Here is a 55990-nt window from a genome sequence, read left to right as displayed (position 1 = left end):
CCAGGGACGTTCTGATCGAAACCGCTGGGCGGCTCGGCTGCCCGTTCACCCTCTATGGGCAGGACTTCCTGGCGGTCGAGGAACATGGAAGAATGATCTACCAGGATGAGTCCGGCTTGATGGATCTGTCGCCGCCACGCCTGCCGGGCCGCCATCAATATGCCAATGCCGCCGCCGCAATCGCCGGCGTGAAGGCGGCAGGCTTCAATCTTGGCGAGCAGGCAGCCGACCGCGCCATGATCACTGTCAGTTGGCCAGGCAGGATGCAGCGCCTGCCCGCCGGTTCGCTGCTCGACCTTGCGCCGGCCGGTGCCGATGTCTGGCTTGACGGCGGCCACAATCCCGGCGCCGGCCTTGTGGTGGCGGAGGCGCTTGCGGAGCAGGAGGAAAAGGTCGCGAGGCCGTTGTTCCTGATCTGCGGCATGATCAACACCAAGGACCAGACCGGCTATTTCCGTGCCTTCCACGGCATTGCGCGCCATGTCTACACGGTGCCGGTAAGTTTCAGCGAGTCCAGCGTGGCGAATTCGGAACTGGCGGCAAGGGCCATCGAAGCGGGGCTGTCGGCCGAACCGGTCAGCTCGGTAGCCGCGGCATTGATGCTGCTGCGCGATACATGGGATCATCGCGAACCGCCGCCGCGCATATTGATCGGCGGCTCACTCTATCTTGCCGGTGCCGTGCTTGCCGAAAACGGTACGCCGCCTGTGTAGTTCCTCAGCTGGTGCTCAACTTCCGTCAGAAGGCGTGAACCGCGCCACCAGCATATGGCTGTCGCCTGGATAGGTGAAACGGACCTGGGTTACGGGGTGATCCGCGCTCCAGGTCCGGCGCTCCACGGCAAGACAGGCTGCTCCGGCCTCGATCTCGAGCGCGGCTGCGACCTCCTCACCTGCTGCCGTGGCGCGGATGCGATGCTCGGCCGTGCTCCATGGCACATGGCCGACCAGCCAGGGACCGGGCGCCGCCTCTTCAAAAGACTCATCCGCCGCTTCCGGCACAGCGGTCAGGCTGATCAGCCGTTGTTCCAGGCAAAAGGGGCGGGCACCGGCGCGATGCAGGCATGTAAGGTCCAGCACCGGCGTTGACTGCTTCAGGTCCAGCAAGACGCGGTCATCTGCGGTGCTCTTGCGCTTCTGGCGCGAAATCAGCGCATAGCTGTAAGGCAGGCCGAGTGCCTGCACCTCGACCTTGATGTCATGGATTTCCAGAACCGCAGCCTGCGATTGCGGGCGGCGCACAAAACTGCCCGACCGGCGGCGGCGCTCGATCAGCCCGGCCTTGGCAAGTTGCGACAGCGCCTTGTTCACGGTCATGCGCGAGCAACCATATTGCTGCGCCAGCTCATATTCGAACGGGACACGGTGTCCCGGTGCCCATTCGCCAGAGAGGATGCGCTCGCTTATATCGGCAAGGATACGCTGATGAAGCGACATCGCCTCGCGTTCCTCTACCGTTTCCATCTTGTTCATCGCATCATCCAGGTCATGCTCTTGGTGCCGAGTCAGCCGGCAGTCAGTTCCATCATCACGTTTCGGAAGTCTTGGGCAATGGTGTCGCGCAGAAAATGACGACCCTCGGCGACACATTTCCTGCCATGGGCCCAGACGCAATCGACCTGGGAGCCGCCGGCAAAGATCCAGGCATCGAGAATGCCGTTGCCGGTTTTGCCGGACAGCGTGGGATGGTCTGCCCGCAGCGAGACGAAGTCAGCGGCGGCACCGGCGGCTAGTCCCGCGTCACCAGCACCCAGCGCCTGCGCGCCGCCGTTCAGCGCCGCGTCGAACAGTGCCCGGCCATTGGAGCTTCTGGGCGCGGCCAGCACGTTGCGCTGCCGGTGGAACAGGCGCTGCGAATATTCCAGTTGCCGCAGTTCGTCCGCAATGCCGATCAGCACATTGGAGTCCGAGCCGATGCCGAAGCGGCCGCCATCTTGCATGAACAAGGACGCGGGGAAGGTCCCGTCGCCGAGATTGGCTTCGGTGATCGGGCAAAGGCCGGCAATGGCACCGCTTTTCGCCATGGCGATGGTTTCGCGCTCCGTCATGTGGGTGGCGTGGATCAGGCACCAGCGCGCATCGACCTCGCAATTGGTAAGCAGCCATTCGACCGGCCGCGTGCCCGACCAGGAAATGCAGTCCTCTACCTCCTTGACCTGCTCGGCGACATGGATGTGGATAGGCGCATCCGTCATCGCGGCTACGGTCGACAGTTCCTGCGGAGTGACGGCACGCAGGCTGTGCGGCGCGACACCGACGATGGCGCCGGGCAGGTCCTTCACCGCATGGCGGCACCCCTCAAGCAGCCGGCCGAAGCTTTCGATGTCGTTGATGAAGCGGCGCTGCCCTTCTGTCGGCGCGGCACCGCCAAAGCCGGAATGCGCATAAAAGACCGGCAGCAGGGTGAGGCCGATGCCGGTGCGATGCGCTGCCGCGGCGATGCGAACGGCCATCTCGGCAATGTCGGCATAGTGCCCGCCATCGAGGTCGTGGTGGAGATAATGGAATTCGCCGACGCGCGAAAAGCCGGCCTCCAACATCTCGACATAAAGCTGGGCGGCCACCGCCTCGACCTGTTGCGGCGTCATCGACAGCGCGAAGCGATACATAACCTCGCGCCAGCTCCAGAAGCTGTCGGTGCCGGGGCCGCGTGTCTCCGCCAGTCCGGCCATGCCGCGCTGGAAGGCGTGGCTGTGCAGATTGGGCATGGCCGGCAGCAGGATCGCATGCCGCTCATCCCCAGCAACAGGTAAAACAGTCTCTTGGACGCTGGCTATGCGGCCGGCCTCGATGCCGATGCGGACATTGGCACACCACCCTTGGGGCAGAAGGGCTTGCTCAGCAAAAATCGTCGTCACGCTCTTTCTCCCTTGGGATGGTAAAATTCACCATCGGCTCCACTTGCGTCTTTCGCCAATATGTATATACATAAGAGGCGGCAATTGAAATGGAAAAGTGATGGATAGGCAGGGAAGAGTGCAAGGGCGGAAAACTGTCTGGCGCAATGCCAGGCTTGCGACGATGTCGCCGCAGCTTGCCGGCCTCGGCATCATCGAAAACGCTGCAGTCGTGGCCAAGGACGGCCGCATCGCCTTTGCCGGACCGCAGGCGGAGCTGCCTTCGGACCTTTCAGCGGGCGCCGAGTGCATCGATTGCGAAGGCCGCTGGATCACGCCCGGCCTGATCGACTGCCACACCCATCTGGTGCATGCGGGAGACCGCGCCAACGAATTCGAGATGCGGCTTGCCGGTGCCAGCTATGAGGAAGTGGCGCGGGCCGGTGGCGGCATCGTCTCGTCGGTGAAGGCCCTGAGGGAGGCAAGCGAGGACGAACTGGTGCGCCAATCGCTGCCGCGGCTCGATGCGCTGCTGGCTGAAGGCGTCACCACCATCGAGCTGAAGTCGGGCTATGGCCTCGATCTGGAGAACGAGGCGAAATCCCTGCGTGCCGCCCGCAGACTCGGTGACGAACGACCGGTGACGGTGCGCACCAGCTTTCTCGGCGCCCATGCGCTGCCGCCGGAGGCCAATGGCGACAAGGATGGCTATATTGACCGTGTCGTCCGGGAGATGCTTCCTTCCATCGCCGCCGAAGGGCTGGCCGACGCCGTTGACGGCTTTTGCGAAGGGCTGGCCTTTTCGCCCGACCAGATCGCACGGGTTTTCGATGCGGCCAAGGCAGCCGGGTTGCCGGTCAAGCTGCATGCCGACCAGCTTTCCAACCTTCATGGTGCGGCGCTTGCCGCACGCTATGGTGCGCTGTCGGCCGATCATCTCGAATATACAGACGAGGCCGGTGCGCAGGCGATGGCCAGTGCCGGCACGGTTGCGGTGATCCTGCCGGGCGCCTTCTATTTCATTCGCGAGACGAAGAAGCCGCCGGTCGATCTTTTCCGCCGCCACGGCACAAAAATGGCGCTGGCGACCGACAACAATCCCGGCACTTCGCCGCTCACCTCGCTGCTTCTGACCATGAACATGGCGGCGACACTGTTCGGCATGACGGTTGAAGAATGTCTTCTGGGCCTGACCCGCGAGGCGGCGCGCGCGCTAGGATTGTTAGGCGAGACCGGCACGCTCGAGGCCGGCAAATGGGCGGATCTTGCGATCTGGGACATCGAGCGTCCCGCCGAGCTCGTCTACCGAATGGGGTTCAACCCGCTTTATTCCCGTGTCTGGAGGGGACAATGACCGAAATCATCCTGAATCCCGGCGAAGCGACGTTGGCCGATTGGCGCGCCATCTATCGCGGTGCCGTGCCTAAACTGCACAAGAGTTGCGAGGCAAAGATCCGCGCCGGCGCGGATGCGGTGGCGAAGATCGTCGCCAAGGGCGAGCCCGTCTACGGCATCAACACCGGCTTCGGCAAGCTCTCGACCGTACGCATCGAAACGGCCGACCTCGAAACCCTGCAGCGCAATATCGTGCTCAGCCATGCCGCCGGTGTCGGCGAGCCGATGCCGCAGGCTGTCGCCCGGCTGATGATGGCGCTGAAGCTTGCGAGCCTGGCGCAGGGCGCTTCCGGCGTGCGGCCGGAAACGACCGCCTTGCTGGAGGCGATGCTGGCGGCCGACGTCATTCCCGTCGTCCCGGCGCAGGGTTCGGTCGGTGCTTCCGGCGATCTCGCGCCCTTGTCGCATATGACAGCCGCGATGATCGGGGTCGGCGATTGCTTCACCCCGCATGGAAGGTTTCCGGCCAAGGTGGCCTTTGTCTCGCATGGGCTGGAGCCGCTGACGCTCGGCCCCAAGGAAGGGCTGGCGCTGCTCAATGGCACGCAGTTCTCGACCGCCTATGCGCTGGCCTCGCTGTTCGAAGCCGAAAACCTCTATCATTCGGCACTGGTCACCGGCGCGCTGGCGACCGATGCGGCCAAGGGCTCGGACGCGCCATTTGATCCGCGCATCCACCGCCTGCGCAGGCACCAGGGCCAGATCGACACCGCCGATGCGTTGCGCGCCCTGATGGCGGGCAGCGCCATTCGTGAAAGCCACCGCGTCGGCGATGAGCGCGTACAGGACCCTTACTGCCTGCGCTGCCAGCCGCAGGTGATGGGTGCCGCTCTCACCGTGCTGCGCCAGGCGGCCGAGACGCTTCAAACCGAGGCCAATGGCGTCACCGACAACCCGCTCATCTTCGCCGAAGACGGCACCGCACTTTCGGGTGGAAATTTCCACGCCGAGCCGGTGGCCTTTGCCGCCGACATGATCGCGCTGGCCGTTTGCGAGATCGGCTCACTGGCCGAGCGGCGCATCGCCATGCTGGTGGACCCGGCACTTTCGGGCATGCCGGCCTTCCTGACGCCGAAGCCGGGGTTGAATTCTGGCTTCATGATCCCGCAGGTAACGGCCGCCGCGCTGGTTTCGGAAAACAAGCAGAAGGCCTATCCGGCAAGCGTCGATTCCATTCCGACATCGGCCAATCAGGAAGACCATGTCTCGATGGCCGCCCATGGCGCCCGCCGGCTGCTCGGCATGGTCGAGAACGCCGCCGCGGTGCTCGGCATCGAGCTTCTTGCCGCCGCACAAGGCTGCGACTTCCACGCGCCGCTCGCCTCCAGCGCGCCGCTTGAGGCCGTGCGCCAGCTGTTGCGGGAAAAGGTGCCGCATCTCGATGAAGATCGGCATTTCCATCCGGATATGGAAAAGGCGATCGCGCTGGTGCGCGAAGGCGCGCTGGTCACGGCGGCAAATGCGGTGCCGCTTCCCGCAATCGCAGGAGATGCACGATGAGCACGCCCTGGCTCACCGTCGCGCGCGGTGATGCACCCCTCGTGGTCAGCCTGCCGCATACCGGAACCGATCTTGCCGGTCTGGAAGGTCGCCTCGTCTCGCGCTGGCTCGGGCAGCGCGATTGCGACTGGTGGGTAGACAAGCTCTACGACTTCGCAGCCGGCCTTGGCGCGACGGTGGTGCATACGGCTATTTCGCGCACGGTGATCGACGTCAACCGCGACCCGTCGGGCGTCTCGCTCTATCCGGGGCAAGCGACGACGGAGCTTTGCCCGACCACCACCTTCGACGGCGATCCGCTTTACCGCGACGGGCAGGCGCCGGGCGCAGAAGAAATTGCCGAGCGGCGAAAAACCTATTTCGAGCCCTACCATGCGGCACTGGCCGAGGAGCTGGCGCTGTTGCGCAGGGCACATGAAAAGGTCGTGCTCTATGACTGCCACTCGATCCGCTCGGCGATCCCGAGACTGTTCGATGGCGAACTGCCGATCTTCAACCTCGGCACCAACAGCGGCGCCAGCGCCGAACCGGTGCTGCAGAAGCTGGTAACCGACATCATCGCCGGCACCGGCCACAGCCATGTCGTCAACGGTCGCTTCAAGGGTGGCTTCATCACCCGCAATTTCGGCAAGCCGGAAACGGGCGTGCATGCACTGCAGATGGAACTGTCCTGCCGTGGCTATATGCGCGAGCGACCCGGACCGGTGAACGCCGACAACTGGCCGGTGCCTTACGATCCGGAATTCGCCGCGCCCATGCGCAAGACGCTCACGGATATCCTCCAGGCCGCACTCGATTGGGCGCGCAACGGATGACCCATGAATTTTCCCCTTATCCGGCTCTTCGGGCTGCCTTCTCCCCGATGGGGAAGAGCGCGGCTCACGCAGCGAGTCGGGTGAGGGAGCAGGAACGGCGTAACAATCCCAATAGGGAAAGTTTTCGCCCAGCAAAGAACATAGTCGTCGGAGCTCTCACATGACCCAGTACACTCGCATCGACAATTCGCGCACCATCCGCGCCGCCACCGGTACCGAACTCACTGCCAAGAACTGGCTGACCGAAGCGCCGCTCAGGATGCTGATGAACAATCTCGACCCGATGGTTGCCGAAAAGCCGGGCGAGTTGGTGGTCTATGGCGGCATCGGCCGCGCGGCCCGCAACTGGGAAAGCTTCGATCGCATCGTTGGCGCGCTGCAGCAGCTGGAGGCCGATCAGACCCTGCTCGTCCAGTCAGGCAAGCCGGTCGGCGTGTTCCGGACGCATGCGAATGCCCCGCGCGTGCTGATCGCCAATTCCAACCTGGTGCCGCATTGGGCCAATTGGGACCATTTCAACGAGCTCGATAGAAAGGGCCTGATGATGTACGGCCAGATGACGGCCGGCTCCTGGATCTATATCGGCTCGCAGGGCATCGTGCAGGGCACTTACGAGACCTTCGTCGAGCTTGGCCGGCAGCACTACAATGGCGATCTGTCGGGTCGGTGGATCCTGACTGCCGGCCTTGGCGGCATGGGCGGTGCGCAGCCGCTGGCCGCCACCATGGCAGGTGCCTCCTGCCTTGCCGTCGAATGCCAGGCAAGCCGTATCGAGATGCGGCTGAAGACCGGCTATGTCGATGTCCAGGCCAAGGACCTCGACGATGCGCTCGCCATCATCGACAAGGCCTGCAAGGAGAAGAAGGCGATCTCGGTCGCGCTGCTCGGCAATGCTGCCGATATCTTCCCCGAACTGGTGCGTCGTGGGGTCAAGCCCGATGCCGTGACCGACCAGACCTCCGCGCACGACCCCGTCAACGGCTATCTGCCCAAGGGCTGGACGGTCGCCGAATGGGAGGAAAAGCGCGAGCGCGATCCGAAGGCTGTCGACAAGGCTGCCCGGGCGTCCATGGCGACCCATGTGAGGGCCATGCTCGACTTTCATAAGATGGGGATTCCCACCGTCGATTACGGCAACAATATCCGCCAGATGGCCAAGGAGGAAGGTGTCGACAACGCTTTCGATTTTCCGGGCTTCGTGCCGGCCTATATCCGCCCGCTGTTCTGCCGCGGCATCGGCCCGTTCCGCTGGGCGGCACTGTCGGGCGATCCGGAGGACATCTACAAGACCGACGCCAAGGTCAAGGAACTGACGCCCGGCAACAAGCATCTGCATAACTGGCTCGACATGGCCAAGGAGCGCATCCATTTCCAGGGCCTGCCGGCGCGCATCTGCTGGGTTGGTCTCGGCGACCGCCATCGCCTCGGCCTTGCCTTCAACGAGATGGTCGCCAAGGGCGAGTTGAAGGCGCCGGTGGTGATCGGCCGCGACCACCTCGATTCCGGCTCGGTCGCCTCGCCCAACCGCGAGACCGAAGCCATGCAGGATGGCTCGGACGCCGTGTCCGACTGGCCGCTGCTCAACGCGCTGCTCAACACCGCATCGGGCGCAACCTGGGTGTCGCTGCATCATGGCGGCGGCGTCGGTATGGGCTTCTCGCAGCATTCGGGCATGGTCATCGTCTGCGACGGCACCGAAGATGCCGCGCGGCGCATCGAGCGGGTGCTGTGGAACGATCCGGCCACCGGCGTCATGCGCCATGCCGATGCCGGCTACGACATCGCCATCGACTGCGCCAAGGAGCATGGCCTCAACCTGCCCGGCATCCTTGGCTGATGCTCATCATCCGTGCTGCCGACTGCCGCAAAATGCCGTGGAAGAATGGCGGCGGCGAGACGACGGAGATCGCCGTCTCGCCTACCGCCGCCGGCATCGAGGATTTCGACTGGCGGCTTTCCATGGCGCTTGTGGCTGCCGGCGGCCCATTCTCGACCTTTGCGGGCGTCGACCGCACGCTTGCGGTGCTGGACGGCGATGGCCTTGAATTGACGATCGAGGGCATGGCGCCGGTGACTTTGACCACAGCGTCGCAACCGCTTGCTTTTCCGGGCGATGCGCCCACCAGCGCCGCGCTCGTCGGCGGTGAAGTCACTGATCTCAACATCATGACGCGGCGAGCGCGGGTTTCCCATCGCATGCGGCGGCTGGCAGTCAGCGGCAACACTGAGCTTGTCGCCGAAGCCGGCGAACTGTTGATCTTCTGTCCTGCCGGAACGGTTCGAATCGATATCGATGGCGAGGTCGCGATACTTTCCGCTAGCGATACGCTTCATCTCGAAAACGCGCCGGCAAAGCTGCATATTGAAGCAGGCACTGCCGCCACCGTGTTCCTGATCGGTCTCAAGCACATTTCCGAATAGCGATTCCGGCGCCCATTTCGTCGCGACAAAATCGCGCGTGCGACCAATCTATCCGGCCTTCTCCATTTCCTGTCATCGCCACGGCGGCGATCTGCCTTATATGGAAGGAGCGACGCGCCTGCGGAGCACTTGCCGTGCGAAGGCGTGGGATTGATGCAGAGGATGACTGCCGATGCTCGACGCCTTCGATCCGGTAATGCTTGCCCGGCTGCAGTTTGCCTTCACAATGTCCTTCCACATCATTTTCCCGGCCTTTTCCATCGGGCTGGCGAGCTATCTTGCCGTGCTTGAGGGACTGTGGCTGTGGACCGGAAAGGCCGCCTATCTCAATCTCTTCAAATACTGGCTGAAGATCTTCGCCGTCGCCTTCGGCATGGGCGTCGTGTCGGGCGTGGTGATGTCCTACCAGTTCGGCACCAACTGGTCGGCGTTTTCCGACAAGGCCGGTGCGGTCGTCGGGCCGCTCATGGCCTATGAGGTACTGACCGCCTTCTTCCTCGAAGCCGGCTTCCTTGGGGTAATGCTGTTCGGCATGGGCCGTGTCGGCAAGGGCCTGCATTTCACCGCCACTTTGCTGGTTGCACTGGGCACCTTCTTCTCGGCCTTCTGGATATTGAGCACCAATTCCTGGATGCAGACCCCGACCGGCCACGCCATCAACGAGGTCGGGCAATTCGTGCCGGTGGATTGGTGGGCGATCATCTTCAACCCCTCCTTCCCCTATCGCCTGGTTCATATGGTCATTGCCGCCTATCTCACCACGGCCCTGGTGGTGGGCGCGGTCGCCGCATTCCACTTCCTGCGCGGCAAGGCGAAAGAGGAAAGCCGTGTCATGTTTTCCATGGCGATGTGGATGGCGGCAATCGTCGCGCCGATCCAGCTTGTCGTCGGCGATCTACACGGACTCAACACGCTGGAGCATCAGCCGGCCAAGGTGATGGCCATGGAAGGCCATTATCAGAGCCATCCCGACGGTGCCCCATTGATTCTGTTCGGCCTGCCGGATCAGGAAGCGGCCACGGTGCGCTATTCCATCGAAATCCCGAAGGCGTCCTCGCTGATCCTGAAGCACGCGCTCGACGCACCGCTCGCCGGCCTCGATACGATCGAGCGGGCAGACTGGCCCTATGTGCCTGTCATATTCTGGTCGTTCCGCATCATGGTTGGGCTCGGCACGCTGATGATCCTACTCGGCGCCGCAAGTCTGGTGCTGCGCTGGCGCGGCGCGCTCCATGATACCGTCTGGTTTCATGGGTTTGCGCTCGCCATGGGGCCGGCAGGTTTCGTGGCGGTACTGGCCGGCTGGATCACCACGGAAGTCGGGCGCCAGCCCTATACGGTCTATGGTCTGTTACGCACGGCCGATTCCGTTTCGCCGCTGGCTGCGCCTGCGGTGGCGACATCGCTGATTGCCTTTGTCATCGTCTATTTCGCGGTCTTTGCCGCCGGCATGTTCTACATTTTGCGGCTGATGGCGGCCGCCCCGCATCCCGGCGAGGAAGGCCTGACCGAAGACGAGCCGGTGCGCGCCGCCGGGCTGACGCCCGCGCAGGCCCTGCATGCCGGCCACGGCAAGGAGGGCTGATGTGATGGGCGTCGAATTCGACCTTGCAACCATCTGGGCCTTCATCATCGCCTTTGCCGTCTTTGCCTATGTGGTTATGGATGGTTTCGATCTCGGTGTCGGCATCCTGTTCCCGCTGTTTCCGCAGCACCATGACCGCGACGTGATGATGAACTCCGTGGCGCCCGTCTGGGATGGTAACGAGACCTGGCTGGTGCTTGGCGGTGGCGCGCTGTTTGCGGCCTTCCCGCTCGCCTATGCGATCATCATGCCGGCGATCTACATGCCCGCCATCATCATGCTGCTCGGTCTGGTGTTCCGCGGTGTCGCCTTTGAATTCCGCTGGCGTACGCAGCGAGCGCGCTTCATCTGGGATATCGCCTTCTTTACCGGCTCGCTGGCGGCGGCGCTGTGCCAGGGCATCATCCTCGGCGCCATCTTGCAGGGCATTGCCGTGTCGGGCCGCGCCTATGGCGGCGGCTGGTGGGATTGGCTGACGCCCTTCACGCTGCTTACCGGGCTTGCCGTTGCCACCGGCTACACGCTGCTTGGTGCGGCCTGGACGGTGATGAAGACGACGGGCGCGCTACGGGAGAAGGCCTTCGCCATGACGCGGCTTTTCGGCCTCGCCACGCTAGGCTTCATCGTCGCGGTCAGCCTTGCCACGCCGTTTCTGGAGGCTTCCTATTTCGAACGCTGGTTCGCCTGGCCAGGCATCGTGCTGACCGCACCCGTGCCGCTCGCCGTTGTTGCGATCACCTTCTTCTTTTTCAAGAGCCTGGCAGCCCGCCACGACTATCTGCCCTTCATCTTGACGCTGGCGCTGTTCTTCCTCTGCTTCGTCGGGCTCGGCGTCAGCATCTTTCCTTATGTCGTGCCAGGGCAGGTCACGATCTGGCAGGCGGCGGCACCGCGCTCCAGCCAGATTTTCATGCTCGTTGGCGTGGCGATCCTTGTCCCGATCATCCTTGCCTATACGGCCTATGCCTATTGGGTGTTCCGCGGCAAGGTCGACCCGGAAACGGGCCATCACTGATGCCGGAGCGCGGCGACCGCCGGCTCTTTAGCCAGCTTGCCTGGTTCGTCGGGCTCTGGCTTGCCGGCGTGCTGGTCACGGCCGCAGTCGCCTATGGCCTGCGGCTCTGGCTGTTGTGATGCCGCCTACACGCGCTCCAGAGCGATAGCAATGCCTTGGCCGACCCCGATGCACATGGTCGAAAGCGACCGCTTCACCCGGCGCAATTGCAGTTCCAGTGCCGCCGTTCCGGTGATGCGGGCCCCCGACATGCCAAGCGGATGACCAAGCGCGATCGCCCCGCCATTGGGATTGATATGGGCCGCGTCCTCGTCGATGCCGAGTTCGCGCAGCACGGCGATGCCCTGGGCGGCGAAGGCCTCGTTGAGCTCGACAATGTCGAAATCCTGCGGCGTCAGCCCGAGCCTGGCGCAAAGTTTGCGCGTGGCGGGAACCGGCCCCATGCCCATGATGCGCGGAGCTACGCCGGCGGTGGCGCCGCCAAGTATGCGCGCGATCGGCGTCAGGCCGAAGCGCTTGGCAGCAGCAGCGGATGCGATGATGAGGGCTGCCGCTCCGTCATTGACTCCAGAGGCATTGCCTGCCGTGACGCTGCCGCCTTCGCGGAAGGGCGCCGACAGTTTGGCAAGGGCCTGTATCGTGGTTTGCGGCCGCGGATGCTCGTCCTGCGCGACGACTATAGGATCGCCCTTGCGCTGCCTTATCGTAACCGGCGTGATCTCCTTCGCCAGCCGGCCGTTCTCCATCGCGACGCCTGCGCGGCTCTGCGAACGCAGCGCGAAGGCGTCCTGATCAGCCCGCGATACACCAAATTCGGCCGCGACATTCTCGGCCGTCTCGGGCATCGAATCGATACCATATTGGGCTTTCATCAGCGGGTTGACGAAACGCCAGCCGATGGTTGTGTCATGGATTTCGCCATGGCGCGAAAAAGCGCTTTCGGCCTTGGGCAGCACGAAAGGTGCGCGCGACATTGATTCGACGCCGCCTGCAATCGCAAGCTCGATCTCGCCGGCTCGGATGGCGCGGGCCGCTGCGATGATTGCGTCCATACCCGAGCCGCACAGGCGGTTGATGGTGGTACCCGGCACGCCTTGTGGCAGGCCGGCCAGAAGCAGCGCCATGCGAGCGACATTGCGATTGTCCTCTCCAGCCTGGTTCGCGCAACCAAGTATCACCTCGTCCACAGCGTCCCAATCGACCTTGGCGTTGCGCTTCGTCAGCGCGTTCAGGGGAATGGCAGCAAGGTCGTCCGCCCGCACGCCAGCGAGCACACCGCCGAAGCGGCCGATAGGTGTGCGGATATAGTCGCAGATATAGGCTTCGCTCATGGCTCTCTCCCGGATGGTAGGCCCGGTTTATTCCAGCGGTTAGCGATGTCAATTGACCATGCTACAAAAGAAAAAGCCGCCTTTCATAAGGCGGCTTTCCTTGCGGATTGAAGGGTGAGCTCCTGCGGAGCCTAGCGGCGTACCATCCGCCCGAGCGCAATCAGGATACAGGCGCCGACGAAACCGATAATGAGATAGGCAAGCCAGCCGGTGAAGCCCATGTTCAACGCCGCCAGAATGGCGTTCAGGACCACGGCGCCGACGATGCCTAATACGATGTTCATGAGCAAACCCATATTGCTCTTCATGAATTGTTCCGCCAGCCAGCCGGCGATGCCGCCGATGATGATCGCCGCCAGCCAGCCTACGCCATTGACGTCCATTCTTGCCTCCTCGGTTGAAAAATCCATCTTGGGCTCTCGCCCGCTCGAACGCGGCACAGGAACGCAAATCACCCTTGCAAGACTATATCGGCGCCGCCGCCGCGTCATCATGAACGCAGACAGGGGTTGTGCGGCGCTCCGGATAATACGCAAAGGTCGCGGTTAGGTTCCAGCCCGGCTTCTTTTCAGGCAAAACCGCTACACAGTTTTGCCGGCATCCTTATACCGTGATCGTCTTCAGCCGCTCGGCAATCAGCGCCGCCAATCTTTCGGCGACATCCTCCTTGCTCATCTCGGGCCACTCCTCTACGCCGCCCGCCGAAACGATTCGCACGCGGTTGCGGTCCCCGCCCATGACGCCGCCTTCATGCGACACGTCATTGGCAACGATGAAATCGGCGCCCTTCTTCTTCAGCTTGGCCTGCGCATTGGCGACCACATTCTGCGTTTCGGCGGCGAAGCCGACCACCAGATAGGGACGGTTTGCATGGTGGCCGATACCGGCAAGGATGTCGGGGTTCTCCACCATCTGCAAAGAAGGGGCCGCATTTCCTGGCGCCTTCTTGATCTTCTCGGCCGCAGATCTTTCTGTCCGCCAATCGGCGACGGCGGCGACGAAGACTGCCGCATCCGCAGGAAGGAGGCTCTCGACCGCATCCCGCATCTCTCGGGCGCTTTCGACATGGGAGACGCTGACGCCGGCCGGATCGGCAATCGCCACCGGGCCGGAGACGAGCCTTACATCCGCCCCCAGCTTTGCCAGCGCAGCCGCGACGGCATGCCCCTGCTTTCCGGAAGACCGGTTGGCGATATAGCGTACCGGGTCGATCGGCTCATGCGTCGGGCCGGAGGTGACTATGATCTTCCGCCCTGCCAGCGGTCCCTTGCGTGTGTCGAAATGCGCCTCGGTCGCTGCCACGATGTCCAGCGGCTCAGCCATGCGGCCCTCGCCAGCTTCGCCGCTTTCGGCCATTTCCCCTTTGCTGGGTCCGACGAAAAGGATGCCGTCCTTTTCCAGCGTGGCACGATTGCGCCTGGTGGCCGGATGCGCCCACATTTTCGGGTTCATCGCCGGGGCCATCAGCACTTTCTTGTCGGTTGCGAGCAAGGTTGCGGAGGCGAGATCATTGGCAAGGCCGGCGGCGAGCTTTGCCATCAGGTCAGCCGATGCCGGAGCGACGACCACCAGATCCGCCTCGCGCGACAGGCGGATATGGCCGATATCATGTTCGGAGCGATGGTCGAACAGATCGGTGAAGACCTGGTCGGCACTGAGCGCGCCGACCGACAGCGGCGTGATGAATTGCTGCGCGGCGTCCGTCATCACACAGCGCACCACCGCGCCGCGCTCGCGCAGCCTGCGGATGAGGTCGAGCGACTTATAGGCCGCGATGCCGCCGCCGATGATCAGGAGAATACGCTTTCCGGATAGGGTCATGGTGTGCCTGTAGCCGGCTTCAGCGCCGTTTCGACTTCTGTGTGGGTGAAACCGTCGCCCTTGAAAAGCAGGAGGCGGTGCGTTGGCGCAGCGCCTGCTTTATACGCTCATCGAGGTTGCGAATGGCAAGGGCACCCATGGAATTCTCACTTTGCAGGGGCATTCACTTTTTAAAGTTAGTCCAAGAGCGTAAAGGCTTCAACGCACGGCAACGCAGTCGCTGACAGTCACGCCAGTCCCCACCCGATCCACAGCAGCGTCAGGGCAATGACCCAAAGAGCGAGACGGCCCGAGCGTGCGTGGCGCGCTTCGGCCTTGCCGATGGCATGGGCGGTGGCCTCGTCGAAACGCAAGCCATGTTCGGCCATGCGGTCGATCTCGCGCGACAGCCGCTCCGTCCGTGCGGCCAGATCGGGGGCCTGCCGGGCAAGCGAAACCAAGGCGCTGATGCCTTCGCGTGCGTCCATCAGCAGGCCGCGAGGGCCGAGATTGCCGGCTATCCAGTTTCCAACCACCGGCTCGGACGTTTTCCACATATTGAAGGCGGGGTCGAGCGTGCGCGCCACGCCCTCGACCACGACCATGGTTTTTTGCAGCAGGATGAGTTCCGGCCGCGTCTGCATGTCGAAAAGCTCGGTCACCTCGAACAGTAGCGTCAGAAGCTTGGCCATGGAAATGGTTTCGGCCGGCTGACCGTGGATCGGCTCGCCAATGGCCCGAATGGCTTGGGCGAAAGCCGACACATCGTGCTTGCGTGGCACATAGCCGGCTTCGAAATGGACTTCTGCAACGCGGAAATAGTCACGCGTGATGAAGCCGTAGAGGATTTCGGCCAGGAAGCGGCGCTCCTTGCGGCCGAGGCGGCCGGCAATGCCGAGATCGACCGCGACGATGGTGCCGTCGGTTTCGACGAACAGGTTACCCGGATGCATGTCGGCATGGAAGAAGCCGTCGCGCAGCGTGTGGCGCAGGAAGGATTGGACGAGCGTCGAGGCGATGGCTTTCAGATCGTGGCCGGCAGCGCGCAGGCCCTCGATGTCGCTCATCTTGATGCCATCGACCCATTCCATGGTCAGCACATCGCGGCCGGTGCGCTCCCAATCGACCTTCGGCACGCGAAAGCCGGGATCATCCTTCGTGTTCTCGCCGATTTCCGAAAGCGCGGCTGCCTCCAGCCGCAAATCCATTTCGATCTTCGTCGTCTGCGCCAGCGTTTCGGTAACTTCCACCGGCCGCAGCCGCCTACTCGATGGGATGTATTTCTCCTGCAGGCGGGCGGCCAGGAAGAAGCTTTCAAGGTCGCGGAAGAAGGCCTTGCGCACGCCCGGCCTTATGACCTTGACGGCAACCTTGGTGTTGGAGCCTTCATTGATGACCTCGGCGGGATGGACCTGCGCGATGGAGGCTGCGGCGACCGGATCGCCGATGTCCCTGAACAGCATGTCGACCGGCCGGCCGAGCGAGCCTTCTATGGCATGTACCGCCTGTTCGAGGCCGAAAGTGTGCATACGATCCTGAAGCAGTGCCAGATCGAGCGCGATGTCGTTGCCGACCACATCGGGGCGGGTGGCCAGGAACTGCCCGAGCTTGACATAGGACGGACCGAGGCGTGCGACCGCGCCAGCCAGCCGCTCCGGCCGTCCCCTCCGCTTGGCGCGCCTGCGGGTAAGCAACCTTGCAACGCGCCAGCCAAACCTGGGCAGGCCCGAAAGCTCGTCGCCCGGAAGCGCCGAGATGACGCCCTCGCGCGTCAGAATCCAGCCGGCGCGCAACAGCCGGAATGCAGCACCGGGTGATGTCATGCGTGCCGGCCTGTCAAAGCTTCCAGCCCGAATGCAGGGCTGCGATCCCGCCGGAATAATTGCGGAAGGTCACACGGCCGAAGCCGGCGTGCCGGATCATCGCGGCGAAATTCTCCTGATTGGGGAATTTGCGGATCGATTCGACCAGATAGGAGTAGGGTTCGCCGTCTCCGGTGACGACCTGGCCGATACGCGGAATGGCATTGAACGACCAGGCCTCATAGACGCGGTCGAGCATGGGCATGTCGACCTCGGAAAACTCCAGGCACAGGAAGCGCCCGCCCGGCTTTAGCACGCGCAACGCCTCGGCCAGCGCGGTCTCGATGCGCGGCACGTTGCGGATGCCGAAGGCGATCGTATAGGCATCGAACGTATTGTCGGCGAAAGGCAGTTCCTCGGCGTTTGCCTCGACGAAATCGGTATTGTCAGCCAATCCCCGCTTTTCGGCACGTTCTCGTCCAACGGCGAGCATCGAGCCGTTGATGTCGAGCACGGTCACATGCGCCTGCCTGTGCGAGGCTTCGACAATGCGGAAGGCGATGTCGCCGGTGCCGCCGGCAACATCGAGAGAGGTCCAGCCGGCGCGCTTCGGCGGGTTGAGCCAGGACACCAGCCCTTCCTTCCAGAGCCGATGCAGGCCTCCCGACATCAGGTCGTTCATCAGGTCATAGCGGCCGGCGACGCGATGGAACACGTCATTGACCAGCGTCTGCTTGTCGCCCTGGCCGACATCCTTGAACCCATAAGAGGTTTCCATGCCGCCAGCAGAGGTCGTGCGTTGTTCCGACATTATTTCGATCCGCCATAAAACCGGCGGGACCATAGCCGATCAGAATAGGCGACGCTATTGTTTAAGGCGCGGTGATCGGCCGCGCTTTGCGTTGTAGCCAGTTCTTAAAACAGCAAACGAGGAAACGCATGCCTTTGAAAGCCGAGCTCCATTGCCATATCGAAGGTGCGGCCACGCCCGATCTGGTGTTGAAGCAGGCACAAAAATACGGGCGGGAGGTTTCGCATTTCCTGCGTGACGGCGCCTATGTCTGGCATGATTTCACCAGCTTTCTTGCAGCCTATGACGCGGCTTCCGATCTTTTCCGGACCGAGGAGGATTATGCGCTCCTGGCCGAGCATTATTTGACCAGCCTGGCGCGCGACGGCGCCATCTATTCGGAATTCTTCACCTCGCCGGATCATGCCATCAAGGCGGGCTTGTCGCCACAGGCCTATACGGACGCATTGGGCAGGGGCATGGAGCGCGCCCGCGCCAAGACCGGTATCGAGGCCCGGATGATCGTGACCGGCGTGCGGCATTTCGGGGTGGAGTCGATCGAGGCGGCGGCGCGCTTCGCCGCAAAATGCGGCCATCCCCTGGTGACCGGTTTTGGCGTTGCGGGCGACGAGCGCCACGGTGACGTGGAAGACTATGTGCGCGCCTTCGAGATTGCCCGCGAGGCCGGTCTCGGCATCACCATCCATGCCGGAGAATTCGCCGGCTGGGAAAGCGTGAAGGCAGCGCTCGACCATATCCGTCCTTCACGCATCGGCCACGGCGTGCGCGCCATCGAAAATCCGGATCTGGTCAGCCGCATCGCCGATCAGGGCGTGGTGCTGGAATGCTGCCCAGGCTCCAACATTGCGCTCGGTGTCTTCGACAGTTTCGCAAGCCACCCCTTTCAGCGTCTGCTTGCGGTCGGCTGCAAGGTCACCCTCAATTCGGACGATCCGCCGTTTTTCCATACGACACTGAAGCGTGAATATGACATTGCCGCCGAACATTTCGGTATGAGCGACAAGGCCTTGAACGCCTTGACCCGGACCGCGATCGAGGCCGCTTTCGTCGACCGCAAAACGCGCGCGCAACTGCTGGCACGGCTGGATGGACTTCGGATTTGAGGGCTGGACCGCTTCAGGCCACAAAATTGTGATTGGCCGGCTGCAAACGGTTTCTCGGCGGGCCATTGCCCGATAGTATCGGGAGAACAGCAGAATACAGGAGCGACTTCATGGGCGTCACCGTCGTCGACCATCCGCTTGTCCAGCACAAGCTCACCATCATGCGGGACAAGGAGACATCGACGGCGAGTTTCCGGCGGTTGCTCCGCGAAATCTCGCTGCTGCTCGGCTATGAGGTGACGCGCGACCTCGAATTGACCACCAAGACCATCGAGACGCCGATCGAAAAGATGGAGGCGCCGACGCTCGAGGGCAAGAAGCTGGTCTTCGCCTCGGTCCTGCGTGCCGGCAACGGCCTGCTCGAAGGGCTTCTCGATCTGGTCCCGGCAGCACGCGTTGCCCATATCGGGCTCTATCGCGACCATGAAACGCTGGAAGCAATCGAGTATTTCTTCAAGGCCCCCAGCGACCTTGAGAACCGGCTGGTCATCGTGGTCGATCCGATGCTGGCAACCGCCAATTCCGCTGTCGCCGCCATCGACAAGCTGAAGGGCAGGGGCGCGACCAATATCCGCTATCTGTGCCTGCTCGCCGCGCCGGAAGGGATCGAGCATTTCACCACCGCTCATCCCGACGTGCCGGTCTATACGGCGGCGATCGACCGGCAGCTCAATGAAAAGGGCTATATCATCCCCGGCCTTGGCGATGCCGGCGACCGGCTCTACGGCACCAAGTAATCCGCTTTACCGGCGGTTAAGCACGTAAAATGAAAGGGACGGCGCGTTAAGCAGAGGGCAGGATTGCGCGCCTAGTCTCGCCCGAAAATCCGGGCGTCTCCATGCTGCGCAAAACCATCATCTTCGCCGTCTGTGCGGTCTCTTCCGCGTCCTTGCCGGGGCTCTACCAGAAGCATCAGGCGCGTGTGCTCGGCCTGATGGGGCTGGAGCAGGGCGCGGATGCGGCGCAAGCCCCCGTCATATCCGCAAGCCCGGCTCCGGGCGAGAACGGCATCACCGGCCGCCGGGTGGAGCTTGCCGCCGATGGGCGCGGCCATTTCAATGGCGATTTTCGGCTGAACGGCCGAACGGTGCCGGCAATGATCGATACCGGCGCCTCGGTCGTCGCCCTCAACCGCTCGACGGCGCGCCGCCTCGGCATCTCGCCTGCGCAAGCCGATTTCCGCCATGAGGTCTCCACCGCCAATGGCTCGACACGCGGCGCGGCGGTAACGATCGATCGGCTGCAGATCGGCCGCATCGACCTGGAAAAAGTTCAGGCGATCGTGCTGGACGACAAAGCGCTTAGCGGCACGCTGATCGGCATGAGCTTTCTTGGCCGGCTCGGCAAATATCAGGTCGAGAACGGCAGGCTCTTGCTGGAGCAATAGCTATCTTTGCCCAATCGCCGGATCACGGCTTTCTGTGCTTCCGGTTTGAGTGTTCCTATCGAATAGGCCGAGCGGATGGCTGAGGCCGCTTGCTCCGCTTGGCTGCGGTTTCTGGCATGGACCAGCGCCAGTGCCTCACCGGCCCGGACCTCGGCTCCGATGGGCAGCAGCCGGGTGATGCCGACTGCGTGATCGACATTGTCGTCAGGTTTGCTGCGGCCGCCGCCAAGCGTAACCACCGCAAGGCCGATGTCGCGCGTTTCGATAGCCGTCACGAAGCCGTCCTGTCCGGCTTTCACCGGCAATTCCACCTCGGCTTTCGGCAGATATTTCTCCCTCCTCTCGATCAAGTCCTTCGGCCCGCCAAGCAAGGCCACCATGCGCCCGAAAACCTCCGCGGCCTTGCCATTGCCAAGGACTTCTCCCGTTCGCCGAATACCATCCTGATTGGAGGAGACGAGCCCGGCCTGCTGCAGCATCTCGGCGGCGAGCGCCAGCACTACCTCCTCCAGCCGCCTGTCGCGCCTGCGTCCAGTAAGGAAATCGACGGCATTGGCGACCTCGACGGCATTGCCCGCCGCCGAAGCCAGCGGTTCGTTCATGCTGGTAATCAGGGCGGTGGTGGTCAAGCCGGCACGATTGGCCACCTCGACCAGGCTGGTCGCCAATGCGGCAGCGTCCCGGCTCCTTGCCATGAAGGCGCCATTGCCCACCTTGACGTCGAGCACCAGCGATTGCAGCCCGGCGGCAAGCTTCTTCGACAGGATCGAGGCGGTGATGAGCGGGATGGATTCCACCGTCGCGGTCACGTCGCGAATGGCGTAGAGGCGTTTGTCGGCCGGGGCCAGATTGGCGGTCTGCCCGATGATGGCACAGCCGGCGCCAAGCACCGTCTTGCGAAAGAGGCTGTTGTCGGGCTGGCTGACATAGCCCGGAATGGAATCCATCTTGTCGAGCGTGCCGCCGGTATGCCCGAGGCCACGCCCGGAAATCATCGGCACATAGGCGCCGCAAGCCGCCACGATCGGCGCCAGCATCAGCGAGACATTGTCGCCCACACCCCCGGTCGAATGCTTGTCCGTCACCGGGCCGGGCAGGTCCGACCAGTCGAGCACGTCGCCGGAATCGCGCATGGCAAGCGTCAGCGCCACCGCCTCGTCGCGGTTCATGCCGTTGAAGAACACCGCCATGCCCAGCGCCGCGACCTGGCCCTCGGAAACCTTGCCCGAAGTCAGCCCCTCTACGAAGCTCACGATTTCGCCGGTCGAAAGCGCCTTGCCGTCACGCTTGGCGCGGATGATCTCCTGGGGAAGGGTGGCTGGAGCGCTGCCGCTAGCCATCCAGAAACCCCTCCCGAAACATCGTCCTCAACAAGGTAGCAAGCCGTGCCCCGCCCAGCGGCGCCATATCCTTGGTCTCCTGATGCGAAAGCTCCGCCCCGCTCATCCCGGCGGCCAGATTGGTGATGACCGAACAGGCGGCGACGCGAAGGCCGAAGAACCGCGCCAGGATCACTTCCGGCACCGTCGACATGCCGACCGCATCCGCCCCCATCAGCCTTGCCATGCGGATTTCCGCCGATGTCTCGAAGCTCGGGCCGGAAAACCACATATAGACGCCCTTGTGCAGCACCGTTCCGCTCGCCGCAGCGGCCTGTTCGAACGCCTTGCGCAGCGTGACGTCATAGGCCTGCGTCATGCCGACGAAGCGCCGGTCGTCGGCCTCGCCGATCAGCGGGTTGGTGCCGGAAAAATTGATGTGATCCTCGATCAGCATCACCGAGCCGGGCGGCATGCCGGGGTCGAGTGAGCCGGCGGCATTGGTGAGGATCAGCCTTTCGATCCCTGCGCCGGCCAGCGCCTCGATCACCGGGCGCATGGCTGCCGGATCGCCTCGCTCGTAATAATGCGCGCGTCCGGCGAGCATTAATGCCGGTTTGTCGGCAAAGAGCCCTGCCACCACTTCGCTTGCATGGCCGCTGACGCCGCCTGCGGGAAAGCCGGGCAGGTCGGCGTAGGGAATGCGGATGGCATTTTTGATCTCGCCAGTGAGGCCACCGAGGCCTGATCCGAGCACGATCGCCGTTGCCGGCTTCAATCCGTTGAGACGCGCCATGAGGCGCTCGCTCGCCGGGCTCATTTGAGGGTCCCGCCTTCGAAGCCGAGCGGCAGCATCTGCCCCATCGTCACCGTCTCGACCACGCCGGTTTCATCACACAGGAACAGTTTCGTATCTGGACCGGCGAATTCAGCGAGCCGCTGACGGCAGCCACCACAGGGCGTGATCCGGGCCATCCGCTCGGCGACGACAGCGATCTCGGTGATCCTGCCGCCGCCGCCCATGATGTAGTGGCCGAGCGCGGTGGTTTCCGCGCACCAGCCTTCCGGATAGGAGGCGACTTCTATGTTGCAGCCGGAAAAGATGCGTCCGTCCTCGGTGCGCAGCGCAGCCCCCACCGGAAATTTCGAATAGGGCGCATGGGCCTTCGCCATGGCCGCCTTTGCCGCCAGATAGAGGTCATGCGCCATCACCGCTCCTTCACATAGGGCACGCCGCCGGCGCGCGGCGGGATCGCCTTGCCGATGAAGCCGGCAAGCAGGATGACGGTGAGGATATAGGGCAGCGCCTGCATCAGTTGCACCGGCACCTTGCCGATCATCGGCCAGGCCATGCCCTGGAAGCGGATGGAGGCAGCCTCCAGAAAGCCGAAAAGCAGGCAGGCAAACATCGCCGGCACTGGCTTCCATTTGGCGAAGATCAGCGCCGCCAGAGCGATGAAGCCCTTGCCGGCCGTCATGTCCTTCACGAAGCCGGCGTTTTGCGCAACCGACAGATAGGCGCCGGCCGCCCCGGTGAGCACTCCGGTGCAGATCACGGCGCGGTAGCGCAGCCAGGCCACCGAGATACCGGCGGTGTCGACTGCGGCGGGATTTTCGCCGACGGCGCGCAGCCGCAGCCCGAAGCGGGTGCGGAACAGCATCCACCAGGTAAACGGCACCATCAGGAAGGCGAAATAGACCAGCAGCGAGTGGCCCGAGAGGATCTCAGAATAGATCGCGCCCAGTATCGGCACATCCTTCACCGCCGCAGCACCCGGCAGTTCGATCGCCTGGAAGCGGGCGCTGCCGGTAAGCGAAGGCGTGCGGCCGCCCTGCGCGAACCAGGCTTGGCCGAGAATGATGGTGGCGCCGGCGGCGATGAAATTGATGGCGACCCCCGACACGATCTGGTTGCCGCGATGGGTGATCGAGGCAAAGCCGTGGACGAGCGAGAAGAAAATCGAAATCAGGATGGCTGCCCCGAGGCCAAGCCAGGCCGAGCCGGTGACGGCGGCGGCCGCTGCACCCGCGAAGGCGCCGGCCAGCATCTTGCCCTCGAGGCTGATGTCGAAGATGCCGGAACGCTCCGAATAGAGGCCGGCAAGGCAGGCGAGCAGCAGCGGCACCGAAACGCGGATGGTAGCGTCGATCAACTGGGTGAGGACATCGAGGAAAGCCATGTCAGGCCCCCTCGCCCTTGGCCGCCGCCAGGCCGACGGAGCGTGGACTGAGGCTGGCGAAGATGGTCTGGATCGTCGGCCGGAACATGTTTTCCAGTGCGCCGGCAAACAGGATCACCAGACCCTGGATAATGACGATCATGTCGCGCGAGATGGCGGGCATCTCGAAGGCAAGCTCGGCGCCGCCCTGATAGAGCATGCCGAACAATATCGCCGCCGGCACGATGCCGGCCGGATGCGAGCGCCCCATCAGCGCAACCGCAATGCCGACGAAGCCCGCACCGGTGACGAAATCGAGCTGGACCCGATGCTGGTCGCCCATGATCGGGTTGAGAGCCATCATGCCGGCAAGCGCGCCCGAAATCATCATGGTGATGATGATGATGCGTGTTTCCGAAATGCCCGCATAGCGCGCCGCCTTGGGGCTGAACCCCATGGTACGGATTTCATAGCCGAGCTTGGTACGCCAGATCAGCACCCAGATCAGGAATGCCACGACGAGCGCCAGCAGAAAGGAGATGTTGAGCGGGGCGGAGCGGACCGACAGGCCAAAAGCTTCCAGCATCCAGCCCATTTTCGGCAATTGCGCATTGGGCAGGAAGTCTCGTGTCTGCGGCGCCATCGAGCCTGCCGGTTTCAGCACATCCACCAGCAGATAGACCATGACGCTGGCGGCGATGAAATTGAACATGATCGTCGTGATGACGATGTGTGATCCTCTCTTGGCCTGAAGATAAGCGGGAATCAGGGCCCATAGCGCCCCCACCGCCGCCGAACCCAGGATTGCCAGCGGGAATATGAGCCACCAGGGCAATATGCGATCGAACGCCAGGCAGACGATGGCGACGCCGAGCCCACCTATATAGGCCTGCCCCTCGCCGCCGATATTGAACAGGCTGCAATGAAAGGCGACTGCGACTGCAAGGCCGGTGAAGATGAAATTGGTGGCGTAAAACAGCGTATAGGCGATGTTCTGGCCGTTGCCGAATGCACCCTCCACCAGCACCGCCGCCGCGTGAAGGGGACTTTCACCGACCAACAGCACGACGAGGCCGGCAAAGACAAAGGCCACCAGCAGGTTGATGATCGGAATGAGGCCATAATCGACCCAGCCGGGAAGCTTCGCATAGGGCCTGCTCATTCGGCAGCCTCCCGATGCTCGATACCAGCCATCAGCAGGCCGAGCTCGCCCTCCGTCGCATCAGGGCCGCGCTCGCCCACGATGCGGCCGGCAAACATCACCAGGATGCGGTCCGAAAGCGCACGGATTTCGTCGAGTTCGACCGATATCAGCAGGACCGCCTTGCCCTGGTCGCGCATGGCTATCAGTCGCTTGTGGATGAATTCGATGGCGCCAACATCGACGCCTCGGGTCGGCTGGCCGACGATCAGCACGCCTGGGTCCTGCTCCATTTCGCGCGCCAGAATGATCTTCTGCTGGTTACCGCCGGAGAAATTGGCGGTTTTCAGCCGGCAGTCGCCGGGCCTTATGTCATAGCGCTCTATCATCGTGCGCGCGTCGTCGCGGATCGCATCGATGTCGAGGAACGGACCTTTGAGATACTCGCCCTTGTCGTGATAGCCGAGGATCGCGTTCTCATTCTCCTCGAAAGCCAGCACCAGGCCGACATGGTGCCGGTCCTCCGGCACATGGGCAAGGCCACGGTCGCGCAGTTCGCCCGGATCGGCGATGCCGGTGACATCGATGGGCTCGCCGTCAAGGACGACACTGCCCGAGACCGCGCACCGCACGCCGCAAATCGCCTCGATGAGTTCGGATTGGCCGTTGCCCGCCACGCCGGCAATGCCGACGATCTCGCCGGCGCGAACATCGAAGGAAACGCCGTCTACCATGGTGACGCCGCGGGAATCCCTGACTGTCAGGTCCTTGACCGAAAGTTTTGCCCGCTCGGGCTTGGCCGCACCCTTCTCGACGCGCAGCAATACCCGCCTGCCGACCATCAGTTCCGCCAGTTCCTCCACCGTGGTCTTTGCCGTTTCGCGGGTGGCAACCATCGTTCCCTGCCGCATGACGGAGACCGTGTCGGTGATCGCCATGATCTCGCGCAGCTTGTGCGTGATCAGCACGATCGTCTTTCCCTGTTCCCTCAACTGCTGGAGAATGCGGAACAGGTGATCGGCCTCCGCGGGTGTCAGCACGCCGGTGGGCTCGTCGAGGATCAGGATCTCCGCGCCGCGATAGAGCGCCTTCAGGATTTCGACGCGCTGTTGCAGGCCGACCGGTAGTTCCTCGACGATGGCGTCGGGGTCGACCTCCAGCCCGTATTCCTTCTCCAGCCGCTGGAGTTCGGAGCGGGCTTTGGCGATGCTGTTCTTGAGCAGCGCCTCGCCCTCCGCGCCCAGAATGACATTCTCCAGCACGGTGAAATTCTCCACCAGCATGAAATGCTGATGCACCATGCCGATGCCGACGGCGATGGCATCGTTTGGTGCCTTTATCGAAATCGGTTTGCCGCCGACGCGGATTTCGCCGCTGTCGGCCTGGTAGAAGCCGTAGAGGATCGACATCAGCGTCGATTTGCCGGCACCGTTCTCGCCGATGATGCCGTGGATCGTGCCGGGAGCGATTTGAAGATTGATGTCGCGATTGGCCCAGACGGCACCAAAGCTCTTGTTGATGCCGACGAGCTCGATTGCAGCTTCCGCCATGCGACGTCCCGCTCCCATTTTCTTGTCGCCGGGCGGAAGGCTAGCATGCTGCTATTCGCCTGCCAATCGGCAGCCATGGCCAGCAAATCAAGGCAGGTCTGCCGGTTTCCATGGTTGCCGCAGGGGCAGATCCATGGTTTGTCGCCGACGTTGCAACCGCGCGGAAGGACAGGGATATGACATCGCCAACCGAACGCCTCACTACGCTCGAGATTCGTTCGGCCGAGCAGGACAAGACGATCGAGGAACTGTCTGGCCAGATCGCCGAGCAGTGGAAAGTGATCGCACAATTGACGCGCAAGCTTGATGCGCTGACGGATCGGTTCCTCACGCTGGAGGAGCAGACCGCTCCCGGCCATGAGATAACCAAGCCGCCGCACTGGTGACATCTCTCGTCGGCAACAAACGGCCCCGATGGCTCCTTTCGCTGCCGGCCGCAGGTCAGGCTTTACGCGCATCGAAAATGCTGCTGATCTGAGCTTATCGGCCGGCAAGGCATGATTCGGCGCGGCCGATCTGATCATGCGGGGGGGGGGGTGAACATGGTCGATGAAAGGGATCGCATGGCCAGGGCGAGCAAATATGTGCTCGGCCTGATGGACGAGGACGAGCGGGAGCGCGCCGAGCGTGATCTGGAGCACGACCCGGCCTTTCTGGATGCAATGGTCCGGGTCGCCGAGCGCATGCATCTGTTCGATCTCACCAAGCCGCATCAGGGCGCAGCGCCCGCATTGTGGAAATCCATAACCGCGCATCTGACGGCGCAGCCGCAAATAGGCGTGGCAGGGCCGGGCGAGACCGCTCCCGCCTCCTCACCTGCTCCTGCAACACCGGCACCGGTGGAGCCTGGGGTGGGCTCGACGCGGCGCACCGCGTCGGGATGGCGCCTGCCGCTCATGGCACTGTCGCTCCTGGCCGCTTGTGGCCTGGGCTATGCGGCGGGCAGCGTCGGCACTGCGCCTGCGCCGGCCGATTGCGGGCCTGTTCAGGAATAGTCCGGGAAAGAACGGCCAAAAAAGAACCGCCGCCATTGTGGGCGGCGGTTCCGGCTTGCGTCCTGTTCTTGCGCTTCAATAGGGGCAGGAATTGTCCGACATGTAGTCATGGACCTGGATGGTTCCGGCGATGATGTCGGCCTTGGCCTTCTCGGCCGCCGCCTTCATCTCTTCTGTAACCAGATCCTTGTTGTTATCGTCCATGGCGTAGTCGACGCCGCCTTCCTTCAGCCCAAGATCGTTGATGCCGGGGGTGAACTTGTCGTTCTTCGCGTCGGTGAAGGCGTTGTAGACGGCGACATCGACGCGCTTGACCATCGAGGTCAGCACCTTGCCGGGCTGCAACCCGTTCTGGTTGGAATCGACCCCGATGCCGAGCTTGCCCGCATCGGCCGCCGCCTGCAGCACGCCGACGCCGGTGCCGCCGGCTGCGGCATAGATGACGTCCGCGCCCTGGTCCATCTGCGCCTTGGCGATCTCACCGCCCTTGGTGGGATCGTTCCAGGCCGCCGGCGTGTCGCCGGTCATGTTGTAGATGACGTCAGTCGCGCCGGCCGCCTTGGCGCCGCCGACATAGCCGCAGCCGAATTTGCGGATCAGCGGAATGTCCATGCCGCCGACGAAGCCGACCTTCTTGGACTTGGAGGCGATGGCCGCCATCACGCCCACAACATAGGAGCCTTCCTGCTCCTTATAGACGACGGAGCGGACATTGGGCTTGTCGACCACCATGTCGATCAGCGTGAACTGGACGTCGGGGAATTCGGGCGCGACCTTTTCCAGCGCAGCCGCCCAGGAGAAGCCCGCCATCACGATCGGGCTGTTACCGTCTTCGGCAAACTTGCGCAGCGCTTGTTCGCGCTGGGCGTCGTTCTGGATTTCGAAATCGCGATAGGCGATCCCGGTTTCCTGCTTGAACTTTTCGGCGCCGTTGAAGGCTGCTTCGTTGAAGGATTTGTCGAACTTGCCGCCGAGATCATAGATGATTGCCGGCTTGATATCCGCGGCAAGCGCCGGAAACGCCATTGCGGTTGCGGCCAGAAGGCCAAGAACGATACGCTTCATGTGATCCACACCCTGTTGGTTATTTCCACTTGGGTGCCGCGTGCACGCCTTGTTTCCCGGTGCTTCACGGCGCATGGCGAGAAACCTAACCTCCCACCCAAAGCCAGTCTTGCACGGCCCAAAACAAAATTCACGCGGAATCTTGACCATTTGGATAACGCTACGGCAGCCTTGAAATACAGGCCCTCGAACGTGTTTGCGGATCAGGTCCGGGCGGTCTCTTCCGGCATGGCGCAGCTCACGCCGGTGCCTTTCAGTGCGCAATAGCCATAGGGATTCTTGGCCAGATACTGCTGGTGTTCCTCTTCGGCGAAATAGAATTCCGGGGCGGGCGCGATCTCGGTCGTGATCTTGTCGTGCCCGGCACCGCGCAGCGACGCCTGATAGACATCGCGCGAGGCGATGGCAGCCTGATGCTGCACCTCCCCGAACGTGTAGATGGCGGAGCGGTAGGTGGTGCCGACATCATTACCCTGGCGCATGCCTTGCGTCGGGTCATGATTTTCCCAGAATGCCTTCAGCAGGTCCGTATAGGAGACGATCTTCGGATCGAAGACGACCAGTACGACTTCGGCATGTCCGGTGAGGCCCGTGCAGGTTTCCTGATAGGTCGGATTGGGCGTGATGCCACCGGCATAGCCAGCCGCGGTGATCCACACGCCGTCCATCTGCCAGAACATGCGCTCGGCACCCCAGAAGCAGCCCAGGCCGAACAAGGCCATTTCCAGCCCTTCCGGATAGGGGCCCTTCAACGGCCGTTTCGAGACAAAATGCTTTGCGGCGGTCGGGATCGGCTTGTCCCGCCCCGGCAGCGCTTCGGCCGGCTTGGGCAGGTTGAGTTTCTTGTTCAGCATGTCACTCAGGAAAAACATGGAGCGTCTCCTATCTTCCACATATGCCGGCCGCCGGTTTCGTATCCGCATGGGCACGATCGCCTGGGCAGTCATCCTTCGGCAATGAAGCGGCCGATGCGCCGCGCCGGCTTGCGCCCGATGGCGTAAAGCAGGAATGCCAGAATAGCGAACACCGCAAATCCGGGCATGTCGAGGACCGAAACGATGATGGGGTCCCATAGCAGCGGGTGTATCTGAACCCGGACGAATTGCTGGGCAGCGTTCAGGCTGTCGGGGGATACCGCCGCCCAGCTTGTGTCGAGCGGGGTCGTGACAAGCTGCGAGGCGGCGATCGTGCGTGTCGCATCGAGCACGGCCATGATGACGGCGACCGCCAGGGAAATCATCGCCAAAAGCCTGAACAGAAAGCGCAAAGACCAGAATCCTTCGCATGCGATTTGCCCTTCACACATAGGACCGGTGATCGTGCTTCGCAATCGGCCGTCATGCAGCCATAAAATAATAATGACGAGGTTCTTTGCGCCAGGGTGCAAACAATCGCCATCTCAGGCTTGGCATTCGGCTCAGGATCGACTAGATGAGCCCGGCGAACGACCATCGCCTGACAAAGGCCGTCGCTTGCGGAGAGGTGGCCGAGTGGTTGAAGGCGCACGCCTGGAAAGTGTGTATACGGGGAACCGTATCGCGGGTTCGAATCCCGCTCTCTCCGCCATCATTGCAGCCTAAGACGCGGTTTTCCAGTTGGCAGGCTGAGTCCCGATATCCTAAGAGTATAGGGTCCACGAAGGTGGTCCCGTTTATCTGAACAGAGGTTGAACGTTTTCTGCCGCCGCCATGCGGCCGTGGCTTGGGGCATCGATTGGTTGAAACAAGCCTGATCCGGCGTCCTGCGTCTAGCGACGAATCTGGCGCGCAAGCGTTCTGGACTGCCAGCCCTGATGTCTCGGCTCGTCAGCACCTTGATGAAGTCGAGGCGAACTGACTTCCCTGATCGGTGTTGAAGATTCCGGGCCGCGTATCGAGCCAGCGCTTCCTCTACCGGCTTGTTGGGCCGGACCACTTGTGTTTTTCTTATGTTGCGGTGGAGGAGGCAATGCCAATACCTGACCATAAGGATGGATTGAGCGGGAGTTTCGACAGGGTCGCCGATGATGTCCCGCAAATCCTGTGGAGCGTCGATAGCGATGGCCGGCACGACTACGTCAATCGTAAGCTGAGGGAGTTCGTCGGCGAAAGAATTGATGCGGTCGATGCCGAGACCTGGACGTCGCTGGTGCATCCTGATGACAGGGAGCGGGTCGAACAGAAGCGAAGAGAGCTTCCCGCCGCCAAAGAACCTTATGAGATCGAATATCGCTTGTGGCACAACAGCGGCGAGTATCGCTGGTTGCGCCTTACGGCGACACCCAAGCTGGATGAAAACGGCCGCGTTTTACGCTGGTACGGAACCTCCACCGATATCCATCTTGAAAAGACCGTAAGCCTGGAGCGCGAGCTGGTCGCGCACGAACTCGATCACCGCATCAAGAACATCTTTACCCTCGTCAACGGCCTGGTCGGTCTTTCCGCACGAGAATCGCCGGAGCTGCTGCCTGTGCTGAACATATTGAGGAAGCGGCTCGAAGCACTGCACAACGCGCATCAATATCTGCGGATAAGCGGCACAGAGCCGAGTTCGGCGGCAAGTGGCGGGCTGAAGGGGCTAATCGAGGCCATCCTTCGCCCCTATTGTGGCGATGACGGCGCACTCGCCGCCAGGTTTAACGGCGACGATGTGTCCATCGACACCGGGGAAGTCACCTCTTTCGCCTTGCTGATCCACGAATTGGCGACCAATTCCCTCAAATATGGCGCGCTTGCCGCCAATGACGGCCGATTGTCGATCCATATTTCCAACAGGGGGCAGGTGTTGCGATTGCGATGGGCGGAAACTGCAGGTTCCATCCCCGCTCATCGCCCGTCGCATAGCGGTTACGGATCGACGCTTCTGAAGCTGACGGTCGAAAAGCAGCTTTCCGGCCAGATTTCGCGGCGTCAGGGCCGAGGGTATCTTTGTTACGTGCTGACGCTTCCCAGGTTGCGCGCCTAGACGATCTCCAAAAGCCACAGGCTTCGTGAGACCCGGATCCACAGCTCGGCGGAGCCTGCAATTCACTGCATGTGCCGACCCGGACATGGCATTGACAATCTTCAGGGCCGACATGAGAGTAAGGCGTGGCCTTCGACACAGGCCCCGAGGCTCGGGGCGCTTTTCTTCCGACCGGCTCTGCCCGCGACCACCATTGGCGATGGATGGTGACTTGGTCGTGCTGGATTCGACGGCTATCGGCTGCTTTCTCGCCGGTCTCTGCCACTGCATCCGCCTCCTTCGTTGGGTTGGCTCGGGGTTCAGTTCGTCCTTGCTTCTTCTCCCGCCGGCCGGAGGCCTTGGATGTCGGTTGAAATTCGAGAGCTCGATCCGGCGTTCTGGGTCAGCGCGCAGCTTGGTGCGGCCGACATGGCCGAACTGGCGAAGGCGGGTGTGACGACGGTGGTCAACAATCGGCCGGATGGCGAGGCGCAGGGCCAGCCGACCGACGAGGAATTGCGGGCGGCAGCCGAGACCGCCGGACTTGCCTATGTGTCGATAGCTTTTCGCGGCATGAACGCCAAACCCGCGCAGGTCAGGGCGCTTGCCGAAGTCATTTCCGGTTCTCGGGGTCCGGTGCTTGGCTTTTGCCAGAGCGGATTTCGGTCTGCCATGCTGTGGGCTGCTGCCGGCGTTAGGCGGGGGCGGTCGTTCGAAGATGTCTCGGCCCGCGCGGCGGCCGCCGGATATGACCTTTCCAAAAAGCGAGGCACGGTCGAAGCGCTGGCCGCGGCTTTGGGCCCATCAGGCGCACCGAAGGGCAAGATGGCGACATTCGGCTACTGGCCGCAGATCGCCTTTCTGCTGACGTTGCTTGCGGCCTATCTTTTCATCACCCCGGTCAGGATCGAGATCGACCGGCTGGTCTTCCTTTTCGCCATGGCCGACGTCTCGGCGCTGCGCGGTTTTGTGGAAAGCATGGGGCCGTGGGCACCGCTGACCTCAATCGCCCTTTTCATCTTCCAGGCGGTCATCGCGCCGCTGCCTGCCTTTCTCGTCACCTTCGCCAATGCGGCGCTGTTCGGCTGGGTCTATGGGGCGCTGCTGTCCTGGAGCGGGGCAACGCTGGGCGCGATTGCCTGCTACGGGCTCGCGCGCTGGCTCGGCCATTCGTTGATCGAACGATTCGTGCCCGGGGCCAGCCTGGCGCGTTTCGAGGCCCATACGGACCGCTACGGCGCCTGGGCGGTGTTCATCGCACGGCTGCTACCCTTTGTGTCGTTCGATTTCGTGTCCTATGCGGCAGGGCTGGTCCGCGTTCCGTTCTGGCGGTTTCTCCTTGCCACCGGTATTGGACAGATGCCGGCAACGATCGTCTATTCGCTGGCCGGGGATTTTGCGGCGGTCAATCTCGGCCTGCTCGCTGGCGGGATCGCATTCACTTTCGTTGTCGCCGCGTTCATCGCTGCCTCGGCAGGGTTCGCCAGGAGGCGGAAACCTGAGCAGGCTTAGAGCATTTCCAGCAAAAGTGTGAAACGGTTTTGCGTCCGGAAATGCGGCCAAAACAAAAGTTTAGAGCCGTTTCTCGATTCCGTTTAAACCAGAACGGCTCTAGAGTAATCCGCGTTGGCGGCTAATTGTGGCGGTAGCCGCCCTCGGGCGGCAGGAATATCTGGCCCTGTTGCCCCCGGTGCTCGCCGCCGCCGCGATTGATGACGACCGGTGTCCTGGGCGGAATAGGCGGAATAGGAGGCCGCACTTGCGGAGGACGCTGCGATGGCGGCGGCGGCCGATGGTGGTCGCCGTTGCCTGGATAGCGGTTATAGTGCCGGTGCCGGTAATATCTGCCACGATCATAGCTATCATAGATGATGGCGCTGCCGGCATAATAGCCGCTGCCATAGTAGCCCGGCCCATCGTAATAATATGGGCCACCATCATAGACGCAGCCTGACAGCGAAAGACCGGCAAGGCCGATTACAGCAGACCGGAACAAGGGTTTCATGGACATGATGGAGCCTCCTGCAACCTATATGGTGCCGTCGGCGCCCGACACAATGGAAATTGAGGCAGAGGGGCCGGCGATGCTAAGCGAGCCTCATTTCGGAACGGGCCGCAAGTCGCCGTCGCTGGTCAGGATGACCGCGTTCGGCGCGTCCTTCGCCAGTATATTGGTGATGCGGGCGAAGCTGATGAATGCCTTGCGGGCATCTTCCGTCGAAACCTTGTCCACTGTGGCGGCCAGGCAGGCGTTGAGTGCCGTCTGATAAACGGGGCCCTGACGGCCGGTTGGCCATGCGATAAGAAAATCGAGCGCCTGGTTGACGCTGTAGACCTCATCCACCGGGTCGTCCGGCACGACGGCGATACGAACCGGCATGAAGAACTGCAATCTGTCCATGGCTATTCCTCCGGTTCGAAGGCGGGGTGAAGATCAAGCTCCGCAGGAGCCGCGCCCTCGGCGAGCATGGCCAGTTGCGCATCATCCACGTCGTAATACTCGCCGTCGATCAGGAGCCGTGTGGTGACCTGGCCGTCATGAAAGCGCTTGAACACCATCACCAGTCTCTGCCGTTCCCGCCAGGCCTTCATGGCCCGCCGCGAAGCGAGATGCCGGCTCACATTGATATGCGGCTTAATCATTGCACACACTCACCGCTGACGCTTTCCAACGCGCGGCAAGGCAGGTGGTTGCATCGGGATGGATTTTTTTCTCGTCGAGCGCCGGAAAGAGTCGGTTACGTGGCACAGCCAGAGCGATCGATCGCCAAGGTGATCGCCCGTGAAGCCTTAGCGGTTCATTCGCTTTCGCCGTCCAGGGCCGGCACCGAGACGCCGGCCAGTTCGGCGGCAAGCAGGCGGGCGGAACCCGCACGCGCGATGCGCAGCATCAGCGCCTTGCGCGTTGCCGCCGCAAGCCGGTGTTCCGGCGCCTCGCGCATGATCTCGGCGCCATAGCCATCCGAGAGGATGAAGCCGCATTCGGGCGGAAAGATTTCCGCCGGCACGTCCGGATGGGTGGCGAAGAAGAAGCGATCGGAATGGAGGCGATATTCCGGCCATTTGCGATCGACGCGGAAATCCTCGATCGAGGATTTTATCTCGATGATCCAGATATCGCCCTGTCGCGTCAGTGCGACCAGATCGGCGCGCCGGCCCGATGCCAGCGACAGTTCGGGCAGCACATGCGCCCCCATCTGGGTGAGCAGGCGCTGCACGCCGCGCCGCACGATCATCGCCCGTTCGGACTGGCGGCCATCGGCAAGCGGATTGACAGGGAGAGGTGAGATCAGCGGCATTCACCTAGAATGCCAGCAAATGTTCCCGTTTTGAACCGGTTTGTGGGATGGCCGGCTGCCGGCGAGCCTTGTTTTGCCGATCGGGTACAAATGCGCTGCTTCATGATCGTCTAATCTGTTGCCGAAATGCCATAGGCATGCGCTTGCCCGCGCGCCGGGCGGGCGCTGCATCCGGCATGGACTTGGCAATTCGCAAAATCCTCCCGTAAAAACGATGGCAGGAATGTGGCGAATCGCCCTACGGGGGATTTTATTGGGAGCGATGGATTACCGCATGCGCATGAAACCCTTTGTCGTTGCGGCCGGCCTTGCGCTTGCGACCGCACTTGCCGGATGCACCAGCTTCGGCTCCTACCAGATATTCTCCTCCGATTATGGTGCACGCACCGACGCCGGCTACCAGTTGCCGTCGATCCCTATCTACAAGGTCGACAAGAAATATCACCGCCAGATCGTGCCTTACGAGACGGTGGAAAAGCCCGGCACCATCATCGTCGATACAGGCGCCAAGCATCTCTATTTCGTGCTGCCCGAAGGGCAGGCGGTGCGCTACGGCATCGGAGTCGGCCGTGAAGGCTTCGAATGGAGCGGCACGGCTCGGGTGGCCATGAAGCGCGAATGGCCGGTCTGGACGCCGCCGGCACCCATGATCAAGCGCCAGCCGGAACTCGTAAAATGGCGCGGCGGGCAGCCTGGCGGCTTGCAGAACCCGCTGGGTGCGCGCGCGCTCTATCTGTTCAACAAGGGCGGTGATACCGGCTACCGGCTGCATGGCACGCCGGAATGGGCCTCGATCGGCAAATCGATGTCGTCCGGCTGCATCCGGCTGATGAACCAGGACATCATTGACCTCTACAACCGTGCCGAAGTCGGCGCGAAGGTCATCGTCAAATAGGAAATGGCGGGCAGGTCACGCCCGCCAGCGTCGCCCATCCGTCTCCACGCCGAAACGTGCCGGCGTTTGCGCGAAGGCGGCAAGGCCGCTCAGCGCGGCGAGCGGATGCGTGATGACATAGACTGGCATCGACCGCATCAGCTCGCGATGCGGCGCCTTGTCCTCGAAGGCCTCGCGAAAGCGTCCTTCCTTCAGCGCCGGGACGATCTTCTGGGCGATGCCGCCGGTGAGATAGACGCCGCCACGGCTCTTGAACACCAGCGCCAGGTCGCCTGCGGTGCGGCCAAGGCAGGTGACGAAAAAGCGCAGCGCTTCCTCGGCAACCGCATCCGAACCGGCCAGCGCCGCCGCGGTGATCTCGGCCGGCTTGGAAAAGCGCGGCGTGTTGCTGTCGGCCGCCGCGACCGCGCGATAGGCGTTCACCAGCCCGCGCCCGCATAATATCTGTTCGCCCGAAATGCGGCCTTCGATCTTCTCAAGATGCGGGAAAATCTGGTGGTCGCGCGCACTGCGCGGGCCGATATCCATATGCCCGCCTTCTCCGGGCACCGGAATCCATTTGCCGCCGGAATGGATCAGGCCGGCAACGCCGAGCCCGGTGCCGGGACCGAGAACGACGCGGCTGGCATTGGGTTCGGGTTCGCCAGCGCCGATCTTTTCCAGATGTTCGTCACCAAGCGCCACGACGGCCAGCGCCTGCGCCTCGAAATCGTTGAGCACCACGACATCGCTGAGGCCAAGCGTCGAGAACATCGCCTTCGGCCGCACGATCCACGGGCAGTTGGTGAGCGGGATCTCATCGCCGTCGACTGGCCCGGCCACGGCAAACACCGCCGAGCGCGGCTTTACCGGGCTGTCGGCGAGCACCGCCTGCTGCACCGCCTCATCGATGGAGGCAAAGCTTGCGGTCTGGACGATGTGTGTTTGGCCGAGATCTGACCCGGCATCCGCCAGAATGGCGAAGCGTGCGTTGGTCCCGCCGATATCGCCGATCAGGACCGGAAATTGCAAGCCCGCTCTGTTATCCCGATCAGCCATTGTCCGCCACGTCCTCCGATTTTTCCGAGCGCCGCCACATCCATCCTCATGAGGCATCGGCACGCATGGATCAACGGAGAAATGATCCGGATGGATGCAGGCTCAATTCGCCGGGCGGGGAAACGGCAGCGGAATGCGACTTGCCGGCGTTGGCGCAAAAGCGCTCGCCGCGATCGGGTTGTTGCCGATGATCACTTCGATCGTCTGCTTGGCAGGCGCGGCAGGCGCGACGGCAACCGCCGTGCCCATGCCGCCGATGGTGACGGCGGCTTCCGAAACCGGGGCGGGAGCTTCCAGCACCGCGCGGCATTCCTTGGGCAGGCTTGCCATCGTCATGACGTCGCGCGCCTTGGGCTTTTGCGGGCCTGTCGCCGGTCGCCAAGGCTCCTCGGTGAACCACCAGGCCAGCGACTTGTCGCAGCCATCGCTTTTGGGTGTCGCCTCCTGGCGCTTGCAGGCGGTCGAGCCCGGCTGGCAGCCGATGCGGACATGGAAATGATAGTCGTGGCCCCAGAAGGGGCGGATCTTGTGCAGCCATGAGCGGTCGCCCGAGACGGTCTCGCAAAGCTTCTTCTTGATGCCGGGATGAACGAGGATGCGCTCGACCTCGGGATAGCTCGCCGCTCGCTTCAAGAGGCGCATATGGGCAGGCGTCCACAGCCGCTCGTCCACGGTCAGGCCGCCCTTGCGGATCATCGATGTGGCGCTCATGTTCTCGCGTTCAGCCGCTGAAAGCCGGCGGTCGGGCATCGGCGTCAGCCAGATATCGGCATCCAGGCCGATCTGGTGCGAGGCATGGCCGGTGAGCATCGGGCCGCCGCGCGGCTGCGAGATGTCGCCTAAAAGCAGGCCGGGCCAGCCATCGGCCACCGCGTCGTGGGAAAGTTTCTCGATCAGCCGGATCATCGTCGGGTGCCCCCAGCGGCGGTTGCGCGACAGCCGCATCGCCTGCCAGGTCGGTCCGTCCGTGGCGATGGCCATTCCTCCGGAAAAACAGCCTTTGGAATAGAAGCCGAAGGATTTCGGCGCTGTCGCCGCCGGGAGCTGGGCGGCGCCGAACAGATTCTTGGCCAGCGTATCCGCACTGGCCTGGGGTGCCGACAGAATGGAGGCCACGAGTGCCGCCGCGGCCAGAAGTCCTGCTTTGCTGAGAAAAGAGTTCATGCCGTTTCCATCCGTTCCGGCCCCCGCCGGCAAGCTTGGGACGCCCTGGTTACCGAATCATGAACCGGAGCCTGGAGTAAAAACATGGCGGCCCGGAGAATCACCCGCGTCTCATAAGGCTGCGGGCTGGTCCGTCTTTCCAATTCTGCGCCCGCCACATGGCGTCGAACGCAGCGCGATAGTCCGGATAGCGGAAGCGATAACCGGTATCCTTGATTGCGGCATTGGAAACGCGCTTGTTCTCGCCATAGAAGGAGCGCGCCATCGGTGAAAGCTCGGCCGTCTCGAATGGAATCTCAGGCGGCGGCTCGATCCCCATCAGTTTGGCCGCATAGGCCACTACATCCTGCGGCGGCGCCGGCAAATCGTCGGTGACGTTGAAGACGCCGGCTTTTGCCAATTTCCCCAGATGCCAGACCGCGCCGGCGATATCCTCGCCATGGATGCGATTGAACACCTGATCCGGCTTGACCAGCCGCTTTGCGGTGCCGTTTTGAAGATTGACGAAGGCGTTGCGCCCGGGACCGTAAATGCCTGACAGCCGCATGATGGCGACGGGCAGGCCGGTCTGGCGGCCAACTTCCTGCCACTCCCGCTCGGCCTTCAGCCGCAGCTTCGAGCGTTGCGAGACCGGGCGGCATTCGGCGGTCTCACTGACCCAGGCGCCGCCGTGATCGCCATAGACCCCGACGGTCGACAGATAGCCGATCCAGCGCAGCTTAGGCATGCTGCTGACAATTACGTCGCGCGCGGCGTTGAGGACCGGATCGCCTTCCTCGTCAGGCGCGATGGAAACCAGCAGATGCTCGGCCTCGCCAAGTGCCGCGCCGATTTCCGGCGTGAGCCCGCCGTCGAAAATACAAGGCTGGATGCCGCCCGCCCGCAGTGCCTCCGCTTTCGCGGCAGAGCGCGTCGTTCCAGCGATATCGACACCGGCCGGCCGGGCGCTGGCCACCGCCTGCCCGGAATAACCCGCACCGAAGACGAACAGCTTTTCGGTCATGCGATGCTCCTCGCAATTTCAGGCTGGCTCATGGCAACGGCCCATTCGTGCCGCACGTCCTCATCTTCTTCGCCTTCCGGTCGAAGCGCCAGCACGGTGGAGGGCGAAGCCAGGTGTGACAACGCCCATACAGCGGCACCGCGCACCAGTGGCGACGGGTCGCAGAGCAATCTTTCGCAGGCAGGCACGAGCCGGGCATCGCCCGAATTTCCCGCCGCAATCAGCACATTGCGCAGGAAGCGGTCGCGGCCGATGCGCTTGACCGGCGAGCCGGAAAAGAAGCTGCGGAACCCGGCATCGTCCAAAGCCAGGAAATCGGCAAGCGCCGGCGCACGCAGGTCTTCGCGCGCTGCCAACTTCGCTTCCGAGGCGGTTTGCGCGAATTTGTTCCAGGGGCAGGCGGCCAGGCAGTCATCGCAGCCATAGATTCGGTTGCCGATCGCCTCGCGGAATTCATGCGGGATCGGGCCCTTGTTCTCGATGGTGAGATAGGAGATGCAGCGCCGCGCATCGAGACGGTAGGGTGCGGGAAAGGCCTGCGTCGGGCAGGCGTCGAGGCAGGCGCGGCAGGAGCCGCAGTGGTCGGCCAGTGGCTCATCGGGCACAAGTTCGGCGGTACAGAAGATGGTACCGAGGAACAGCCAGGAGCCGAATTCGCGGCTGACCAGATTGGTGTGCTTGCCCTGCCAGCCGATGCCTGCGGCCTGCGCCAGCGGCTTTTCCATGATCGGCGCAGTATCGACGAACACCTTGACGTCGCCGCCGGCCCTGGCCACCAGCTTGCCGGCAATCTCCTTCAGCCGGCCCTTCATCACGTCGTGATAGTCGCGATTGCGTGCATAGACGGAGATGGCGCCGCGATCGGGCATGCGAGCAAGTTCGCGCGGGTCGTGGTCCGGGCCGTAATTCATGGCCAGAACGATGATGGAACGGACGTCCGGCCAGAGCGTGCTCGGTGCGCTGCGCCGGGCAAGCGTCTCCGAAATCCACTCCATCGAGCCATGGAAGCCGGCCGCGACGAACTGGGCAAGCCGTTCGGGCGCCTGCGGAATGGCCTCAGGCGTGGTCACGGCGACGGCATCGAAGCCGGCACGCTGCGCCTCGCGGTCGATCAACTGCCGCAGGGCAGCAGCCTTGTCAGGCCGTTCAGAAGTCGAGGTCCGCATAATGCGACACCGGCGAAAGGCCCCGCACCCGATCCCCGAGCAGCGGGCGGAAGGAGGGCCGCGACTTCACCCGCGCATACCATTCGCGCGCGACGCTGTGCCCATTCCAGTCGATCTCGCCGAGATAATCGAGCACCGAAATGGTGGCGGCGGCAGCGAGGTCGGCATAGGTGATGCGCGGGCCGGCCAGCCAATGCCGGGTGCCGGCGAGCCAGTTGGTGTATTTCATGTGCTGGCGGATATTGGCGCGCGCCGCGCGAATGGCCGCCGAATCGGGCGAACGGCCACCCATATCGCTCGGCATTTGCGGTTTCAGCACGCGCTCGCGCACCAGATGGCGGGTCACTTCGCTGTCGGCCTTGACCAGATACCAGTCGACTAGGCGGCGGATTTCGGCCCGCTCCATCGGATCCTCGGCAAACAGCCGCTTGTCGCGCTTCAACACGCCGCGGGTCTCGTCGAGATATTCGGAGATCACGCCCGCGCCGACGATCGGCACATCGCCTTCGGCCAAAAGCACCGGCAACGTGCCGGCGGCGTTCAGCGCCAGGAACTCCTTTCGGCGCACCCAGGGCTTTTCCTCGATCAGCGCAAGCTCCTCGCCATATTCGCCGAACGCAAGGCGAACGAATCGGCAAGAGGCGAACATAGGATGATGGAAAAGCGTCAGCATTGTCCTGCGGTGAAAAAGCGCGCTGGTCATTTCGGAACCGCGCCGGTATTTCTATGCACCCGATTCCCCGGAAGGTCGAGGCGTCACGACCTATAGGAGGTGTTCCGCGCCGTGACAAGCGAATGCCTCCGCTTCAACAGCCAGTTGCAACATCCTTGAGTGCCTGATGGAAAACCAGACGATTGTGGACGCCCTCATGCTCGGCCTGCTCGAAGGGCTGACCGAGTTCATCCCGGTTTCGTCTACCGGACACATATTGCTGGCGGGCCATTTTCTCGGCTTCGAATCGACTGGCAAGACCTTCGAGGTGCTGATCCAGCTCGGCGCGATACTGGCGATTCTGACGGTCTACTCCGCCCGGCTGTGGAAGATGCTGACCCTGCTGCCGCGCGACGCTGCAACCCAGCGATTCGTCATCGGCATATTGGTGGCCTTCCTGCCCGCCGCCGTGATCGGTGCACTGGCGCATGACTTCATCAAGACGGTCCTGTTCGAATCGCCGATGCTTATCTGCATCATGCTCATCATTGGCGGCTTCATCCTGCTTGGCGTCGATCGGCTGGCGCTGAAGCCGAAATATCATGATGTGATGGAGTTTCCGCTCTCGCTGTGCCTAAAGATCGGCCTGTTCCAGTGCCTGGCGATGATCCCCGGCACGTCGCGCTCGGGCGCCACGATCGTCGGCTCGCTGCTCCTGGGCGCCGACAAGCGCTCGGCCGCCGAATTTTCCTTCTTTCTGGCCATGCCGACCATGGCCGGCGCCTTCGCCTACGACCTCTACAAGAACCGCGACATCCTTTCAGCCGCCGACCTGCCGATCATCACCACAGGGTTCGTGGCGTCCTTCATCATGGCTGTCATCGTGGTGCGCAGCCTGCTCGATTATGTCTCGCGCAAGGGTTACGGGATCTTCGCCTGGTGGCGGCTCATTGTCGGCAGCCTGGGGCTGATTGCGCTATTGATCTGGGGCTAAAACAAAGAGATAGAGCGGTTCTGCCGATTCCGTGAAAACCAAAACCGCTCTAGGCGAAGGTTCGGCGCGTAAACTGGCCGGCGGCACGATAGCGCCACAGATAGGTTGGCAGGATGGCTGCGGTCGATTGCGGCCGAATGCCAAGACCCTCGAAGGTGCGGCGTTCATTTTCCGCTTGCGCGGAGACGACATTGTCGGAGCGCAGCAATATCACCTGATCGGAGGTCAGCAATTTTCCGGGCAGCCGGCCGAGGATCGCACCCTGCAGTCCGGCAAGCCACCACGGCACCGAAACCAGCAGGCGCTCGCGGCCGATCACTTGAAGCATCTCTTCCATGCATTGCCTGAAGCTCAGCACATTGGGCCCGCCGAGTTCATAGATCTTGCCGCCAGCGACTTCGCCATCCACGGAACGGGCGATCGCCTCGGCGACGTCACCGACATAGACCGGCTGGAACTTGGTCTTGCCACCGCCAATCAGCGGCAGAACTGGCGAAAGGCGGGCCATTGCGGCGAAGCGGTTGAAGAACTGGTCCTCGGGCCCGAAAACGATGGAGGGGCGAAAGATCACCGCATTGCCGAGCGTCTCGAGAACTGCCTTCTCGCCTAGCGCCTTGGTGCGTGCATAGTTCGATCGCGAATTGAGATCCGCACCTAGCGCCGAGCCATGCGTCAGCCCGGCGCCGACCGAGCGGGCAGCTTCGGCAATCGCGCGTGCGCCGAATTCCTGTATGGTGGAGAATTTCTGGCGGCCGCTTTCGGCGAGGATGCCGACCAGATTGACGACATGGTCCGCGCCCTGGACCGCCCGATCGACCGACCAGCGCACGCGCAGATTGGCCTGCACGGCCGAAATCTGTCCGACATTGCCGAGCGGCTGCAAATGGCCGGCGAGATCCGGACGGCGGCACGCAACCCGCACCAGATAGCCGCGCTGGGCCAGTTCCCGCACGACATAACGACCGATAAAGCCCGATCCGCCGAAAACGGTGACAAGCTTCGGGGTCTGCAGGATTTCGGTCATGCCTGGCTCCGTCGAAATGAGGCGTCGCTACGCCCGCTTCTTAGTCCGTTTCGCCATAAAGGCAAAGAGCGATCGGCCGGGCGGGCGCTGCGACAATCTGCACCGATATTTTTCCTCTTCACGGGCTTGCCGGATCGCATGAGGCTTCTTATTTGCACGGTGTCGGTGATCGACCTCCTCCCCGAGAGCCGACAACGAATGCAGCGTACCTCCTCCCGCGCTGCATTTACAATCAAGCCCGCCGCATCTCCTCCCGCGGCGGGCTTTTTTTATCCCCAAAGCAGTCTTTCCAGGATCGTCAATGGGCGCCCCGCCCATCTGGTCGGGCATGGTCTGAAACGTGTCCCTTCGGATCGTCGGTCTCAGTTGCTCCCGTCCAGAATACGTGGGCTGACGCTGAGCGAGCGGCGGGGCTCAGCGGCGCCGATCGATGAAGCGGCCGAATAGTCGACCGTATTCGGGGCCTTCATGATGACGGAGGCAGGAGCCCGGTCCCCGTAACGGTCATTCCAGTCGCCGCCGTTGCGCTCAGTCGGCATGATCGAAAACTCGGTCGACGGATAGCCCAGGCCGCGCGGTTCGACCGGTGCATTGATCGGCGGGGCTGCATCGCCATAGACATAGCGCGATGAGATGTCGTTTGCCGCCGCCACGCCCGTGGTGACGAGAATTGCTGCGATTGCCAGGATTTCTTTTTTCACCTTACGTCTCCTTGTTGGCTTCGTTCAGATTGGCCGATCCCATTTGTTGAAAAGATCGAGCAGCCTGAGTGTCGGAGACGTGCGTGTCCTGAGCGTTCGGGCAGCGTGAAAATAGCGTTAAAGCTGAAAATTGCTGCAGAAATAATGGGTTACCGGTAGCAGGCGAACGTGTAGAGGACCAAAAAGACCGCCGCACACCGGCTTGTCAGCCGGCGTTGCTGCGGCTTGCAGTGTCCGTGCGCTCATTCCCTGTTGCGATGCGGCGCCAGATTCATTGCCTGGGCATAGGCGAGCGGCGATCGATTTCCGGGCATGTTCTCGTCGAGCAGCAATGTCTTCAGGCTGTCGGTGCGCACATCGAGCGCCACCACGCGCTCCAGCTTGTCGATCCGCCATACCGCGTAGCCGAGTTCCGGATCATAGCCGCAATCGCCCATGACGAGTTCGCAGGGCTCGACCGGCAACACCATGATCCGCGGCTTCGGCAGCCTGTAGCAATGGCCTTCATAAGCATAGCCATAGATGATGCCGATGCTGCGGAGTGGACTGATCTCCCCAGGCTCCGAAATGGTCAGCGAATATTCGACGCGAGCCGAGCCGAGGCTTCGCTGGGCCGGTCCCCGCTGGCTGACGCTGAAACGGATGACGTCGCCTTCTTCCTCGCCGGGGCCGGCAAACACCTCGCGCAATAGACGCCTGATCGTCGCCATCTGGGTCTGCATGCCCGATGCCTCGGGCGGCGTTTCCTCCCAAGCCGCATTCAATTCCTCAAGCTTGTCCTGGTTGATGGATGCCGGGGCTGGCGCCGGGGGGGATGGGCAGCCATAGAGCCTCAATTCACCCGGCCGGTAGGAGCCGTAGGTGCAGGGTTGCAAACCTTCAGGCGTATCGCCGACGGCCGGCTTGTCGTCGCAGTCCATTTGCCTCTCCTCTTGCTAGAGCACCCCGCTCGTGATTTCCCGCCATGAAAAATTCGCCTCCAGCGTATCGGCCACCTGGCCACGCCCGGCCGCAGCAATGACGGCCTCCGCTGCTTCGGCAAGCAGCAGCCCCTCGACCTGCAAAATCCGCAGGGAGCCGGCAAGCGCCTGTCCGACCGCGTCGCGCGCGGCGACAAGGGCTGCCTTGAACAGCAAGGGCCGCTCGCGGAAAGCCTCGACCGTCAATTTGCCGAACCAGTCCCACTCGGCGCGCGACAATTGGCGGATATCCAGATCGAGCAGGCGTGGATCGGCACAGCCATTGGCCACCAGATTTCGATGATAGAGTTCGATGACACTGTCGAAAATCGCCCCGGTAAAGGGCAGCGATCGATCATGCACCTCGCGTGTCACCTGCGACATGCGGCGGAAATTTGTTGCCCGCCGGATCTGGGTTTCCGGGCTGGTTTCGGCAAAGCGGTTGAGCTCGTTGAAAAGCAGCAGATTGCCCTGCGTGCGCCTGAGCAGCCTGTCGATTGCCGAGTCGAAATGAAGAAACGAGATCAGTGAAATGAGGTCGGAAATCGACTCCGTATAAGGGAAAAAATCGCTGTCGGCGTCGAGGTTTGATGGCAGGCCCAGCTCTGACAGGCTGATCAGATGGCCGATCTCATGCGCGATCGTGTCGAAATTCAGCGCATAGGGGTGGAGTTCACTGCCGACCTCGGAATAGCCGAGTTCCAGAAAGCCGTAGCCTGCCTGCGCATTCTGCCATTCGACCATCGGCACGATCTCCAGGCGCTCGAATGTGTCGGCGAAGAACCAGCGGATCGGACGGCCGAGATAGCTGCGCCAGATGTCGAGCACGAAATGGGTGCAGGCATAGGCGTGCGCGCCGAGAAATTCGCGCTGCTTGGGGTCGAGATTATCGTAATTGCGGTCAGGGCCGGGCTGCACCGGCGGCCGGCGTGCGCCGTCGAATGGCGGCAGCAGGGTGGAGCCATAGGGCGTCTTTTCGAACAGCGGATCGACCACATACATGGCCTCATCGCTGGGACCTTCGGCGATCTCATCTGGCGAAAGCTGCAGCCACACGCGATCCGGCTGCTCATAGCCGGGAATGAAAGGCGCCTGAGGAAAAATCCAGAACCGCGTGCCCAGCCGTTCCCGGGCACCGTCGGTAAAACTGGATGCCAATTCTTCCATTGCCAGAGCTTTGCAAAAGCAGAACGCTAGCCCCCAACGTCACGATGCTTATTGTAATTATAGGCGAGATCAGGGTCAATGCCGCCTGCTTCCAGATCTCTGATGAATGTATTGGTTATACTAAAAGATGAAGCAGATTGACTTTTGTGGGAATTGACCAAGCCCATCGCGGTTTTGAGTGCATGCTCCGCATCCTGGGATTTCTTGTGGACCATTCCGGCTAGAATTCGATCGGCTTCATCCTCCGGCAAATCCGCCCGGCGCAGGACTTGCTTCAACGAACGGTCCCGGAAATTCATCTGTCGCGCAATTTTGACCAACTCACGTCGGAGTTCCGGTGAAATCATGTTGCGACGGGCCAAGTCGGCAAATGTCGCCTGCAAATCGATCAGGGCATCTGTCAGTGGCAGGAAACCCAGTTCCGCCGGTCCATTCTGAACGGCGACGGCGTCGTCGGGCGCCAGCGGCCAGCGCCGATACCAGCGGAAGATGGCGCCCACGCCGATCATGCCGAAGGGGTACAGTTCGGCCGCCCTCAGCGCACCCATGCTCGCCGCCCCGATCATGACGATGCCTTGGGCCATGGCCCATAAGATTTCCTTGTGGCGCACCGCCGGCCGATCCTCGAACTGCCCGTCGATCAGGATCATCGCCTTCGGCCGAAAGGCGTGGGCGGCAAGCAGGATATCGCCCTGTGATGCAGGGTGAAGATAGGTCGCACCCAGAAGGGCCCGGGCCTTTGCAAGCGGCAGCGTCGGCCCGAGAAACACCAGGATTTCTCGCGGCGAGATGGTCGTTTGGCAATCTTCAGTCTTTTCGATATCAGCCAACCTATCCCCTAGCGAACAATGGAAAAGGCCTGCGCCCTGCCGAGTACAACCCGGACACAGAATACGCCGGCCTCGTGATCGAGCCCGACCGGAACGGCGAAGGCTGGCCCCAGGCCGGATGCCGCCACCAAGGCGAGCAAGTCGCCAAGGCTGGCCGGCGGGGGGACTGTCGAACCGGGATAATCCGGCTTCGGACTACCATTTACGATCAGGTCACGCGCTTTGGCCAATGCGTCCGCAAACCGACCTTCTGCGTAATGCGGGGCGGTCTGGTCATCGCGTGCGCCTGAGACCGTCGCCGCTCGCGTCACCAGCGCTTCGCGCAACGCATCCTTGCATGCGGCCTCGATGCTTCCGCGTGCCGAATAGCCCTCGGTGGGCAGGGCGAGGATCGGTCGTGCCGATCCGGCTTCGATGGTCTGACACCAGACCACAGGCAGGCCGGTCGGCGACGGCGGTTGCCAGAAGGCCGCCGAAATGCCGGCATTACCCGCCACCTGCAGGAGTTTGGCGGTTTCGTCGGTATTTGATGGCTCGAGCCGGAAACGGTCGAAAAACCCATGTGTCTGGAAGGCACGCGCCAGCGCATCTCGCTCGATGCACTCGAACAGCCCATGCAGCAGGGCCTCCCCGGCCGAATGGTGGCAGGCAAGTCCCGTCGTGCTGCGGGTGAAGACGCCGTCTCCATCCGGCGGCGGGTGGGTGTAGCGCGTATGCACAAGCTCAAACGGGACTGGTGCCGGCGTTCCGGACGGCAGTTCGATGCCCATGATCCACGGCAGGTAACGCCGTCGCCAGCCATCGGCACCCTCCGGGCGGACGGCCCCTTCGAACAGCCCCGGTTCGACTGCCAATTCTTCCGCTTTCGCGGTGAAGACGCGCCATGCCGGAATGACTTCGGCGAAATAGCGCTCGCAAGATTCCATGATGGCGCCAATGGTCGCCCGCGCCAGCGTGCCGCCACGCCCAAGCGCGGTTACCTCGGACAATGCCGCCGGCCGAATGGCCTGGACGACGGGCAGGCCGATGCGGTCGAGCCCGGCGATGTCGGCCAATCGCGTGATGCCGAGGCGGTGGCAAAACGGCAGCAGATGCCTCAATATGCGCTCGTAATCCGTCTCCAGGCGGGATGACAAAGGCTCCGCCGCCGAGGCAAGGAAGGCCTCGCGCCACTCATCTGGCGGAGCTTCAATATGTGGAAAGGGGCCGTCAGATCTCGACGGCAAGGCCGATCTCCCGGACCGACTGCTCGGATCGGCGGAGCAGCGCCACAGCATCTTGCTCGCGAGCGGCGGCCAGCGCTGCCTTCAGGTCGGCGGCAACGTCGCCGGGCTCGTCCTGCAATTGCGAACGCAGGTCCGCGCGCCGCCGATACAGTTCCGCCAGCCAATAGGCATGGCCGCTCTGCTCGGCCTCGGCGATTGCCTCGCTGACGACGTCGAACGCTTCCCGGATCCTGCCGTCGCGCGCCAGCAGTGTTGCCTGCATGTCGAGATAGATCGGCAGGTCGACCACCGAACCAAGCTGCTTCAGCGTATCCAGGCCTCGCTGCAGGCGTAGCAGCCCGCCTGCGGGATCGTGCCGATGCGCTTCGGCCCAGCCGCCGAAAAGCATGGCGAGCCCGGCCAGGAAATCCATCTCATGCTCGGATGCAAAATGGTCCATGCGTGTTGCCACTTCCGCCAGACGCGCATGGTCGTTGCGGTAGAAGGCAGACACGGCCTCGGTGTCGAGCGAATGGGCCTTGCTGGCCAGATGGCCGATGCCATCGACAAATTCCACCATCTCTTGCAGCGCATGGTCCGAGTCCGCCGTGCGCCCGGTCAGCCAGAGCGACAGGGCCTTCTGGCCCAGCCCGCAGACCTTCGCATCATGCCCGCCGAATAATGCGCGGTTCAGCCGGGCACGGTTCTCGTCATAATGGGCCAGGCCATTGTCGATCGCCTCCAGTGTGGCGCGATGGCGGCCGAGATTGAAGTCGATCGCCCAGATGCAATGATTGATCTGCAGGACGATTTCGGGATCATCCACGTCCGACAGCATTTCCTGGACGCGCATGGCACGGTCATGCATCACCCGGAAATCCGAGCCGGTGTACCACCAGCCCCAAAAGACCGGGAACCAGTCGACCCGCTCCGCTGCGGGGCGCTGGCGCGCAATATCGACGCCGCGGGCATAGAGCTGTTTGGCCTGCTCGTCACGCGGGCCGGCATGGCTGATGACCAGCGGCCCGTAGGCGGCGATGATGTCGAGCTGCAGGCGCGAGCGTGCATCGATCTCGTCGACATTCTCGGTCAGGCGCAAGGCGCGCGCCAGCGCCGAGCGGGCCTCGCTTATCGCCGAGCGTGCGGCGCTTTCGCGACCCCACCGGGTCAGTATGTCTGCCGCTTCACGAAAATTTCCGGCGCGTTCCGCATGCCAGGCCAGATCGGCGTGATTGACCGGCAATCCCGCCGCCTGTTCGCGTTCAAGCCGTCGAAATACCCGCTCATGCAGGACACGCCGGTCGGTGTCGCGCAGCGAACTGTAGGCGGCCTCGCGAAGAAGCGTATGGCGGAACTCATATTCCGCCTCGGGCAGCGGCCAGGTCTGGCGCAATATGTGCTGATCGACCAGCAGGCTTGCCAGCTCCGGCAAAGTCTCGTCGGGCAGCATGTTCTGCGCCACCTCGCGCAGCGTCGAAAAATCGAAGTTCTGGCCGATGACGGCAGCGATCTGGGCCAGTATGCGCGCCTGTCCCAATGCATTGATGCGTGAGATCAGGAGATTGGTGAGGGGGATTGCCGGATTGTCTGCCTCATCCGCTCGCAACGGGGCGCTAGCCCCGATATGCTGGCCGGCGCGAATGCGCCACAGCACCATTTCCTCCAGGAAGAGCGGGATACCGTCGCTCAATCCGGCAATTGAAGCGATCTGTTCGGGAGAGGGCCGTTCATCGGCCGCCATTTCCCACATCGCCGTGGCCAGCGCGGCAGCCTCCTCCTTGTCGAGGCGCCGCAGGGTCAGATCCAGCGTGTTGCCTTCGCTGGACATTGCCCGCAGCGCATCGTCGCGGGTGGTTGCGACGATCAGGATCGGCTTGTCCTCGATCCAGCGGCCCAGCGCCTCCAGTTCAGCGAGCGTGGATGCGTCCGCCCAGTGAATGTCCTCCACGATCAGGCAGGCAGGCCCCCTCGAGGCAAGGGCATTCACGATCTCGCCAATCGCCCGGCGCGTGAGCCGCAACGCCTCCTTGACCGGAAGGGCAGCCGGTGCCGGTCGGGCGAGAGAGACAATGCCGGCGGTGGTGCCAAGCTGGATGATGCTTTCAGTTTGTTCCAGGCCCAGCCGCCGCAATGCGCGGACGAACAGCTGCTCCGGCCTGTCGCGCTTTCGCCGTGGCCCGGCAAACATGTTGAGCAATGGGGCAAAGGGCGTCTGGCGCCCGTTCGGATTGCATTGCAGCACCCAAAGCCTGGCGCCGGCGGCCCTGAGACGACCGCGCAGATCATGCACGAGCCGGGATTTGCCAATGCCGGATTCGCCACGAAGGATTGCCACCTGCCCGTTGCCCGCACGGGCATCGGCCCAACGCCCGGTCAGCATTTCCAATTCGCTGCGGCGGCCGATGAGGGGCAGGATGCGCCGGCGCATCGCGTGAAACCGGTCAGGCTGCCGCTTCGGAGCGATCAATGTCCATAGCGTCTCGTGGATGTCGCCGCCGTTTGCCTGCTGACCTGGGTAAGGCTGCAGCCTGAAATAGCCGCTGATATGGGAGCGAAGCGATTCGGTTATCACGATTGCGGGCTCGGCGATTTTCCGCAGCGCTGCCCGCGCCCGCAGTTCCGGTGCGCCGACGACCCGCACCGTTCCGGATGTGATGACCAGCGCCACGCCATCATCAAGCGCGGCCTTGAGTGCGAAACCATGTTCCGGATGCTTCGCCGAGCGATAATTCGAAATCGCCTCGCTGAGCTCGATCGCGGCGGTCAGGCCATCACTGGCGTAGTCTTCGGTCTGGCCCTCGACGCCGAAGAAAATCGCCCCGTGTTCGGGCCCAAGCGCACTGGCAACACCGAACCATTCTCCCGCAACATTCAGCAGGATGCGGGTCAGATCATCGACGACTTCGGCAAGCTCCTCGGCATCGGCGCCGTTTGCGGCAAGCTGTCCCACGCCGGCTATTTCATAACTCAGTGCGACGATCAGGCTTTGTTCGATCAGGCCTTGCTTGCCTGCCGCCGGTTCAGGCTCGGTCGAGGCGGCTATCGGGCTGTCCGCAATAGGCGCCGGGGCTTCGGGTTCGGCCGCCCGCTCGCGCGTTTCGGACTCCATCCTGATCTTGTCGATGACAGCCATTGTCTCGGCCGATGGGGTCACCGAAAGCGCGCTCTCGAACAGATCGAGCATCGAGCGCGCATGGCGCATGGCCTCGCCTCGCCGGTTTCCCGCAATCAGTGCATTGAGCAGGGCGCGATGCGCTTCCTCGGCCAGATCGTCGAGGACGACGGCACGCCGGGCGGAGTCGATGGCGAGATCGAAATCGCTGCTGGCGAGCGCCAGTCCCGACAATTTCACGAACACTTCCAGCGCCCGGGACCGGTACCAGCCGCGCTGGTCGGAGATCCAGCGCTCGATATCGCCTTCACGCACGCGCAGGCCATCAAGAAAATCGCCGCGATAGAGATCTGCGGCCGCCCGCAGGGATTGCGGGTCATCCGAACCGAGAAGCGCCTGGAATTGCAGGGCATCGACCGTCATCTGTTCGGGATCGAGGCCGACTTCCTCATGATGGGCGACAAGCAGCTGGTCCGGCGTGAACTGTTTGCGCAAATGCGTCAGCGCCGTGCGCAGGCTCTGCTTGGCGCTTCCGTCGTGACGCCAGCCCCACAGCTTCTCGGCGAGGTCGTCGCGATTGCAAATCCCCGGCATCGCAAGCGCAAGCGAAGCAATCAGGCAACGCTGTTTTGCAGACGCGATATGAAGCTGCGTCTCGTTTCGGTAGAGCTCGAATCCACCAAGCAAACGTAGACAGAAAGGCATCGCCTTCAGCGGCTCTGGCAGCCAAATGATGAGAAAATTGTATCGTTTGAACCGGCAGCGGGCAATACAGGACAGGTATCACTCTCCGGATGTTTGGGTCGCGTCTCTCCCGGCCCCTATCCGATCCATCGCCGCACGGCCGCGACGTTCTCAAGGGTATGGCGTGCGCCAGTCGACCCGGCTGGCTTCACGCGGATGGAAATACCGCCGAGTTCATTGACATAGTCGAACCCGCTTTCGTCGGAAATATCATCGCCGATGAAGACGGGGCGCCTGTGGGAAAAGGGCTTTTCCTGCATGAAACGGTGGATAGCAGCACTTTTCAGCGCACCCTTGGGCAGGAATTCCAGGCCGGCATTGCCGGCGACGATCCTGTAGCCCGCGGGCAAGCCGGGGAGCGCCAGTTCCGCTGCGATGCGCACTGCTTCCAACGCTTCGGGCGCCGCGCGGGTATGGATTGCAAGCACCGGCCCCTTGCGCTCGAAATAAACCCCTTTCGTGTTGCCAAACTCGGCCTGCAGGGCGTCCGCGACTGCCGCGACATCTTCCGGTTCACTCGCGGCTTCTGTCTTTCCACCGGCGACCAGCCGATGCTCGAGGCCATAAAGGCCGGCAATCGGCAGGCGCAAAGGCGCAAACAGCCGGTCGGCCATGGCGACGCTCCGGCCGGTGATGAAGGCCAGCGCTCCATCCAGCCGCGTCTTCAACGCCACAAGTTGTTCAAGTAGCCGGGCATCGGCCACGACCCCTTCCGGATGCGGCTGATGCTCCAGCAGCGTGCCGTCTATGTCGAGAAAAAGTGCCGCGTCGTCGGGGAGTGCAGGTGGCTGCAAGGTCATCTCCAAAGGTCGGTCGGTTCTCTTTGTGCCGAGCCACCGCTGCGGTAGTGCCCGGCAGGCGGCTCGTCCCAGCCTTCGGGCCTGCTCCAGCTGTCGCGTAGTCGTTCGCGATCACGCAGCCTTGCGGCATCGACCAGCATGCTGCCGGCCCAGCGGAAGACATTGTTGGAGCGCACGACTTCGCGCATGCGCCGCATCCTTTCGCGCTGCTCTTCCAGCGGCATGCTCAGCGCCTTGAAGAAGGCCTCGCCCATGGCGGCTGGATCGTAGGGATTGACGATCAGCGCCTCCAGAAGCTCACGCGAGGCACCGGCGAAAGTGCTCAGCACCAGCACGCCGGCTTCGTCGTCGCGCGCGGCCACGAACTCCTTGGCGACGAGGTTCATGCCATCATGCAGGCTGCTGACCACGCAGAGATCGGCGGCGCGATAAAGTTCGCCGAGCATCCCCTGGCCATGATGCTCTGCCAGCAGCAGGATCGGGCGATAGTCGCCGGAGCCGTAGCGCTCGTTGATGTCGGCGACGAGATCAAGGCATTCCTGATGCAGCGACCGGTAGGCCGGCAGCGTATCGCGGCTGGGTGCGGCCACCTGTACGAATACCAGCCGGCCGATCCAGTCCGAATGCTGGTGGAAGAACTCGTCCAGCGCATGAAAGCGATCCAGGATACCCTTGGTATAGTCGAGCCGCTCGACACCGACTGCCAGTTTCATGTCTTCACGCAGCCCGAAGCGTTCGAAGATCCGGGCGCGTGAGTTGCATTTCGCCTGTGTTTCGGTTGCGTCGGGCCATTCGATCGAGATCGGATAGGAATGGACCAATGTCGTTCGCCCGGCATGCGAAATGGCGGAGGTTTCACGGTCGATCCGCGATTCCAGGAAACGGTCCACGCTGTCGATGAAGTTGTTGCAGTGGAACTGGATGTGGAAGCCGACGATCGAACTGCCGAGCAGACCCTCCAGCAACTGGTCGCGCCATGGGCAGACGCTGAAGACTTCCGAATTCGGCCAGGGAATATGCCAGAAGGTGATGATGATCGCCTCCGGCAGCCTTTCGCGGATTAATTGCGGCAGCAGGGCGAAATGATAATCCTGCACGAGCACGATCGGGCGTTTGCCCTTGGCCTCCTCCAGGACGATATCGGCGAATTTGCGATTGACCGCCTGGTAGCATTCCCAATCGGCCGCCCTGAAAACCGGGCGCGTGAAGGCGATATGGCAGAGCGGCCACAGCCCTTCATTGGCGAAACCGTAATAATAGCCCTTATATTCCTCGTCGGTCAGCCACACCCGCCGCAGCGTATAGGCCGGCTTGTCGGGCGGCACGCTGATGTGATCGTGTTGGTCGACCGTCTCGCGGTCGGCAGAGCCGCTGCCATGCGCGATCCAGGTGCCCGAGCAGGTGCGCATGATCGGCTCCAGCGCCGAAACCAGTCCGCTTGCCGGAATCTGAAGCTCGATGCGGCCGTTCACCAGTTCGTGGATATAGGGTTGGCGGTTGGAGACGACGATCACCTCCGCATCGGGCATCTCGGAATCCAGAACCTGCCGCAGCATGTCGGGTGTCCATTGGACCATGACCTCTTCGACCGGCGAGCCGTTCCTTTCGCTTTCGCGAATGACCGGCATGTAGGCGGCGGGCTGGGCATCAGCCGGTGCAGCACGCTGACGCCTGTCACGACGACGAAAGAAGATCGAGAGCACGACCGCGGCAACGGAAAGACTGAAGCTCAGGAAGACAAACCCCCACAACAGGAAGGGGTTGAACGCGGGGTCGGTGATTTCGGCGGCCATCTTCACACTTTCCGGCGTAAAAACGTGCCGGCGTTTTCTCCTTGCAATCAGCGACGCTCGCGCATCCGCAACCGGAGACGCCACGCCGAGACTATGGGATATGTTTGGAAACTGCCGGGGACGCCGGAGGTTCCCACATCCGGTAAATTTTGCGGCCGGGCTTCAGGACCGCACGATGAGGGGCGCAAGACCTTCGTGGCGGTGGTCGAGATAGCAGACCACGCGATCGCCTAGCCGCTCGAAGATGATATCCACCTTGGCGTCGCCGACGCCGATATGGCGGATCGACAGATTGTCGATGCCGATGGGCAGTTGCGGGCGTTCGACGCAGATCTCACCCGTCCAGCCGTCGATCCTGATGCCAAGGCAGGCCTGCATCAGCATGAAGGCGGAGCCGGCCGACCAGGCCTGCGGCAGGCAGGCAACGGGATAGGCGACCGGCGCTTCGCCCGGAGCGCGGGTGAAGCCGCAAAACAGTTCGGGCAGACGCATCTGGAACTGCACGGCCGCCTCGAACATGCCGCTCATCAGCTTCACCACGCTTGCCCGCTCTTCATAGCGCGACAGGCCTGCGGCACAGATCGCCGTGTCATGCGGCCAGATCGACCCGTTGTGATAGGACATGGGGTTGAAGGGCATCTCGTCATCGGCAAGGGTGCGTATGCCCCAGCCGGTATTGAGCGATGCGGCCAGAAGCTGGGTCGCCACCCTTTCCGCACGCTCGGGCGAGGGCAGGCCGACATAGAGCAGATGGCCGGCATTCGACGTCCGCACCGCGCATTGCGCCCCTTCGCCGTCGATCGCAAGGGCATAATAGCCCTGTTCCTCCATCCAGAACCGGCTTTCCACTGCGACGCGGATTTTTTCCGCCATCGCCTGCCAATGCTCGGCGCGCTTGTCCTCGCCACGGCGCTCGGCAAGCGAGGCCAGGCCTTTGTATGCGGCGAAGACATAGCCTTGCACCTCGACCAGGGCGATCGGCCCGGCGGGAATGCGCCCGTTGGCATGGAAGATCGCGTCGGCGCTGTCCTTCCAGCCCTGGTTGGAGAGACCGGTTTCGGCGGCGCGCTTGTAGGTCACGAAGTCATCGCCATTGCGGGCGCCGGCTTCCTCCATCCATTTTGCCGCCGCGCAGAGCGAGGGCCACATCTGGTCGACGAAATCCATGTCGCCGGTGCGGTCGGCGTAGGAGGAGGCGAGATAGATATAGAGCGGTGTCGTATCGACCCCGCCATAGTAGCGTCCGAAGGGCAACTCGCGCAGCACCGCCATCTCGCCCTTGCGGGTTTCGTGCATGATCTTGCCGGGCTCGGAATCGCTGAAAGGCGATGTCTCGGTCGATTGGTGCTCGGCCAGGAAGGCAAGTACCCCGCGCGCCAGGCCGGGCGTGAGCCAAAGCATCTGCAGCGCGGAAATCACCCCGTCACGGCCAAAGGCGGTCGAAAACCACGGTATGCCGGCGTAGGGATAGGGTCCGGTCCTCAGTTCGGTCGTGAGCAGCGCGATATCGGCGCGCGCGCGGATCAGCCAGTCGTTGAAGACACGACCGGAGCTGTGGACGGTGGCACCGTGCCGGCGCTTCGAGCGCATGGCAAAGCGCGCCCGTGCCGCCGCCGCACGAAATCGGTCACGATCGGGGGGCGCGAACTCCGCCCCGACTTCCACGAACAGTGTTTCGTGTCCTCGCCGGGCGACTTCGAATAGGAACTCGGCGTGGTCCGGCTCGATCAGGTCCGCGGGGCGGGAGAATGAGATTACCGATTGCCGGCTGACATCGTCGAGCCCGTCATAGCAGAACGAAACGCTGTGCGCATCGACCTCGGCTTCGTGCGAGCGGCCGCGGCGGCTGCGCGCGGTGCCGCGGACTTCGAACATGTCGCGAAAATCGGCCCCGAAATCGAGCCGCAGCGGAATCAGGATGTCGTGCCCGGAATAGTTCGAAAAAGCGATGCGCTCGAACATCCTGTCCTGCCACAGGAAACGGGTCCGCTCGATATGGACGACGCCCTGCGGCGTCTGTCTACCATCCGCCATGGTCAGCTGGAGGTTGGTGAGATTGGCGGTGAACATGATGTTGTCTTGCGACAGCGAAGCCCCCAGCAGGGAAGGCCGCCTGCCGCCGACAAAGAGCCGGAAGCTGGAAAGCACCCTGGTGTCGTTGCGAAACAGGCCGTCGCCTTTGCCGTTGATGTCGCCATGCCCGTCCGCGACGACGAAGCAGTCCTCATGCTTGAGCGCGAACTGGCGGTGCGGTTCGCGGGGTGCGGCTTCGTCCAGCGCCGCCAGGGCTATCGCCGGGTCGAGGTGGCGTTCATTCAGCTCTTTCATGATCGGTTCGGACCCTCTCGCTGCAACCGGACCCGGCGGCCATTGCGGCATAGATCGCCTCATAGTCCCTCGCCATGCGCGTGGCCGAGAAACGCTGCTCGAAAACCCTGCGCACCTCGCGTCGATCAAGGCGATCAAGCATGCCGACGCATTTCACGGCGCTG

The 55990-nt window shown here is 62.9% G+C and carries 54 protein-coding genes and 1 tRNA gene (2 of these 55 running past the window's edge); 19 read left to right on the top strand and 36 right to left on the bottom strand.

Going from position 1 to position 55990, the window contains the following annotated elements:
- Positions 1–713, top strand: the 3' portion of a protein-coding gene (locus EET67_RS11775) for a bifunctional folylpolyglutamate synthase/dihydrofolate synthase (protein ID WP_128626367.1). It extends 619 nt beyond the left edge of the window; 713 of the gene's 1332 nt are visible here — the last part of the coding sequence; its start codon lies beyond the left edge, outside the window; the stop codon is at positions 711–713.
- Positions 714–728: 15 nt separating this feature from the next.
- On the opposite strand, the gene hutC is transcribed toward EET67_RS11775, so the two are convergent.
- Both hutC and EET67_RS11765 read right to left on the bottom strand, forming a co-directional pair.
- The gene (gene hutC, locus EET67_RS11770) at positions 729–1472 is read right to left on the bottom strand and encodes a histidine utilization transcriptional repressor HutC (protein ID WP_128626366.1); all 744 of its coding nucleotides are present in this window, start codon (positions 1470–1472) and stop codon (positions 729–731) included.
- A 32-nt stretch (positions 1473–1504) separates the two neighbouring features.
- A complete protein-coding gene (locus EET67_RS11765; RefSeq protein ID WP_128626365.1) occupies positions 1505–2857 on the bottom strand; it encodes a formimidoylglutamate deiminase in 1353 nt (450 codons plus the stop codon).
- A gap of 100 nt (positions 2858–2957) precedes the next feature.
- Here EET67_RS11765 and hutI point away from each other — a divergent pair, with 100 nt between their 5' ends.
- The 8 genes from hutI (at position 2958) to EET67_RS11725 (ending at position 11686) form a co-directional block, all read left to right on the top strand.
- Positions 2958–4190, top strand: coding sequence for an imidazolonepropionase (gene hutI, locus EET67_RS11760; protein WP_128626364.1), 1233 nt, complete (start codon positions 2958–2960; stop codon positions 4188–4190).
- Positions 4187–5731: a histidine ammonia-lyase gene (gene hutH, locus EET67_RS11755; protein WP_128626363.1), complete on the top strand. Its 1545-nt coding sequence runs from the start codon at positions 4187–4189 to the stop codon at positions 5729–5731. Before hutI ends, hutH begins: the two co-directional genes overlap by 4 nt.
- The gene (gene hutG, locus EET67_RS11750; protein WP_128626362.1) at positions 5728–6546 is read left to right on the top strand and encodes an N-formylglutamate deformylase; all 819 of its coding nucleotides are present in this window, start codon (positions 5728–5730) and stop codon (positions 6544–6546) included. Before hutH ends, hutG begins: the two co-directional genes overlap by 4 nt.
- Positions 6547–6706: 160 nt before the next feature.
- Positions 6707–8383 (top strand): urocanate hydratase, encoded by a 1677-nt coding sequence (gene hutU / locus EET67_RS11745; RefSeq protein ID WP_128626361.1) that lies wholly within the window; start codon positions 6707–6709, stop codon positions 8381–8383.
- On the top strand, positions 8383–8967 hold the full coding sequence (locus EET67_RS11740) for a HutD/Ves family protein (protein WP_128626360.1): 585 nt from the start codon (positions 8383–8385) through the stop codon (positions 8965–8967). The genes hutU and EET67_RS11740 overlap by 1 nt, the downstream gene beginning before the upstream one ends.
- A 172-nt stretch (positions 8968–9139) precedes the next feature.
- Complete coding sequence (locus tag EET67_RS11735) at positions 9140–10552, top strand: cytochrome ubiquinol oxidase subunit I (RefSeq protein WP_128626359.1); 1413 nt, start codon at positions 9140–9142, stop codon at positions 10550–10552.
- Positions 10553–10556: 4 nt separating this feature from the next.
- Entirely contained in the window at positions 10557–11567 is a 1011-nt protein-coding gene (cydB, locus tag EET67_RS11730; protein WP_128626358.1) for a cytochrome d ubiquinol oxidase subunit II, read from the top strand.
- Positions 11567–11686, top strand: a complete 120-nt coding sequence (locus EET67_RS11725; RefSeq protein WP_128626357.1) for a DUF2474 domain-containing protein — start codon at positions 11567–11569, stop codon at positions 11684–11686. Before cydB ends, EET67_RS11725 begins: the two co-directional genes overlap by 1 nt.
- Positions 11687–11692: 6 nt before the next feature.
- Here EET67_RS11725 and pcaF read toward each other — a convergent pair whose 3' ends face one another.
- The 5 genes from pcaF to ubiE form a co-directional block, all read right to left on the bottom strand.
- The gene (gene pcaF, locus EET67_RS11720) at positions 11693–12898 is read right to left on the bottom strand and encodes a 3-oxoadipyl-CoA thiolase (protein WP_128626356.1); all 1206 of its coding nucleotides are present in this window, start codon (positions 12896–12898) and stop codon (positions 11693–11695) included.
- 131 nt (positions 12899–13029) lie between these two features.
- Positions 13030–13281: a GlsB/YeaQ/YmgE family stress response membrane protein gene (locus EET67_RS11715; protein ID WP_128626355.1), complete on the bottom strand. Its 252-nt coding sequence runs from the start codon at positions 13279–13281 to the stop codon at positions 13030–13032.
- A gap of 220 nt (positions 13282–13501) precedes the next feature.
- Positions 13502–14719 carry a bifunctional phosphopantothenoylcysteine decarboxylase/phosphopantothenate--cysteine ligase CoaBC gene (gene coaBC, locus EET67_RS11710; RefSeq protein ID WP_128626354.1) on the bottom strand — a complete coding sequence of 406 codons (1218 nt, stop codon included), beginning with the start codon at positions 14717–14719 and terminating at the stop codon, positions 13502–13504.
- A 227-nt stretch (positions 14720–14946) separates the two neighbouring features.
- Positions 14947–16521 (bottom strand): 2-polyprenylphenol 6-hydroxylase, encoded by a 1575-nt coding sequence (ubiB, locus tag EET67_RS11705; protein WP_128626353.1) that lies wholly within the window; start codon positions 16519–16521, stop codon positions 14947–14949.
- Between the two features lie 13 nt (positions 16522–16534).
- The gene (gene ubiE, locus EET67_RS11700) at positions 16535–17311 is read right to left on the bottom strand and encodes a bifunctional demethylmenaquinone methyltransferase/2-methoxy-6-polyprenyl-1,4-benzoquinol methylase UbiE (protein WP_128626352.1); all 777 of its coding nucleotides are present in this window, start codon (positions 17309–17311) and stop codon (positions 16535–16537) included.
- A 128-nt stretch (positions 17312–17439) separates the two neighbouring features.
- Here ubiE and EET67_RS11695 point away from each other — a divergent pair, with 128 nt between their 5' ends.
- The 3 genes from EET67_RS11695 (at position 17440) to EET67_RS11685 (ending at position 19801) form a co-directional block, all read left to right on the top strand.
- Positions 17440–18414 carry an adenosine deaminase gene (locus EET67_RS11695; protein WP_128626351.1) on the top strand — a complete coding sequence of 325 codons (975 nt, stop codon included), beginning with the start codon at positions 17440–17442 and terminating at the stop codon, positions 18412–18414.
- Between the two features lie 110 nt (positions 18415–18524).
- Positions 18525–19151 carry a uracil phosphoribosyltransferase gene (upp, locus tag EET67_RS11690; RefSeq protein WP_128626350.1) on the top strand — a complete coding sequence of 209 codons (627 nt, stop codon included), beginning with the start codon at positions 18525–18527 and terminating at the stop codon, positions 19149–19151.
- Positions 19152–19252: 101 nt separating this feature from the next.
- Positions 19253–19801 carry a TIGR02281 family clan AA aspartic protease gene (locus EET67_RS11685; RefSeq protein ID WP_128626349.1) on the top strand — a complete coding sequence of 183 codons (549 nt, stop codon included), beginning with the start codon at positions 19253–19255 and terminating at the stop codon, positions 19799–19801.
- On the opposite strand, the gene deoA is transcribed toward EET67_RS11685, so the two are convergent.
- Genes deoA through EET67_RS11655 form a run of 6 tightly spaced genes read right to left on the bottom strand, consistent with a single transcriptional unit; the run spans position 19765 to position 25970 of the window.
- Positions 19765–21141 (bottom strand): thymidine phosphorylase, encoded by a 1377-nt coding sequence (gene deoA / locus EET67_RS11680; protein WP_128626348.1) that lies wholly within the window; start codon positions 21139–21141, stop codon positions 19765–19767. The genes EET67_RS11685 and deoA overlap by 37 nt on opposite strands.
- Positions 21134–21940 (bottom strand): purine-nucleoside phosphorylase, encoded by an 807-nt coding sequence (locus EET67_RS11675; protein WP_128626347.1) that lies wholly within the window; start codon positions 21938–21940, stop codon positions 21134–21136. The genes deoA and EET67_RS11675 overlap by 8 nt, the downstream gene beginning before the upstream one ends.
- Positions 21937–22329: a cytidine deaminase gene (gene cdd / locus EET67_RS11670; protein WP_128626346.1), complete on the bottom strand. Its 393-nt coding sequence runs from the start codon at positions 22327–22329 to the stop codon at positions 21937–21939. Before cdd ends, EET67_RS11675 begins: the two co-directional genes overlap by 4 nt.
- Positions 22329–23300, bottom strand: coding sequence for an ABC transporter permease (locus EET67_RS11665; RefSeq protein WP_128626345.1), 972 nt, complete (start codon positions 23298–23300; stop codon positions 22329–22331). Before EET67_RS11665 ends, cdd begins: the two co-directional genes overlap by 1 nt.
- A gap of 1 nt (position 23301) precedes the next feature.
- A complete protein-coding gene (locus EET67_RS11660; protein ID WP_128626344.1) occupies positions 23302–24441 on the bottom strand; it encodes an ABC transporter permease in 1140 nt (379 codons plus the stop codon).
- Positions 24438–25970 carry an ABC transporter ATP-binding protein gene (locus EET67_RS11655; protein ID WP_128626343.1) on the bottom strand — a complete coding sequence of 511 codons (1533 nt, stop codon included), beginning with the start codon at positions 25968–25970 and terminating at the stop codon, positions 24438–24440. Before EET67_RS11655 ends, EET67_RS11660 begins: the two co-directional genes overlap by 4 nt.
- 176 nt (positions 25971–26146) lie before the next feature.
- Here EET67_RS11655 and EET67_RS11650 point away from each other — a divergent pair, with 176 nt between their 5' ends.
- Together EET67_RS11650 and EET67_RS11645 are read left to right on the top strand one after the other, a co-directional pair.
- The gene (locus EET67_RS11650) at positions 26147–26356 is read left to right on the top strand and encodes a SlyX family protein (protein WP_128626342.1); all 210 of its coding nucleotides are present in this window, start codon (positions 26147–26149) and stop codon (positions 26354–26356) included.
- A gap of 156 nt (positions 26357–26512) precedes the next feature.
- On the top strand, positions 26513–26965 hold the full coding sequence (locus EET67_RS11645; RefSeq protein ID WP_128626341.1) for a hypothetical protein: 453 nt from the start codon (positions 26513–26515) through the stop codon (positions 26963–26965).
- Positions 26966–27040: 75 nt separating this feature from the next.
- Here EET67_RS11645 and EET67_RS11640 read toward each other — a convergent pair whose 3' ends face one another.
- The 3 genes from EET67_RS11640 to EET67_RS11630 form a co-directional block, all read right to left on the bottom strand.
- Positions 27041–28030 carry a BMP family lipoprotein gene (locus EET67_RS11640; RefSeq protein ID WP_128626340.1) on the bottom strand — a complete coding sequence of 330 codons (990 nt, stop codon included), beginning with the start codon at positions 28028–28030 and terminating at the stop codon, positions 27041–27043.
- A 203-nt stretch (positions 28031–28233) separates the two neighbouring features.
- Positions 28234–28902, bottom strand: a complete 669-nt coding sequence (gene msrA / locus EET67_RS11635; RefSeq protein WP_128626339.1) for a peptide-methionine (S)-S-oxide reductase MsrA — start codon at positions 28900–28902, stop codon at positions 28234–28236.
- Between the two features lie 71 nt (positions 28903–28973).
- Entirely contained in the window at positions 28974–29336 is a 363-nt protein-coding gene (locus EET67_RS11630; RefSeq protein WP_128626338.1) for a hypothetical protein, read from the bottom strand.
- 170 nt (positions 29337–29506) lie between these two features.
- Between EET67_RS11630 and EET67_RS11625 the strand changes: the two genes are divergently transcribed.
- The 3 genes from EET67_RS11625 (at position 29507) to EET67_RS11615 (ending at position 32464) form a co-directional block, all read left to right on the top strand.
- Positions 29507–29596: transfer RNA gene (locus EET67_RS11625), tRNA-Ser, on the top strand.
- Positions 29597–29977: 381 nt separating this feature from the next.
- A complete protein-coding gene (locus EET67_RS11620) occupies positions 29978–30973 on the top strand; it encodes a PAS domain-containing protein (protein WP_128626337.1) in 996 nt (331 codons plus the stop codon).
- 342 nt (positions 30974–31315) lie between these two features.
- The gene (locus tag EET67_RS11615) at positions 31316–32464 is read left to right on the top strand and encodes a TIGR01244 family sulfur transferase (RefSeq protein ID WP_128626336.1); all 1149 of its coding nucleotides are present in this window, start codon (positions 31316–31318) and stop codon (positions 32462–32464) included.
- A gap of 121 nt (positions 32465–32585) precedes the next feature.
- On the opposite strand, the gene EET67_RS11610 is transcribed toward EET67_RS11615, so the two are convergent.
- From EET67_RS11610 to EET67_RS11595, 4 genes are all read right to left on the bottom strand, one after another.
- Positions 32586–32963 carry a hypothetical protein gene (locus EET67_RS11610; RefSeq protein WP_128626335.1) on the bottom strand — a complete coding sequence of 126 codons (378 nt, stop codon included), beginning with the start codon at positions 32961–32963 and terminating at the stop codon, positions 32586–32588.
- 87 nt (positions 32964–33050) lie between these two features.
- Entirely contained in the window at positions 33051–33353 is a 303-nt protein-coding gene (locus EET67_RS11605; protein WP_128626334.1) for a DUF982 domain-containing protein, read from the bottom strand.
- Positions 33354–33355: 2 nt separating this feature from the next.
- A complete protein-coding gene (locus EET67_RS11600; RefSeq protein WP_128626333.1) occupies positions 33356–33595 on the bottom strand; it encodes a hypothetical protein in 240 nt (79 codons plus the stop codon).
- A 155-nt stretch (positions 33596–33750) separates the two neighbouring features.
- Positions 33751–34251: an MmcB family DNA repair protein gene (locus EET67_RS11595; RefSeq protein WP_128626332.1), complete on the bottom strand. Its 501-nt coding sequence runs from the start codon at positions 34249–34251 to the stop codon at positions 33751–33753.
- 274 nt (positions 34252–34525) lie between these two features.
- On the opposite strand from EET67_RS11595, the gene EET67_RS11590 reads away from it, so the two are divergent.
- Positions 34526–35146, top strand: coding sequence for a L,D-transpeptidase (locus EET67_RS11590; RefSeq protein ID WP_128626331.1), 621 nt, complete (start codon positions 34526–34528; stop codon positions 35144–35146).
- 15 nt (positions 35147–35161) lie between these two features.
- On the opposite strand, the gene EET67_RS11585 is transcribed toward EET67_RS11590, so the two are convergent.
- The 5 genes from EET67_RS11585 to EET67_RS11565 all read right to left on the bottom strand — a co-directional run bounded on the left by EET67_RS11585 (position 35162) and on the right by EET67_RS11565 (position 40190).
- Entirely contained in the window at positions 35162–36184 is a 1023-nt protein-coding gene (locus tag EET67_RS11585) for a glucokinase (protein WP_128626330.1), read from the bottom strand.
- 102 nt (positions 36185–36286) lie between these two features.
- Positions 36287–37348 (bottom strand): penicillin-insensitive murein endopeptidase, encoded by a 1062-nt coding sequence (mepA, locus tag EET67_RS11580; RefSeq protein WP_128626329.1) that lies wholly within the window; start codon positions 37346–37348, stop codon positions 36287–36289.
- Between the two features lie 100 nt (positions 37349–37448).
- Positions 37449–38351: an SDR family oxidoreductase gene (locus tag EET67_RS11575; protein WP_128626328.1), complete on the bottom strand. Its 903-nt coding sequence runs from the start codon at positions 38349–38351 to the stop codon at positions 37449–37451.
- A complete protein-coding gene (gene queG, locus EET67_RS11570) occupies positions 38348–39517 on the bottom strand; it encodes a tRNA epoxyqueuosine(34) reductase QueG (RefSeq protein ID WP_128626327.1) in 1170 nt (389 codons plus the stop codon). Before queG ends, EET67_RS11575 begins: the two co-directional genes overlap by 4 nt.
- The gene (locus EET67_RS11565) at positions 39498–40190 is read right to left on the bottom strand and encodes a glutathione S-transferase family protein (RefSeq protein WP_128626474.1); all 693 of its coding nucleotides are present in this window, start codon (positions 40188–40190) and stop codon (positions 39498–39500) included. The genes queG and EET67_RS11565 overlap by 20 nt, the downstream gene beginning before the upstream one ends.
- A 166-nt stretch (positions 40191–40356) precedes the next feature.
- On the opposite strand from EET67_RS11565, the gene EET67_RS11560 reads away from it, so the two are divergent.
- The gene (locus EET67_RS11560) at positions 40357–41163 is read left to right on the top strand and encodes an undecaprenyl-diphosphate phosphatase (RefSeq protein WP_128626326.1); all 807 of its coding nucleotides are present in this window, start codon (positions 40357–40359) and stop codon (positions 41161–41163) included.
- A 49-nt stretch (positions 41164–41212) separates the two neighbouring features.
- Here EET67_RS11560 and EET67_RS11555 read toward each other — a convergent pair whose 3' ends face one another.
- The 11 genes from EET67_RS11555 to EET67_RS11505 all read right to left on the bottom strand — a co-directional run.
- Positions 41213–42187: a complex I NDUFA9 subunit family protein gene (locus tag EET67_RS11555; RefSeq protein ID WP_128626325.1), complete on the bottom strand. Its 975-nt coding sequence runs from the start codon at positions 42185–42187 to the stop codon at positions 41213–41215.
- Between the two features lie 362 nt (positions 42188–42549).
- On the bottom strand, positions 42550–42888 hold the full coding sequence (locus tag EET67_RS11550; protein WP_128626324.1) for a hypothetical protein: 339 nt from the start codon (positions 42886–42888) through the stop codon (positions 42550–42552).
- A gap of 242 nt (positions 42889–43130) precedes the next feature.
- Positions 43131–43808: a hypothetical protein gene (locus EET67_RS26075; protein WP_165899874.1), complete on the bottom strand. Its 678-nt coding sequence runs from the start codon at positions 43806–43808 to the stop codon at positions 43131–43133.
- A 15-nt stretch (positions 43809–43823) separates the two neighbouring features.
- A complete protein-coding gene (locus tag EET67_RS11540; protein ID WP_128626323.1) occupies positions 43824–45014 on the bottom strand; it encodes a gluzincin family metallopeptidase in 1191 nt (396 codons plus the stop codon).
- Positions 45015–45040: 26 nt separating this feature from the next.
- Positions 45041–45664, bottom strand: coding sequence for a TfuA-like protein (locus EET67_RS11535; RefSeq protein WP_245450873.1), 624 nt, complete (start codon positions 45662–45664; stop codon positions 45041–45043).
- 188 nt (positions 45665–45852) lie between these two features.
- The gene (locus EET67_RS11530; protein ID WP_245450871.1) at positions 45853–47070 is read right to left on the bottom strand and encodes a YcaO-like family protein; all 1218 of its coding nucleotides are present in this window, start codon (positions 47068–47070) and stop codon (positions 45853–45855) included.
- Positions 47054–50755: an ATP-binding protein gene (locus tag EET67_RS11525; protein WP_165899873.1), complete on the bottom strand. Its 3702-nt coding sequence runs from the start codon at positions 50753–50755 to the stop codon at positions 47054–47056. Before EET67_RS11525 ends, EET67_RS11530 begins: the two co-directional genes overlap by 17 nt.
- A gap of 227 nt (positions 50756–50982) precedes the next feature.
- A complete protein-coding gene (otsB, locus tag EET67_RS11520) occupies positions 50983–51705 on the bottom strand; it encodes a trehalose-phosphatase (protein ID WP_128626321.1) in 723 nt (240 codons plus the stop codon).
- The gene (locus EET67_RS11515) at positions 51702–53498 is read right to left on the bottom strand and encodes an alpha,alpha-trehalose-phosphate synthase (UDP-forming) (RefSeq protein ID WP_128626320.1); all 1797 of its coding nucleotides are present in this window, start codon (positions 53496–53498) and stop codon (positions 51702–51704) included. The genes otsB and EET67_RS11515 overlap by 4 nt, the downstream gene beginning before the upstream one ends.
- A 162-nt stretch (positions 53499–53660) precedes the next feature.
- Positions 53661–55826 (bottom strand): amylo-alpha-1,6-glucosidase, encoded by a 2166-nt coding sequence (locus EET67_RS11510; RefSeq protein ID WP_128626319.1) that lies wholly within the window; start codon positions 55824–55826, stop codon positions 53661–53663.
- A protein-coding gene (locus EET67_RS11505) for a glycosyltransferase family 4 protein (protein ID WP_128626318.1) crosses the window boundary here: on the bottom strand, positions 55810–55990 show its 3' portion. The gene runs 911 nt beyond the window's last position; 181 of the gene's 1092 nt are visible here — the last part of the coding sequence; its start codon lies off the right edge, out of view; its stop codon occupies positions 55810–55812. The genes EET67_RS11510 and EET67_RS11505 overlap by 17 nt, the downstream gene beginning before the upstream one ends.

Source organism: Borborobacter arsenicus (assembly GCF_003934165.1).
Classification (GTDB): Bacteria; Pseudomonadota; Alphaproteobacteria; order Rhizobiales; family Rhizobiaceae; genus Pseudaminobacter; species Pseudaminobacter arsenicus.
The sequence above is the reverse complement of the archived record's forward strand: the minus strand, read 5'-3'. Positions and strand labels throughout refer to the sequence as shown.

What these genes read in the sequence shown, in the direction of transcription:
- hutC (WP_128626366.1), bottom strand. Translation starts at nt 1,472, where the DNA reads ATGAACAAGATGGAAACGGTAGAGGAACGCGAGGCGATGTCGCTTCAT.
- hutI (WP_128626364.1), top strand. Translation starts at nt 2,958, where the DNA reads ATGGATAGGCAGGGAAGAGTGCAAGGGCGGAAAACTGTCTGGCGCAAT.
- hutH (WP_128626363.1), top strand. Translation starts at nt 4,187, where the DNA reads ATGACCGAAATCATCCTGAATCCCGGCGAAGCGACGTTGGCCGATTGG.
- hutG (WP_128626362.1), top strand. Translation starts at nt 5,728, where the DNA reads ATGAGCACGCCCTGGCTCACCGTCGCGCGCGGTGATGCACCCCTCGTG.
- hutU (WP_128626361.1), top strand. Translation starts at nt 6,707, where the DNA reads ATGACCCAGTACACTCGCATCGACAATTCGCGCACCATCCGCGCCGCC.
- EET67_RS11740 (WP_128626360.1), top strand. Translation starts at nt 8,383, where the DNA reads ATGCTCATCATCCGTGCTGCCGACTGCCGCAAAATGCCGTGGAAGAAT.
- EET67_RS11735 (WP_128626359.1), top strand. Translation starts at nt 9,140, where the DNA reads ATGCTCGACGCCTTCGATCCGGTAATGCTTGCCCGGCTGCAGTTTGCC.
- cydB (WP_128626358.1), top strand. Translation starts at nt 10,557, where the DNA reads ATGGGCGTCGAATTCGACCTTGCAACCATCTGGGCCTTCATCATCGCC.
- EET67_RS11725 (WP_128626357.1), top strand. Translation starts at nt 11,567, where the DNA reads ATGCCGGAGCGCGGCGACCGCCGGCTCTTTAGCCAGCTTGCCTGGTTC.
- pcaF (WP_128626356.1), bottom strand. Translation starts at nt 12,898, where the DNA reads ATGAGCGAAGCCTATATCTGCGACTATATCCGCACACCTATCGGCCGC.
- EET67_RS11715 (WP_128626355.1), bottom strand. Translation starts at nt 13,281, where the DNA reads ATGGACGTCAATGGCGTAGGCTGGCTGGCGGCGATCATCATCGGCGGC.
- coaBC (WP_128626354.1), bottom strand. Translation starts at nt 14,719, where the DNA reads ATGACCCTATCCGGAAAGCGTATTCTCCTGATCATCGGCGGCGGCATC.
- ubiB (WP_128626353.1), bottom strand. Translation starts at nt 16,521, where the DNA reads ATGACATCACCCGGTGCTGCATTCCGGCTGTTGCGCGCCGGCTGGATT.
- ubiE (WP_128626352.1), bottom strand. Translation starts at nt 17,311, where the DNA reads ATGTCGGAACAACGCACGACCTCTGCTGGCGGCATGGAAACCTCTTAT.
- EET67_RS11695 (WP_128626351.1), top strand. Translation starts at nt 17,440, where the DNA reads ATGCCTTTGAAAGCCGAGCTCCATTGCCATATCGAAGGTGCGGCCACG.
- upp (WP_128626350.1), top strand. Translation starts at nt 18,525, where the DNA reads ATGGGCGTCACCGTCGTCGACCATCCGCTTGTCCAGCACAAGCTCACC.
- EET67_RS11685 (WP_128626349.1), top strand. Translation starts at nt 19,253, where the DNA reads ATGCTGCGCAAAACCATCATCTTCGCCGTCTGTGCGGTCTCTTCCGCG.
- deoA (WP_128626348.1), bottom strand. Translation starts at nt 21,141, where the DNA reads ATGGCTAGCGGCAGCGCTCCAGCCACCCTTCCCCAGGAGATCATCCGC.
- EET67_RS11675 (WP_128626347.1), bottom strand. Translation starts at nt 21,940, where the DNA reads ATGAGCCCGGCGAGCGAGCGCCTCATGGCGCGTCTCAACGGATTGAAG.
- cdd (WP_128626346.1), bottom strand. Translation starts at nt 22,329, where the DNA reads ATGGCGCATGACCTCTATCTGGCGGCAAAGGCGGCCATGGCGAAGGCC.
- EET67_RS11665 (WP_128626345.1), bottom strand. Translation starts at nt 23,300, where the DNA reads ATGGCTTTCCTCGATGTCCTCACCCAGTTGATCGACGCTACCATCCGC.
- EET67_RS11660 (WP_128626344.1), bottom strand. Translation starts at nt 24,441, where the DNA reads ATGAGCAGGCCCTATGCGAAGCTTCCCGGCTGGGTCGATTATGGCCTC.
- EET67_RS11655 (WP_128626343.1), bottom strand. Translation starts at nt 25,970, where the DNA reads ATGGCGGAAGCTGCAATCGAGCTCGTCGGCATCAACAAGAGCTTTGGT.
- EET67_RS11650 (WP_128626342.1), top strand. Translation starts at nt 26,147, where the DNA reads ATGACATCGCCAACCGAACGCCTCACTACGCTCGAGATTCGTTCGGCC.
- EET67_RS11645 (WP_128626341.1), top strand. Translation starts at nt 26,513, where the DNA reads ATGGTCGATGAAAGGGATCGCATGGCCAGGGCGAGCAAATATGTGCTC.
- EET67_RS11640 (WP_128626340.1), bottom strand. Translation starts at nt 28,030, where the DNA reads ATGAAGCGTATCGTTCTTGGCCTTCTGGCCGCAACCGCAATGGCGTTT.
- msrA (WP_128626339.1), bottom strand. Translation starts at nt 28,902, where the DNA reads ATGTTTTTCCTGAGTGACATGCTGAACAAGAAACTCAACCTGCCCAAG.
- EET67_RS11630 (WP_128626338.1), bottom strand. Translation starts at nt 29,336, where the DNA reads ATGTGTGAAGGGCAAATCGCATGCGAAGGATTCTGGTCTTTGCGCTTT.
- EET67_RS11620 (WP_128626337.1), top strand. Translation starts at nt 29,978, where the DNA reads ATGCCAATACCTGACCATAAGGATGGATTGAGCGGGAGTTTCGACAGG.
- EET67_RS11615 (WP_128626336.1), top strand. Translation starts at nt 31,316, where the DNA reads ATGTCGGTTGAAATTCGAGAGCTCGATCCGGCGTTCTGGGTCAGCGCG.
- EET67_RS11610 (WP_128626335.1), bottom strand. Translation starts at nt 32,963, where the DNA reads ATGTCCATGAAACCCTTGTTCCGGTCTGCTGTAATCGGCCTTGCCGGT.
- EET67_RS11605 (WP_128626334.1), bottom strand. Translation starts at nt 33,353, where the DNA reads ATGGACAGATTGCAGTTCTTCATGCCGGTTCGTATCGCCGTCGTGCCG.
- EET67_RS11600 (WP_128626333.1), bottom strand. Translation starts at nt 33,595, where the DNA reads ATGATTAAGCCGCATATCAATGTGAGCCGGCATCTCGCTTCGCGGCGG.
- EET67_RS11595 (WP_128626332.1), bottom strand. Translation starts at nt 34,251, where the DNA reads ATGCCGCTGATCTCACCTCTCCCTGTCAATCCGCTTGCCGATGGCCGC.
- EET67_RS11590 (WP_128626331.1), top strand. Translation starts at nt 34,526, where the DNA reads ATGCGCATGAAACCCTTTGTCGTTGCGGCCGGCCTTGCGCTTGCGACC.
- EET67_RS11585 (WP_128626330.1), bottom strand. Translation starts at nt 36,184, where the DNA reads ATGGCTGATCGGGATAACAGAGCGGGCTTGCAATTTCCGGTCCTGATC.
- mepA (WP_128626329.1), bottom strand. Translation starts at nt 37,348, where the DNA reads ATGAACTCTTTTCTCAGCAAAGCAGGACTTCTGGCCGCGGCGGCACTC.
- EET67_RS11575 (WP_128626328.1), bottom strand. Translation starts at nt 38,351, where the DNA reads ATGACCGAAAAGCTGTTCGTCTTCGGTGCGGGTTATTCCGGGCAGGCG.
- queG (WP_128626327.1), bottom strand. Translation starts at nt 39,517, where the DNA reads ATGCGGACCTCGACTTCTGAACGGCCTGACAAGGCTGCTGCCCTGCGG.
- EET67_RS11565 (WP_128626474.1), bottom strand. Translation starts at nt 40,190, where the DNA reads ATGCTGACGCTTTTCCATCATCCTATGTTCGCCTCTTGCCGATTCGTT.
- EET67_RS11560 (WP_128626326.1), top strand. Translation starts at nt 40,357, where the DNA reads ATGGAAAACCAGACGATTGTGGACGCCCTCATGCTCGGCCTGCTCGAA.
- EET67_RS11555 (WP_128626325.1), bottom strand. Translation starts at nt 42,187, where the DNA reads ATGACCGAAATCCTGCAGACCCCGAAGCTTGTCACCGTTTTCGGCGGA.
- EET67_RS26075 (WP_165899874.1), bottom strand. Translation starts at nt 43,808, where the DNA reads ATGGACTGCGACGACAAGCCGGCCGTCGGCGATACGCCTGAAGGTTTG.
- EET67_RS11540 (WP_128626323.1), bottom strand. Translation starts at nt 45,014, where the DNA reads ATGGAAGAATTGGCATCCAGTTTTACCGACGGTGCCCGGGAACGGCTG.
- EET67_RS11535 (WP_245450873.1), bottom strand. Translation starts at nt 45,664, where the DNA reads ATGATCCTGATCGACGGGCAGTTCGAGGATCGGCCGGCGGTGCGCCAC.
- EET67_RS11525 (WP_165899873.1), bottom strand. Translation starts at nt 50,755, where the DNA reads ATGCCGGGGATTTGCAATCGCGACGACCTCGCCGAGAAGCTGTGGGGC.
- otsB (WP_128626321.1), bottom strand. Translation starts at nt 51,705, where the DNA reads ATGACCTTGCAGCCACCTGCACTCCCCGACGACGCGGCACTTTTTCTC.
- EET67_RS11515 (WP_128626320.1), bottom strand. Translation starts at nt 53,498, where the DNA reads ATGGCCGCCGAAATCACCGACCCCGCGTTCAACCCCTTCCTGTTGTGG.
- EET67_RS11510 (WP_128626319.1), bottom strand. Translation starts at nt 55,826, where the DNA reads ATGAAAGAGCTGAATGAACGCCACCTCGACCCGGCGATAGCCCTGGCG.